Below are 57,131 nucleotides of genomic sequence, written 5' to 3'. Positions count from 1 at the left end.
AGCGCCTTGCCCTGAAACGGAACAACCAGAAGGATGCGCCCGTCATCGGCCTCAAAGTACAGCATTCTGCCGTCCAATTGCCGCAGCAGCGCGGGGTGATCCAGCAGGACGTGTGATCCTTTTGTGCCACCGATATACTGGCTGTTGAGGCCGAGAAGGCCATTCACGCGATCAATCCAGGGACCGGTCGCATTGACGACAAACCGTGGCCTGACGGCTTTTCCTTCGCCGGTTTCCGGTTTCAGGTGCAGTGTGCCATCGGAGGTTCCGGTCACGCCACACCAGTTCATCGCCCGGGATTCGGGCGACGCCTTTTGCCCGTCCTCGATCAGTTCCAGAACCAGCCGTTCCGGGGCCGAAATGGTGGCGTCATAGTAGGTTCCCAGCGCAACGATCCGCGGCGTCAGGGCCGGAATCTCGGCCAATGCTTTGCGGCGCGTGATCATGCGATGCCGGGGCATCTGACGCGCCCTCGATCCATAGTGGTCGTACAGCGAAAGGCCGACCTTGACGAGCAGCGCGCCCCGACTGCGAGGGGCTGTCGTTGACCGAAACAAGGTGCGCAGGGCAGCGGTGACGCCCTTGGTCCAGGACAGGATCGGGATCGCTGTCGGAAGCGGCCGCACCAGATGTGCGGCGTTTTTCATCAGTAGATTCCGTTCATAGGTGGATTCAGCGACCAGGCGCAGTTCGCCGGTTTCCAGGTATTTCAATCCGCCGTGGATCAGCCGTGATGGCGCCGCGCTGGTGCCGGAGCCAAAGTCGCCCTTGTCGATGATCAGGCATTTCAGACCCTGTTCACAGAGGTCCCGAAACACCCCCGCGCCGTTGATCCCGGCGCCCAGAATGACAACGTCGAAGTTCTCAATGGGCGTATCAGTCATGACGACCGCCCCGGCCCATCGCCTCAAGAGCGTTTAGCCGATCCCAAGTGGATGTCATGGTCTCTGCGATCTCCCGATAGACGGCATACCGTTCTGTATAGTGGGCGACGCGATCGGGGGACGGCCGGTAAACCGTCGCGTGGCGGTCAATATCGCGGGGGTCGGCGTCGAACCGGGCAAAGGTGCCGACGGCGGCCCCGGCACAAAGGGCGGCCCCCCATGCGGCGGCCTCATCCGTGTCCGTCACGGTGACCGGCATGTCCAGAATATCGGCAAAGAGTTGCGCCACGGTAGGGTTGCGCGATGCCCCCCCGGTCAGCCGGGCCTCGGTGCCGCCAAAGCCATCGCGCAAGGCGTCGATGTGCTGGCGGTGGTTGAAGGCGATGCCTTCCAGCAGGGCGGCCAGCATGTCGCCGCGGCCATGCCAGCCGCGCAGCCCCAGAAATCCGGCGCTTGGTGCCGCACCCATGGGCGACCCGAACAGGTAGGGGTGATACAGGATCGACGACGGGCGCGACAGCGCGGCGTCGATTTCCGGCCCCAGACGGGCGTGAATGGAGGCGTCGGCACTTTGGCGTTCCGCTGCACACAGGCTGTCGAGAAACCAGTCGTAATTGGTAGCCGAAGCAGGAGAAATCGCCATGTTGTTCCACTGACCCGGCCCAACGGCATTGCGACAGAACCAGCGGGCGTCGATCCGGGGGGCGGTAGAGACACATTCGTTGATCGAATAGGTGCCCGCCACGATACCAACGACGCCGGGTTGATGCGCGCCAATGCCAAGTGCGGACGCCGTCACATCATGAAGGCCGGCAGCCACCGGCGTCCCTTTGGTCAGGCCGGTCGCCCGGGCCGCGTCGGCGGTGATCGTTCCGACGATTTCCGCAGAATGTGCGACGTCCGGCAAGGCGCCGTCCAGATCGGCCAACCCGAAAAGCGCAAGCGCGTCAGGTGAATAGCTTTGGCTTTGGGCATCGCAGAAAGAGGTGCTGGCCTCTGTCCGGTCGGTTCCGATATGACCGCTCAGGCAATAGCAAAGCCAGTCCTTGCAGGACAGGATGTGCCCGATCCGGGCATAGCAGTCGGGGTCCTCCCGGCGCATCCAGGCAAGCAGCGCAGAGGGTGCCGAGACATGTGGCGCCTGTCCGGTCAGGCTCAGCGCTTTGTGGTCGGTGCCACTGCGCTGCCAGTCGTCGACGATGTCGATGGCGCGGCTGTCGAGTGACAGGATGCCCGGTCCCAGCGGCGCGGCGTCGCGGTCCAGCAGATACAGCCCGTCGCCATGGGCCGTGGCCGCGACCGCCACGATCCGTGCCGGGTCCGTGGCGCTGGATTCAAGCACCTCGCGGATCGCCGCCGCAGTCTGCTGCCACAACGCTGCCATATCGCGTTCCACCCGGCGCGGCGCAGGCTGCAGCTGCGGCACGTTGCGTCGACTTACAGCGATCTGGGTGCCTTCGAGATCGAAGATGACAGCCTTGGTGACGGTCAGCCCGTTGTCTATTGCCAGAATCCTGTCCATGTCCTGCATTCTCTGGTGCCCGTTGTCTGACCGGAACCCCGAGGGAGGCCGGGGTTCCGGTTTCGGCCTGAAAGGTCTGCGCGAAACGCGCTGCGACAGTTCAGGCCTTGTTGTATTTCGCGTCGACCTCGTTGATCGCAGTCACGTTTCCGGCTGACCGGCCGTCAGGGTCGAAGCTCGACGACAAAAAGGCGTCGGCAATGTCCTTGGCCAGTTCCGATCCGATCACGCGAGCGCCCATCGTGATGATCTGCGCATTGTTCGACGTCGCGGCTTTGCCTGCCGAATAGGTGTCATGGCATTGGGCGGCGCGGATGCCCGGCACTTTGTTGGCCGACAGGCAAACGCCAATCCCGGTGCCGCAGCACAGGATTGCGCGATCGTATTCACCCGCCAGCACGGCCGTGGCCACGCGATCCGCCATGTTGGCGTAAAATGAGTCCGGTCCGCTATCGGTGCGAGAGATGTCCGACACCTGATGCGCGCCGTTCAGGTGCTCGGCAAGGATCTTGGCCAGACCTTCACCGGCGCTGTCGCCTGCAACTGCAATTTTCATGGTATATTCCTTTCCTGTTTCAGATGACCGACGCGCAGCGGGACAGGATGTCCAGATAGCCTTGGACGTTCCAGGCAGAGCGCCCGATGAACAGCCCGTCAATATGAGGGCACTGGATGAGTTCTGCGCAATTGTCGGGGTTGACCGATCCGCCGTACAGGCAGGGCACCCTGCGACCCAGTACGTCGGCAGCCACAGAGATAATCTCGGCCTGCCGTTCGTCGGCATAGTCCGATGTCGCCGGAATGCCGTTTTCGCCGATGGCCCAAACGGGTTCGTAAGCCAGCAGGATTTTGGCGGATTTCTGGGTCGTGTCCAGTTTTCCAAGCGCGCCGCGAACCTGCGTTTCCAGCACCTCCTTCGCGCGGCCGGATTCGCGTTCGGCCAGGGTTTCGCCAATGCAGATCAGCGGGATAAGGCCGTGCCGCACGGCAGCTTCGGTCTTGAGGCCGACAGTCTTGTCGGTTTCGCCGAAATGCTCGCGGCGTTCGGAATGCCCCAGTTCGACGATGTCGAGGTTGCAGTCCTTCAGCATCACTGGCGATACCTCGCCGGTCCACGCACCGTTGTCGGCCCAATGCATGTTCTGCGCACCCACTTTGACAGAACTGGTCGCAAGGGTCTGTTTGACGTCCCGGACCGCCGTGAACGGCGGGATCACAAAGCGTTGGATGCGCGGGTCGCGGGCAGCATCGGCGACGGCCAGTGCCGAGGCAAAGCCTTGCGCCTCGGCAAGTGTCTTGTTCATCTTCCAGCTGGTGCCGATCCAGTAGTGTGGTTGCGTCATGTGTCAGCCTCTTGGGGTTCCAAAGTATCGGCGAGGGTCAGGGTCAACCCGGCCCGGGCGAGCGCCGCGCAGGCGGCCGGATCGGGTGCGGTATCCGTGATGATGTGGTCGAACTCCGACAGTTTGGCGAGTCGGTGCAGGGCGGCGCGGCCAAAGCGTGTGTGATTGACCAGAAGGACACGAACGGCCCCCTGGTCGATCATTGCCCGTTTGCTGCGGACAACAGCATCATCCATGTGAAACACTTCGAGCCCGGACACCGCAGGCGAAGAGATAAAACAGACATCCGCGCGCAACTGCGCCAGCGCGTCTTCGGTTACTTTGCCGAGGTATGCGTTGAACTTGGCGGAATAGACCCCGCCAAGTGCGATAAGCGTTATGCCGGCCTCTGTCCGCAGGGCGTCGATCACCGCCGCGTTGTTGGTGATGACGGTCAGTGGTCGTTTGGCGCTCAGGGCCTTGCCCAAATTTGCAGCCATGGAACCGTCGTTGATCATCACGCTCATGCCCGGCTCTATCAGCCGCAATGCCGCTTGCGCCATTGCCGTCTTGGCCGCGCTGTCCTGACGTTCGCGAAACTGGAAATCGCTTTCGAATTGGGTGCCAGAACGGATCGTGGCGCCGCCCCTGATCTTGCGCAGAAGACCCGCAGCCTCAAGGTCGTCGAGATCGCGGTGAATGGTCATGCGGGACACGGAAAAGTGGTCAGATAGCGCGTCAAGCTCAACCTCGCCCGCGGTCACCAGCATATCCATGATTGCCTGCTGTCGGTCGTCACGTTTCACGCATTGTCCTCCTGTGGGTAACATAACACGTCACAAATATAACGTCAATAATGTTATTTTGGGATTTAATGTTGTGATTTTTGAGAAGTTGACGTAGCACGGCGGCAACGCAGGAGGACCACATGCCCGAAGATTCGCGACCCAGAGCCATCGCCGACAAAGCTGCACGCGACCCCAAAGGGTTTGCGTTGGCCAATTGCATTCGCGCCCTGTCGATAGACGCGGTCGAGGCCGCGCAATCCGGTCATCCGGGCGCACCCATGGGCATGGCGGACGCCGCTACGGCGCTGTTTCGCGATCATCTGAAATTTGATGCGTCGTCCCCTGACTGGCCGGACCGTGACCGGGTGGTTCTGTCGAACGGGCATGCCTCGATGCTGCTGTATTCGCTGCTCCATCTGACGGGCTATGCGGACATGACCCTCGACCAGTTGCGCAACTTCCGCCAATTGGGTGCAAGAACCGCCGGGCACCCGGAATACGGCCATGCCAAGGGGATCGAGACAACCACCGGCCCGCTAGGGCAGGGGTTCGCCAACGCGGTTGGCATGGCGATTGCCGAACGCGCCCTCGCGGCGGACTTCGGCGCTGATATCGTGGACCACCACACCTACGTCTTTTTGGGCGATGGCTGTCTTCAGGAAGGCATCGGGCAAGAGGCGATTTCCCTTGCCGGGCACCTGGGACTTGGAAAACTGATCGCGCTTTACGATGACAACCAAATCACCATCGATGGCCCGACCTCGGTGTCCTTTTCCGAAAACGTCCCAGCGCGGCTTGCCGCCTGTGGCTGGCATGTGATCGACTGTGATGGGCACGACATTCCCGCCGTGTCGCAGGCCATCGCAGCGGCGAAAGCCGAGCAGGACAAGCCAACGCTGATCTCGATGAAGACGGTGATCGGCTTCGGCGCGCCCACCAAATCTGGCACCGCAGGCGCGCACGGTGCGCCACTGGGGACCGACGAAGCCGCCGCCGCCAAGGCGGCGCTGGGCTGGACTGCCGACCCTTTCGAAATTCCCGCGAACCTTGCGTTGGCTTGGCAAGAGATCGGAGCGCGCGGTGCCCACGAACGGGACGCATGGGAGAAACGTCTTGCCACCAACCCCGGGGCCCTTGAGTTCAACCGCCGCATCACCCGCGGCCTGCCGGATCACTATGATGCGGCTGTTGCCGCGGCCCGCAAGGCGCTGTTCGACGCGCCGCAAAATGTCGCCACACGCAAGGCCAGTCTGTTTACCCTCAACGCGCTTGCCCCGTCCGTGCCGGAACTGATTGGTGGCTCCGCCGATCTCACGGGCTCAAACCTGACCCGCGTCGCTGCGGTGGACAGCCAGTTCTCGGCACAAACAGGTGGCCGCTATGTCGGCTACGGTGTGCGCGAATTTGCTATGGCCGCCGCGATGAACGGAATGAACACACATGGCGGGCTGATCCCCTATGGCGGCACTTTCCTTGTATTCTCGGACTACGCCCGCAACGCCATCCGACTGTCGGCGTTGATGGGCGTCGGCACAATCTATGTGATGACCCATGACAGCATTGGCTTGGGCGAAGACGGGCCGACCCATCAGCCGGTCGAACATCTGGCGTCGCTGCGCGCCATGCCGAACCTGTATACCTTTCGGCCCGCTGACGCCGTGGAAACGTTGGAATGCTGGGACATCGCGATACGCTCGCGTGCAACCCCGTCGCTGTTGGCCCTCAGCCGTCAGGGTGTCCCGCAGCTGCGCCTCGAAGAAACCGGAGAAAACCTCAGCAGTCGGGGGGCCTATGTGATCCGGCAATTCAGCAAAGGACGCGACCTCACCATACTGGCAACCGGAACCGAGGTCAGTCTGGCTGTTGAGGCGGCGCAGGCACTGGCCGACCGTGGTCTCGCCGTGGCCGTGGTGTCGATGCCCAGTTGGGAACTCTTCGACGCGCAACCGCGCGATTATCGTGACGCCGTCCTTGGCACAGCCCCGCGTATCGCTGTGGAAGCAGGCGGAACATTTGGCTGGACACGTTATGTGCGCAATGAGGATGACGTGGTCGGCCTCAACGGTTTTGGCGCGTCCGGCCCGGCCGAAGACCTTTACGCACATTTTGGCATAACCAAAGAAGGGATCATCGCCCGGGCCGAGGCGCTGATCGGCGGCGAGGACTAAGTCATGCTCGCGCCACTTACACTCGCCCGGGACGCGCGCATTTCCGCCCCGACGCTGGCGCAGCACCTTGGCAAATGGGCCGGGGGCAACGATGCCCGCGTGGCGTTGGCGCGGCTGCTTTACGCGCTGACCCAAGGCAGCATACCGCTGGCCGGACGACTTGCGCAGGGGCACCTGACCGGCGATCCGACAGCGGTTGTCGGCACCAACGAATCCGGTGACACGCAAAAGGCGCTGAACTTGGCGGCCCACGACCATTTCATCGCGCTGTTCGCGATCTTTCCTGCGGGCGCGACTTTTCTGCGTCCGGGGCGCGAAATGATAGCGGCGGCCGGACGGTGACGTACTAGCGATGGACGTGATCGAGGCAATCCACAAGCGGCTGCCCAATACGCACTTGGTCATGCAAGGCTCATCGTCTGTGCCGGAAGACCTGTGGGCTTTGATCAATGAATTGGGTGGCGACATAGATACCGACCTGCGTCTGGCCGAGACGTCGGTCATCCGCAAGACCCTGGCCAGCGCGCCAGCCGAGTTCGACCCCCGCAAATACCAAAAGCCGGCGATGGACAGCATGAAAGCCCAATGCGTGGGGACGTTTGAGGCCTTTGACACCGCCGGTCAGGCCGCTCGCATACGGGTTCGGCTCTTGTCCGAAATGGCATTGGCCTACTGAAACAATCAAAGGGATGAAACATCCATGAAATTCTTTGTCGACACCGCCATCATCGCGGAAATCCAGGAGCTGAACGATTTCGGCCTGCTTGACGGCGTGACCACGAATCCGTCTCTGATCGCCAAGTCGGGCAGAGACTTCAAACAGGTCATCGCCGAGATCTGCAATTTGGTCGAGGGTCCAGTATCCGCCGAGGTGGCCGCGATGGACTTCGATGGAATGGTAGCAGAGGGCGAACACCTGGCGCAGATCGCCGACAACGTCGTGATCAAGCTGCCGCTGACGCTGGACGGACTGAAAGCCTGTCGGCATTTCACCGCCAAGGGCATCAGGACAAACGTGACACTGTGCTTTGCCGCGAACCAGGCACTGCTGGCGGCCAAGGCAGGTGCGATCTATATCTCGCCCTTTGTTGGACGCCTCGATGATTTGAACATCGATGGAATGGACCTGATCCGAGAGATCCGCGAGATTTACGACAACTACGGTTTTGAGACAGAAATCCTTGCGGCGTCGATCCGATCGGCGAACCACGTCAAAGAGGCGGCGCTGGCAGGTGCGGATGTGGCGACAATCCCGGCCTCGGTGATCAAAGGGCTGGCCAACCACGCGCTGACCGACAAGGGGCTTGATCAGTTCGCCAAGGATTGGGCCGCAACCGGGCAGTCGATTCTGTGACACGCCGTCATGGCAGGGTCGCGTCAGCGGGGCTTGGTCAGCGCATCGTCCAGCAGAGCCCGGGCGGTGCGCTCATCGGTGATGATCCCGGACAGTCGACCGCTTTTCAGCACAGCGCGGATCGCGTCGATTTTTTCGCCACCTCCGGCAAGAGCGATAATGCGATCCTCGCGGGTTTCGTCGAGGGACACGGCAAGCGTGCGCGATGTGAGCGGCGTTTCCAGGCAATTGCCGTCGGGATCGAAAAAATGCCCCAGCATCTCACCGACGCCGCCGGCACCCGAAATCGCTTCGATTTCGGAGGGTTCGATCATACCGGATGTGACAAGCTGGGTTTCGGCCTCCACCGTGCCGATTCCGACAATTTTCAGCGGCGCGGCCTCGGCAAGCTGAAAGACCTCCGCCACGCCGCGTTGCGACAACAACACCTCACGGTCTTCAGTGGTGTTGGCAAAGAACGGCACCGGCATGACATAGGCCCGCGCGCCAGTTTTTTCCGCCAAGAGATGCATCACGTCGTGTGGGTTGGCGGCAAAGTTCCGGGTCAGCCCGCCCAGCAGGGACACAAAGCTGAGACCGGTGGTGCCGAACCGGGGCATGGCGCGGACCGCCTCGGCCAAGGTGCGGCCATGGCCAATCCCGATGGTCAGCTCTTCGCCGCTTTCCAGCCAGCGCCGCAACCGCGAAGCTCCGGCCAGTCCCAAAGCCCTCAGAGGTAGCCCCTCTTCGTCAAGGTCGGGCGCGACCTCGCAGGTCTCTAGTCCGAAGCGCGTGCAAAGCGCCTGTTCCAGTTCGATACACTCGATGATCTCGCCTTCGATGCTGACCTTGACGGCTCCTTCGGCAACGGCCCGCGCGATCAGGCGGTGCGCCTTGACCGAGGGCACGCCAAGCCGTTTGGCGACTTCGGCTTGCCGCATGCCGCCGACGTAGTGCAGCCAAGCGGCCCGGATCGCCAGCGAGTGTTCGGCATCTCCGCCCGACGGTCGATCCTTTGCCATGGTGCGCTCTCCCACTACGGCGCCGGCAACGCCAATTCCAGTATCGCTGTCCGCGCCGTGCCGTCCAGCGCCTGGAAAACCGTGCGCGCGACCGCGTGGTCTATACCTTCAGCGCCGTGACCATATGTACCGCGTCCCATGCCTCCTCACCCTTTTTGGCAAAATGGTCGCGGAAAAAGCCAATATGCTCTGCCGTCGGCTGGAAATGATGAGGTGTCAGCGAAACCGAAAAGGTCGGCACGCCGGTCTCCAACTGGGCGCGCATCAGGCCGTCGACTACAGCCTGCGCAACGAAATCGTGCCGGTAGATCCCGCCGTCAACAACCAGTGCGGCGCAGACAATGGCGTCGAATTTGCCGCCCCGGCCAAGCGTCTGCGCCAGCAAGGGCATCTCGAAGGCGCCGGGCACGTCGAAAGTGGTGACATCAGCGGTCACGCCGGTTTCGGCAAGCCGGGTTTGGAACCCGATCAGCGCCTGATCGACGATTTCGGCGTGCCATCTGGCCTTGATAAAGGCAATATTCAGTGAGTCAGTCATGGAACCATCCTTTGATCTTCAAAAGTGGTCCCAAGGCGATGCCACCCGCACAGGCCATTGGGCCCGACGGCTGGTTCTCTTTCATCCGGACTATGACCGTCGGCCCCGGAATTTCACCGGTGTCTGCTTGACCCTTCCGGCATCTGCCGAGAGGCGCTCGCGGGCTATCACCGCCGGTGGGGAATTTCGCCCCGCCCTGAGAACGGGCTCCACTTGCCGGAAAATACCGCGATTGGCAAGTCTGCCTCGAGCGGGCTGGCTCAGACATTCAGATCGCTCTCTCCGCTGTCGATATGCGGCGCCCAGAAGGCAACGCTTTCGGCGATCTGCGGGACAACCTGCCGGTCGTTGGGTTCGCGTTCCTTGAAGGACAGCTCAAGGCAGATCTCATTGTCCTCCGCCCCGCCTGCGGCAAAGGCTTTCAGCAGCGGCTCTGGCTGGATCGCTCCTTTGGCGTTAAATTCCGCCGTAAAGGGGCGATGGCCGGATTTGTCCATCATGGATTGTTTGATGTGGATGATCGGCGAAACCTTTGGCACTGCGCGTGCCCAGGCATAGGGATCCGTGTCGTCAGGATTGGGGGACGTCACGTCGCCGTGGTCTATGTCGGCCATCATCCACATCGGCACCGCCATGTCGGCGGCCGTCAGGCGGGTCTGAAGGGCCATGCACTCCGCGATGGTTTCGCCAAATTCGCGCCCTACGCTCATTGGTTCCCAGAACACATGGCTCAGGCCTGCGGCTTTGGCATGGTCAGCGACTTCGGCCCAGCAGTCGATGGCGATCTGCAACAAATCCTCGCGTCGCTGCGCATCGTCGTAGTCCTTGAACGTGAAGATCGCAAATTGGGTGCCGACCGAGGTGCCGCCGAGATCGCCAATGATATCGGCAAATGTCTTGAACCAATCGACGTAGTAGCGCCGCACGTCCGGATCGGGGTGGCCGAAATGATTGAGCCGTCCATAGGGGCCGGTCATGCCTGACGTAACCCGTGCGCCGGTACGGTGCAGGGCGGCGTTCATGTCCCGTGTCAACCGGCGGATCACCGGGGCGGGCCACGACGGATTGATGAATTCATGGGTCAACTGGATATCGCGGATACGGATATCACGCGCGATTGCATCAACCAGATCGTCGGGCTCGGCAAATCGGTTTACCAGCGGGTTGGTGTTGAGCGAGAGCGTCAGCGCCATCAGGCGGCCTCCCGCTGCAGTTCGAACCACTTGGTGAATGCGGCCTGTTCGTCTTCGGTCAGGTGCAGGCGGTGCTTGGTGCGCCGCCACAGGATATCGTCGGCGGTCTGCGCCCACTCGTGCTTTACCAGATAGGCAACCTCGGCCTCATAAAGTGTGCCGCCGAAATGCCGACCCAGCCCGTCGAGACTGCTTGCCCCGTCGACAATCCTGTCGATCCGGGTGCCGTAGAGCCGCCCGTAATGCCGCCGCAGATCACGAGGCATCCAAGGGTAGTCGTGTTTCATGCGGTTGCGGAATTCCTCATAGTCAGCGTTTTCCATATCTCCGCCCGGCAAGGGCGCATTCTCTGTCCAGTCGCCGCCGATCTCGGGAAAGAACTTGCTGACTTTCTGCAATCCCCGTTCAGCCAGTTCGCGAAACGTGGTGATCTTGCCGCCGAAGATGTTCAGCATCGGCGCGCCGCCTTTTTCCTCGATGTCAAAAACATAATCGCGGGTTACTGCGGACGGGTTCCCTTTGCCGTCGTCAAACAACGGGCGCACGCCGGAAAAGGTGGTCAGGACGTCGTTGCGTGTCAGTTGCTCTTTGAAATAGCGGTTCACCGCGTCGATCAGGTACTGCACTTCAGAGTCGTCCGCCGTCACCTCTTCGGCCTTGCCCTCATAGGCAATATCGGTTGTGCCGATCAGGGCCTTGTCGCGTTCGTAAGGGTTGATAAAAATGACCCGCTTGTCGTGGTTCTGGACAAGATAGGCATTCTCGCCCTTCCAGAACTTGGGCACGATGATGTGGCTGCCCTTGACCAGCCGCACGTTGCGCGGGCTGTTCGATCCGGCCACCCGGTTGACCACGTCAGTCACCCAGGGCCCGGCGGCATTGACCAGCAATTTGGCCTCAAATTCCTTTGTCTCTCCGGTCACCGAGTTCTGCGTTGTGACGCGCCAAACCTGTCCCTCGCGGCGGGCGGACACGCAGGGCGACCGGGTCAGGACCGTCGCGCCGCGTTCGGACGCGTCTATCGCATTCAGGATCACCAGACGTGCATCGTCGACCCAGCAATCGGAGTATTCAAAGCCGCGTTTGTAGCTGTCTTTGACTGCCGCGCCTTCGGGGTCGCGGTGCAGGTTCAGAGTACGGGTGCCGGGCAGTTTCTTGCGCCCGCCGAGATGATCGTAAAGAAACAGCCCCAGCCGCACCAGCCAGGCGGGGCGGTCTTGCGGTGAATGCGGCAGCACAAATCGCATTGGCCAAATGATATGGGGGGCGTTTCTCATCAGAACTTCGCGTTCTATCAGCGCTTCGCGGACCAGCCGAAATTCATAATATTCCAGATAGCGCAAGCCGCCATGCACCAATTTCCCCGAGCGCGAAGATGTGCCCTCGGCCAAATCATCCTTTTCGCAAAGCACCACGCTTAGTCCCCGGCCTGCCGCATCGCGCGCGATTCCGGCGCCGTTGATGCCGCCGCCGATGACGAAAAGGTCGACTTTCTGAATGTCTGTCATGCCTCAGGCTCCTTGCGAATCGCGCAACGTCGCCAGCCCGTCCCAGACGGGGGCGAGGCCATCGCGCGTTTGCCGATAGGTGTTGAAAAGTCTGTCATAGATGGGAACAAGGCCCGGATCGGGGGCTTCCGGCTCTCCCAATAACGGGGTTGTCCATTGCGCGATGCAGGCGTCCATCGTGTCGAACGCCCCGATTGCGACCGCTGCCATCATGGCGCAACCTGCCGCACCGGCCTCATCGCGGGAGGACACCCGTATGGGGGTATTGAGCGACGCGGCAAGAACCCGCCGCAATGCGCCCGACCGCGCCGCGCCCCCGGTCAGGCGCAATTCGTGGGGCATATCGCCCATTGCGGCGTAGCAATCCCGCGTCGCCATGCCGAGTCCCTCGACCACGGCACGGATCACGTCCGGGAAGCGATGCGAGGCATTCAGCCCGACAAGGCTGGCCCGTGCATCGGCATTGACGAAAGGCCCCCGTTCACCCGCCTCGGAGATGTAGGGGTGATAGATCAGCGCGCCGGGGCGCGAACGGTCCATCCAGCCGTCAATCCTTGCGACCAGTTCGGCGTGCGATGGCGCCGCGCCGAACTCGGCCATCAGATCTTCGGCCACAGCCAGTGCCCAGTCGATATTCAGCGTTGCGGCCATGTTGGTCTGCACCTGAGTGACAAGGTCAGGGGACGGCAGGCAGATGACATAGCCGGTGCCTTCGGCGTTCAGGTGCACCTGACCCGAAGCCACCGTGCGCATGTGAACCCCGGTAGAGCCCACCGTGGAACAGGCCGTGCCCGCATCACCGGTATGGACGCCCGCACCAAGGGCGGTCATCACCATGTCGACATATCCCAGCGAAACCGGAGTGCCCGCAAGCAGTCCTGTCTGTGCGGCGGCACTTGGCGAAAGTGGCCTTGTCTCTTGTGACCCGTCAAGAATGTCCGGCAGCAGGTGTCTGCGGCTGTTCAAGCCCAGAGCCTCGATCACCACGTCGCTATACTGTCGAGTCCGGAAATCGCCGAAGGTGAAACTTGCCTCGGACGGGTCCGTCGCCCGTACCCCGGTGAAGTTGAGAAACAGCCAGTCCTTGCAATGCAGCGCCACTTCGGCGCGATCCAGACGTTCGGGGCAAACCCGCGCCATATGCGCCAACTGGCTGCCCTGCTGGCAAGTGTTGAGGCCGGTTCCGGTTGCCTCGAACCGGGCGCGTTCATTGGGGCCGCGGGTCAGTTCCCGCACCGTAGGCGCGGCCCGTGCATCAAGCCAGAGCCAGGCATCGTCCACCGCAGTGTTGTCCTTCCCGACCAGCCAGGTTCCATCCCCCTGACCGGTCAGCGCGACGGCTGCCGTGCGCTTGGCCAGCCCTTCGACCTTGTCGCCCAGGCCACGCAGGGCGGCAGCGCAGTCGGCCCATGTCCGGGACAGCGATTGCGTGGCTGAACCGTCGGCACCCATGGCATAGGAGTTGCGTACAGACGCAGAGGCCAGCTGGTGCCCGGCCAAGTCAAAGGCCACGGCCTTGATGACGGATGTCCCGGCGTCCACGCCGATGATCAGTTCCGGCGAATCGGCCATGTATCCCCCCCGTTGTCGCTGCTAGCCACCCTGGCCTCTCCTTTGTGACGGCGTGTGGAGTCCGCGTCCTCTCAAGTGCCTCGCGCAGGGGTTCCGATACGTTCAGAAAAGGCAGCGCACTGCGCGTGGTTGAGTAATGGCTAACACAAAAAGTTTTCCCTGTCTGTATTTTTTTGCAGACGCTGTAAAAATTTTCATATACGGTTGAATCAGTCAGCCGCACCTTTAGTGGTGTGGTGAGTCGCTGATCCAGACGCGGAATTGAGGAGTTCCCGGACCAGTGGCAGGGGAGGAAAGGCTCAACATCAATCGGTTGACCATTTCCATCAGATAAAGGCGTCGACCACTTTCGGCGCAAAAGCACTGCGGCCCGAGTTTCCGGGTCGGACAGCAAAGGGGCACGTCCGCAATGGCCAGTACCGGAACCTTATCTGCCAGCACCTCCAAGGCGACGCGACGCAAGGCAATCATCGCTCTCGCAGGGGTTGTGTTGTTGGGCGCTATCGTCATCGACACCAAGGTTGTGTCCATCGGGGGCGAAGAGGACTTGCGCCAGCAGGCTTTCAACCCTGACAGGTTCGGTGAACAAGAGTTTCCGCGCGTCCGGGACTATGTGACCGGCAAGGCCCCCGAGGCGGCAAAGCTTGCCGAAGAACTGGCAGCGGACAAGAAGGCCGCGATTGCCGCCTATGGCACCATGGCGGGGGCGTTTCCCGTGATGCCTGTGTCCTTTACCGGCGTTGCCGGCGATGGCAAGTCAGGTGTGTTTACCATCAGTGTCGACGGCTTGCCGGATGGCGTTGGCGTGCGGGTTCAAACCGGCCCCGCGATCAACGGCACGGAATTGCGCGACATCACCGGCGACATTGAGTTCGGCGCTTTCAAAAACCAGATCGAGTTTCAGAACGCCGGCGCCGGTATCAATCGAGCCATGGCGGCAGAGGTCCTTTCCGGTCTCGATCGCGATGCGCTGACCGGCAAGACGATCACCGTCACCGGCGTTTTCACCATGATCAACCCGAAAAACTGGCTGGTGACCCCAGTTGCCTTCGAGGTGCAGTGATGAAATCCCCGATCCACGACGAAACCCCGACAATCACGCCCGACAAGGTCGAAGTGGTCCTTGCGGCGCGCGATGTCACCAAGAGCTTTGGCGCGGTTCACGCATTGAAAGGCGTCAACTTTGACGTCCATCGCGGTCAGGTTACGACGCTTTTCGGTGAAAACGGCGCTGGCAAGTCGACGCTGATGAAAATTCTCTCGGGCGTGCAACTCCCCACAACCGGAGAGCTGATACTCGACGGCAAGCCGGTCGAGATCAAGTCAACCGTCGAGGCGCGCGAGCTAGGCATCTCGATCATTCACCAGGAACTGTCGCTCGCCCCCAACATGAGCGTGCGTGACAACATCTTTATGGGTCGTGAGATCATGGGCGCGCGAGGCGTCAATTTCGCCGAGGAAGAGCGTCAGTGCCGCGCGCTGATGGCAGAACTTGAAGAAGACATAGATCCGCTGACCACGGTTGAGGACCTGCGCCTGGGTCAGCAGCAGATTGTCGAGATCGCCCGCGCGCTGAGCGTCAATTCCCGTATCCTGATCATGGACGAGCCGACATCGGCGCTATCCGCCTCGGAAGTCGAGGTGCTGTTCAAGGTGATCCATGACCTGAAGGCCAAAGGCGTGTCGATTGTCTATATTTCGCACCACCTCGAAGAGGCATTGACCATCACGGATCATGCCGTTGTTTTGCGTGATGGCAACATGACCGCCTATGCCCCTCGTGCAGAGATCGATCTGGAATGGATCGTGCGCAACATGGTGGGCGAGAATTTCGACCTAGGCTCGCCGCCGGACTCAACCTTCGGAGACGTTGCGTTGTCGGTACAGAACCTCTCTGTTCCGGCTCCTAGCAGTTCGGGTTACTCGGTGGTCGACAGGCTGTCACTGGACGTGCGTCAGGGCGAGATCGTTTGTATCTATGGGCTTATGGGTGCCGGTCGCACCGAAATGATGGAATGCATCGCCGGGCGGCTGCCGTCCTCGGGTGGCAAGATCAGCCTGCATGGGCACGAGATCGCCGGAATGACCATCGCCCAGCGGATTGAGGCCGGGCTTGTCCTGACACCAGAAGACCGCCAGCGCGACGGGCTTGTGCAGACCATGACGGTGGGTCAGAACCTGTCGCTTGCCTCCATTGGGGCCTTTACCCGGCGCTTGTTCACGTCAAAATCCGACGAGCAGGAAATCATCGAACGCTCGATCCGTGAGGTCACCATCAAGACCGATGGCGGAGGCGCGGCCATTGGCTCTTTGTCTGGCGGCAACCAGCAAAAGGTGGTGATCGGCAAGATGCTGGCCACCAAGCCCACGGTCGTCCTGCTGGATGAACCGTCACGCGGGATCGATATCGGTGCCAAGGCGGAGGTGTTCCGCCTGCTTGCCGAAGGCGCGAAACAGGGCCTTGCCGTGGTCTACTCGACCTCCGAAGTCAGTGAATGCCTGTCCATCGCCCACCGCATCATCGTCATGCACAAGGGCAAGATCTCGGCCACTTTCGGGCCAGGGGCGACCAAAGAGCAGATCATGGCCGCCTCGGGCGAGGTGAACCTTGAGCACAGCCTGACGGCGGCCTTTGGCCTCGATTTCTGTGAGGTGGTCACCGACTTGCATCAACAAGATCTGGCGCTGGGCCCACTTGGCATCGCGGGCAGCAAGTTTCTATCGTCGGAAATTGCCAGTGGACGCAACAAGGTGATCGGGGTGGGGCATGGCCGGACCTTGCTGGCCTGCGTCGAAAACCTGGAACGGATACAGGCGCAAGACCTCAAGGTTGTGTCCCTGATGGGGGCGCTGACCACCGGTGCCGACGTGAACCCGCACGCTGTCGTTTCCAAACTGGCAGAGCTGACCGGGGCACAAGCGGCGTCGATGCCTGTGCCGTTTGTCGCCAATACAATCGCCGACCGGGATGTCCTTTTGGGTCAGAAAGCCGCTCGGCAGGCCGCGGACCTCGCCCGACAAGCGGACCTGATGGTCGTCGGCATCGGTACTGCGCTACCAGAGGCCGAACTGGTGACCACCGGCATGATCGAACCGGAAGAAATGGCAGACATTGCCAAGGCTGGCGGTGTTGGCGAGATGCTTGGCCACTTTTTCGACAAGCGCGGCAAGCCGGTGGGGCAGCAGGTCAGTGAACGCATTCTGACCCAGCCGCTGGATCAGTTGAAAGGTCGCCGCATCGTCGCGGTTGCAGGAAGCGCGATCAAGACCGACGCAATCAAAGCCATTCTGGAAAGCGGCCTGCTGCGCGGGCTGATCATCGACGAACACACCGCCCGGGCCATTGCCGACATGGACAAGCCCGCCGCAGTTCAGACCTGAAACGGAGAGTTTCGACATGACAGATGTCACCAATAACAAGAAGTCCAGCTCCGGTGGGCTGATGGCAAGCGTGTTCGGCGAAGATGCCACCTTTGTGCAAATCCTGCTGGAAGGCCGCGCCTTTTTCGCCCTGATCGCGATCATCGCGATCTTCTCTTTCCTTTCACCGAACTATTTCAGCCTCTCGAACTTTCTGATCATGACCTCGCAGGTGGCCATTTTCGGGCTGCTTGCGATTGGGATGCTTCTTGTCATCCTTTCGGGCGGCATTGATCTGTCGGTGGGATCAACCCTTGCGCTGTGCGGCGTCTTTGCGGGCTTCCTCATGCAGGGGGTCGAGTTTGAATCGCTTGGCGTCATTCTCTACCTGCCTGTTTGGGCCGTGGTCGTCTGCACCTTGGCAATGGGGGCGTTTGTCGGTGCCGTGAACGGCGTGCTGGTGGCCTTTTTCAAGGTGCCGGCTTTTGTCGCCACGCTGGGGTCCCTGTATGTCGCGCGCGGCGCGGCGTTGCTGATGACCAACGGCCTGACGTTCAACAACCTTTCCGGGCGTCCCGAACTGGGCAATACCGGCTTTGATTGGCTGGGCTTCAACCGTCTTTGGGGTATCCCGATCAGCATCTTCGCGCTGACCGCTCTTGCCGTCGGTGTACATCTGTTGCTGTCGCGGACGGCCTTCGGGCGCTGGCTGTATTCGACGGGCGGAAACGCAAGGGCCGCAGAGCTTTCGGGCGTGCCGGTCAAGAGCGTGCTCATCTGGGTTTACGTCCTGTCGGGGATGTGCGCGGCCATCGCCGGAATCGTGTTGAGCTCACAACTTACTTCGGCTGGTCCAACCGCGGGCACGACCTATGAACTGACGGCCATCGCCGCGGTCGTGGTGGGCGGGGCGTCGCTGATGGGCGGGCGCGGCACGGTTCAGGGCACCCTGCTGGGCGCGTTCGTGATCGTGTTCCTGGGGGCCGGTCTGGTCATCGTGGGCGTCAGTTCCTACTGGCAGACCGTCTTTACAGGCGCGGTGATCGTGCTCGCCGTGATGCTCAACTCCATCCAATACGGGGGCAAGAGCCGCAAAGGCTGACCCCCATCGCAATTCGCGCACTTCGGGTGGAATGACCCGACGCGAAAATCGCCGGGCAACCGGCAACAACGAAAACCCAAGGGAGATTTCAGAAATGTTCAACATCACCAAGCGTGCCTTGCTGGCCGCCGTCACCTCGCTGCCGCTTATGGCGGGCTCGGCCTGGGCCGAGGGTCTGATCTCGATCATCGTGACTGACCCGGCAAACCCCTATTGGTTTACCGAAGGCGAAGTTGCCAAGGCGACTGCCGAAGAGCTGGGCTATGAGGCCACTGTTGCGGCCCACAAAGGCGACACCAACGTCGAGTCAAACCTTGTCGATGCCGCGATCACGAACAAAGCGGTGGCGATCATCCTCGATCCAGCCAACGCCGACGGGTCGGTTGGTGTGGTCCGCAAGGCAACCGAAGCTGGGATCCCTGTTTTCCTCGTGAACGCCGAGATCAACGAGAGCGGTATCGCCATCGCCCAGCTGGTTTCCAACAACGCACAAGGTGCCGCGCTGGGTGCTGTTGCCTGGCAGGAGATCGTCGGCGACGAGGCAAAGTATGTAGAGTTCTTCGGCAACCCGGCAGACAACAACGCGGCGACGCGGTCCAACGGGTACAAGACGGTTCTCAGCCAGTATCCCGGACTTGAGAAAGTCGCCGAGGAAGTGGCCAACTGGGACCGGACCCTGGGCTATAACAAGATGCAGTCGATCATGCAGGCCAACCCGGATATCGACGCGGTCATCTCGGGCAACGACGAAATGGCTCTGGGCGCGATTGCCGCGCTGAAAGAGGCGGGACGCCTTGAGGGCGTGGTTATCGGCGGTTTCGACGGATCGCCTGATGCTGTTGCCGCCGTCAAAGCGGGCGAGATGGCCTATACTGTTCTCCAGCCGGTGGCCGTTTTCTCTCGTGAGGCCGTGATCCAGGCCGACTACTACATCAAGAACGGCTCTCCCATGGTTTCCGATGAAAAGCAGCTGTTTGATTGCCTGCTGATTACCCCGGAAAATGTGGCCAACTACACAGCACCGTTCACGCTGTCGGAATAATCCCGGCCGGATGAATGCCCTTGCCTCAGGAGCCAAGCCAACGCGTGGCTCCGGCGAGGAATAGGAAAATCCGTGGGCGGGACAGTGTTCCGCCCACGGGCCTTTTGCCAACTGTTTTTGCTGGGTTGGTTTCTGGGCTCGGTACGCCCTAACTGCGGCACAGCGAATGCCCGGTACAACATCGCGTGCTGTCCATCAGCCCTGGACGCTGCGCAACACTCTGGCGGCAGCGACACCGGCGACGGCCCCTAGAAAGTGGGATTCCCAACTGACACCGGGTTGGCCGGGCAGGACGCCCCAGATCATCGTGCCATAAACCACCACCACCCCGGCCGCCACGATCAGCGGCACCAGGCGCTTTTCCACCAGCCCGCGCGCGACGAGGAAGGCGAACCAGCCAAAGATCAATCCCGAGGCCCCGACGTGGTTGCCCGGTTGACCAAAGAGCCAGACGCCAAGCCCGCCAAGGCCAACAATGATGACCGTCGCGGGCAGCGCCACCTTGCGGGCGGTCACCGCAAGCAGCCCGCCCAGCAGCATCAAGGGCACGGTATTTGCGGCGGCATGTGCCACAGAGCCGTGCAGAATGGGCATGAACAGGATGCCGTCCAGCCCGCCAACCGCGCGCGGCCGCAGGCCAAACCATCCATTGAGCGTGTAACCCAAGAGCAGATTGACCGCCTCTACCCCCCAGATCACGGCCACAAAAATGGCAAGCCATCGAAAACGACCAAGATCCACCACGCGTCTCCCACTGTTCACACGGGGAGGTGCGTAACACGAGAAACAGGGGCAAAGAAGCCGCGCGCGTGTCGGATCGAAGGCCGATGCGCCCGACGTGCAGCTTTTGCCTGTTCGTCGGGCTTCGGGGGCCGGGTCGGAACTCGGCCTACAAAAAGAGGGTTGCCGTTCCCGGCACCAGCGCCACAAACACCAGAACCAGCAGCATCACCGCGATAAAGGGCAGGGTGGCGGCGAAAATTTGTTCGACGGACGTATCCGGATCGTTCAACGTGTTGTGTACCGTAAAGACCGAGATCCCGAAGGGTGGCGTCAGCAGGCCGATCTCGACTGCGATCACGGTGACAATGCCAAAGTGCATCAGGTCCAGCCCCATGCCCAGCGCGATCGGGGCGGCGATGGGCACCATGATCAACAGAATAGACGTACTGTCGAGGATCATGCCCATCAACAGGATGATCGCGGCATAAAAGAACATGAATCCCAATGGCCCAAAGCCTGATCCGGTGACCATATCCGCGATGGCATTCGGCAGCCCGGCAATGGCCAACATCCGCGAATAGAAAGAGGCCGCCACCAACAGCAACAAGATCGAGACAGAGATCACGCCGGTCTGTTTCATCACTTGCCACAGCTTTTTGCGGTCAAGGCTGCGGCGCGACAGCGCTACGATCAACGCGCCAAAGGCCCCGATACCGCCCGCCTCTGTCGGGGTAAAGAACCCGGTATACAGCCCGCCCAGCACCAGAATCACCAGCGCGATGATCGGGCTTAGTTTTCGGATCATGGTGCCGCGTGGCATCGGTGTGAAATCGCGGTCCAGACGGCGGGCTTTGACGTCGTCCGGGTCTTGCAGGACAAAGCGCGGGAACAGCGCGGTGATGCTGACCAGCATGGCAACAAAACCACCCGCCAACAACAGGCCGGGGACGATGCCCGCAATGAACATGCCGCCGATGGAAACCTCTGCCAGCACGCCGTAGATGATCAGCAGCAGGCTGGGCGGGATCAGCATGCCCAGCACCGACGATCCGGCCACCGTGCCCGCCGAAAAGGCCGGACGATAGCCGTGGCGCGTCATTTCCGGCACGGCCACGCGGGTAAACACCGCAGCCGAGGCGATAGAGACGCCGGTGACGGCGGCAAAGATCGTGTTGGCGGCCACGGTCGCCACGCCAAGACCGCAGATCATGCGCCGCAGCAACTCTTCGGCGACTTCAAAGGTGTCACGCCCGACGTTTGACACGCTGACCAGAAGTCCCATCAACACGAACAGCGGAATGGTCGCAAAGAGATAGTCTGCAATCCCGGAATAGGCAGTCAGTTCCAGCATCCGAAAGGCCAGCCCCAAATTGTCGCGGATTATCCAGATCCCGACAAAGGCCACGGAAAAGAGAGCATAGGCGATCTGCATGCCCAGCAGGACCAGCAGGATCAGCGCCGCGATCAGGATAAAGCCGATTGTCAGGGTGGTCATCGCGGGATCCTCAGGGTTCGGGTTTCCTGCACCGCCCGGTAAAGCGCGGCAAGAGCGGCGGTGGCGGCGCCCAATACGGTGATCCCCCGAAAGGGCCAGGTGGGGATGGTCCAGACACCCTGTACGCCAAAGAACTCTGAGGTTTCCCAGGCGCTTGCGAATTTCGGCCAAGAGGCCCAGACGATCAGCGCAAAGACCACGGCGCCGGTCAGGCAGAACAGCGCCTCTATCACAACCACCGCGCGGGGAGAGGCGCGGGCGATCCGGCGCACAAGGAAATCTGCCCGTGTGAGGCGCCTTTGCAGGATGGCGGCAGGGACTTGCAGGAACACGATGGCGACCACGGTGCGCGCTGCGATCTCAGATACGCCGGTGATGGGCATGCTCAGCAGGTTGCGCCCGATCACGTCCGCGACGATCAGCAACATCAGCGCCCCGATGGCCGCCGTGCCGACCGCAGACATTGCCGCAGCCAGACCGCCCAGGGCCGCGCCCAGCGGTGCTTGCGAGAAAGGCGGAACAAAGCCCTCACCGAAATCCTCGCTTGTGTCTTCGCTCATGCCGTTGCCCCGCAGTCAAACAAGCGTCTGCCCGGCCATATCTGACCGGGCAGACAAATGGTCAGGTTTTGGTCCTCAGAGACCGTCGTCCCAGTTGCGCAGCGGCTCTGCGCCACGTTCCCGCAGGGCTGCGAAATAGGCCTTGAGGACGGTTTTGCCGGCCTCGCCGGTCTGTTCCAGCCACGGTTCGATGATATTGGGCAGACCGTTGACCCATGCGGCTTTTTCCGAATCGGGCAGCTGGTGGATGGTCAGACCGGCCTCCTGCATCTCACCCAGCGCGCGTTCGGCCAGATCCCCGACATAGTCGCCGTGGGCAATCGACGTTGCCTTGGCGGCCTGACGCATGGCATCGCGCACTGGGGCGGGCAGACCGTCAAAGAAATCCTTGTTGGCGGCGATCCCGCCGAAATACATGGATCCGATGCCGACGCGGGTCAGTTCCGGGGCAACCTCGTAGACGCGTGTCGGCAGGATGCCGGATGCAAAGGACAAGGTGCCCTCTGTCACGCCAGTCTGGATGTTGGTGTAATAGGTGGTCAGCGCGCCATCGACGGGCGTGGCCCCTGTCTCACGCAGCCAGTTGGCCGATGTGCCCGGCGCGTTCAGCTTGCGGTTTTGCAGGTCTGCCATCGAATTCACCGGGAAGGTGGCGTAGATGTCATAGCTGTCGGTGATGAGTGAGCTGAGGTGGACCATGCCGTTCTGCGCCCAGCTGTCTTTCAGCTCTGGCAGGTTTTCGGACAGGTCGTCAAAGATCTCGATGATCATGCGGTGATCTTCGGTGGCGAAGGGCGTGAAATAGGTCACGTTCTGCAACGGCATGTTGGCGCCTTCCCAGACCGTGCCGACCATGCCGATGTCGACGATCCCGTCCATGACCGCCTCACGCGTGTCGGTGAACTTGTACAGGGTGCCGGCATAGCTTTCGGCCCAGTTGACCTGGTAGTCGCCGGTTTCGGACAGGATGCGGTTCACCTCGGGCTGAAAGGTGTTCTTCATCGCGTAGACCCAGATGTTGGCCTCGGGGTGCGATGAGCCGATGTTGACCGTGACGGTCTGTTGGGCAAAGGCGGCGCTGCCCAGAAGCAGCGCGGTTGCCGTGGTGATGGCTGTCAATTTCATTTCGTTCCTCCCTAGGATTGGGGCGTTTGCCCCATTGTTTTCAGTCGGTGATCGTACCCAGCGCGCGCAGAATGCGTTCGGGCGTAAATGGCATTTCCGTGACCTGCGCACCCAAAGGCCGCAGCGCGTCGTTGATTGCGTTCATGACGGCGGCGGGCGCGCCTGCGGTGCCCGCCTCTCCGGCGCCCTTGGCCCCCAGTTCGCTTTCCTTGGTGGGCGTTTCGACGTGGCCGATGATCATGTCCGGCATTTCCGCCGCCATGGGCACGAGGTAGTCGGCCATCGAGCCGTTCAGCAACTGCCCCTCTTCGTCATAGTGGATTTCCTCGAACAGCGCGCCGCCCAGACCCTGTACGATGCCGCCCCGGATCTGTTCGTCCACCAGTTGCGGATTGATGATCCGCCCGCAATCCTCGACGCACCAGTGTTTCAGCAAGGTGACGACGCCGGTGTCGGTATCGACCTCCAGATAGCTGGCCTGCACGCCGTTGGTGAAGGCAAAGGGGTAATCCATCGTGATGTAGTGCCGCGTCTGTACCAGTTCGCGGGGCAGCCCCTTGGGCAGCGTGTCGCCACGGAAATAGACGATGCGCCCCAGCTCATGAAGCGGCATCCGCGCCACGCCGCTGTCCGCATCGACAATCTCGCCGTCGCGGATGTCCAACGCGCCCTGATCGGCCTGCAACATGGCAGCGGCCACCTCAAGGATCGACTCGCGCAGCGCGCGCCCGGCCTTCAGCGCCGCCTCACCGCCGATGCCTGCGCCACGGGACGCCCAGGTGCCGCCACCATAAGGCGTAACCTGGGTGTCGCCGGTGATGATGCGCACCTTGTCCGGGGTGATGCCGACGCTTTCGGCGACGATCTGGCTGAGCATCGCCTCAGTGCCCTGACCCTGTTCGGTCACACCCGACAGCGCCACAACCGATCCGTCCGGGTCCATGCGGACGGTGCACCCGTCCTGCGCCGAAATGCGCGCGCCGCCGATGCCGTACATAAACGGCGACGGGTTGGTCAGTTCGATAAAGGACGCGATGCCGATGCCGCGATGTTTGCCACGCTTGCGGGCCTCTGCCTGATCGGCGCGCAGGGCGTCGTAGTCCATCAACTCCATCAGCTTGTCCATCGAGGCGTGATGCGACAGCCCCTCGAACCGCATCTTGGCGGGTGAGGTCACCGGATAGGCGTCGTCGGCAAACATGTTGCGGCGGCGGATCTCGACCGGGTCCATGCCAATGGCAGCGGCGGCCATGTCCACCAGCCCCTCTGTGATCGCGACGGCGATGGGATGGCCGACGGCGCGATACTGACATGTCGGCGTCTTGTTCTGAAACACCACTGACGTCCGCGCCCGGTAGTTGGCGAAATCATAGGGGCCGCCGCAAAGGTTCACGACCTGGTTGCCCTCGATGGCAGAGGTGCGGGGATAGACCGAATAGGGGCCGATGCCGGTCCAGTCGTCCACGTCGATGGCAAGGATCTTGCCCCCTGCGTCGACGGCGATGCTGGCCTCGATCTCATGGTCACGGGCGTGGATGTCGGTGGTAAAACTTTCCAGCCTATCGGCGATGAACTTGACGGGCCGGGACATGATCTTGGCGATGGCGGCGGTGGCGACCTCGTCGGGGTAGACATGAACCTTGATGCCATACGACCCGCCGACATCGCCGCAGATCACGCGAACGCGACCTTCGGGGATGTCCAGGTGCGTGGCCAGCACGGTCTGCATCATGTGCGGCGCCTGCGTGGCGTGATAGGCGGTCATCTGCCCTTCGGCGGGGTTCCAGTCCACCAGGATAGAGCGCGGTTCCAGCGTGACGCCGGTGTGGCGCGCGGTGCGGAACCGGGTGGTGATGACCTTGTGCGCGCCTGCCATGGCATCATCGACGGTGCCTTCTTCGTGCAGGCGACGAAAGGCAAGGTTATCGCCCAGTTCGGGGTGGATGACGGGTGTGTCCGTGTCCAGCGCGGTCATGGTGTCGGTGACAACGGGCAGCGGATCATAGTCGACGTCAACCAGCGCGGCGGCGTCTTCGGCGGCGGCGCGCGTCGTGGCGACCACGGCCACCACAGGCTCACCGACCCAGACGGCGCGGTCTATCGCCATCGGGTGTTCCGGCGGTGATTTCAGCCCCTTGAGGTGTTCCAGAACGGCCACCCACGGCGTGCAGACCTCTGCCAGATCGGGCCCGGTAAAGATCCGCAGCACACCTTTGACGGCGCGCGCCTCTTCTGTGTCGATGGACACGATGCGGGCATGGGCCAGCTGCGAGCGGACGAAAACGACATGCGCCATGCGCGGCAGCACGATGTCATCGACATAGCGCCCGCGCCCTTGCACCAGCTTGCCCGCGTTGGGGCGCGGGACCGTCTTGCCAATGTAGGAATTGGGCCGGTCGGGATTTCCGAAATTGATGGTCATGCCGTTCCCCCCTTGGCGCGTGACCGGGCGACCAGTTCGACAGCGTCCACGATGGCCTCGTACCCGGTGCAGCGGCAGTAGTTGCCCGACAGGTGTTCGCGGATCTCCTCGCGTGAGGGTTGCGAATTGCGCGATAGCAGATCCTCTGCCGCGACCAACATTCCGGGGGTGCAGAACCCGCATTGCAGGGCGTTTCGGGCAACAAAGGCGTCTTGCAGGTCGGTGATTTCGGCGCGGTCGGTCAGGCCCTCAATGGTCCAGACATCGGCCCCGTCCGCCTGCGCGGCCAGCATCAGGCAGCCGCGCACGGCCTGCCCGTCGACGCGGATCGTACAAGCGCCGCAGACACCGTGCTCACAGCTGGCGTGCGCGCCCGTCAGGCTCTGGTCCAGACGCAGGAAGTCGATCAGATGCTGACCTGCCGGAACGCGGGCCTCGACCGGCTCGCCGTTCACGGACAGAGAGATGTCTATCTTGTCTCGAAACATGTCGGTCATGTGCGTTGGTCTCCGATACGCGCCACAGCCCGGCGCAACAAAACGCTTGCAAGGTGGCGGCGGTAGGCGGCGCTGGCCTGTGTGTCCGAGGGCGGGTCGATCTCTGTCGCCAACGCGGCAACGGCACCATCCAGATCACCAGCGTCGAGCGCGGCCATGGTTGCGGTGGCCAGAACCGGCACCGACCCCACGGAAAAGAGCGATAGCCGATGGCCGGAGGCGCGACGCACAAGGCAGACCCCCGCCAAGGCATAGTCGCCGGACCGGCGGGCAACCTCTTCCAGCACCTGCGCCTCAGTCGGCTCGGCCAGGGGCACTGACAGCGCGGTCAGTATTTCCCCGTCTTCGATGGCCGTGGTGAACACGTCCTCAAAAAAATCCTCAACCGCGATGTCGCGGCTGCCGTCCGGTCCCTGCACATGGATCGTGGCCCCCAATGCCAGCGCGCAGGCAGGAAACTCTGCCGCCGGATCGGCATGGGCCAGCGCGCCGCCAATGGTGCCCCGGTTTCGGATCGCTGCGTGCGCGATGAACTGCACGGCCTGTGTCAGCAGCGGCGCATGTTCGGCAACCAGTGGGTCGCCCCCCACCTCGACGTGGCGCGTCAACGCGCCGATGCGCAGGCGATCCCCGGCGACCGTGATGCCCGACAATTCCGCGATGCGGGAAATATCAACCAGCATATCCCCGGTGGAAAGCCGCATGTTCATGGCGGCGACAAGGCTTTGCCCACCGGCCAGAATGCGGCCCTGACCGTCCGATTGTGCCAGCAGATCCAACGCATGGCGCACGTCTTGTGCCCGGGCATATCCACCCGCCGATGCTTTCATGGCCAACTCCCTTCTCCCTTGACCAGCACCCTTATTGAGCGTCTGATCAATCTTATTGATCACATGATCTGTAAAGCTGAGTCGTTGCAAGACAAAAGTTTTCGGGTATCGAACAAGCGGGGGCGCACGATGAGCGAACAGATCGACAAGTCTGAGAAAACTACGAACGAGGGATCCAGCCGACGCAGGTTGCCCCCCAAAGAGCGGCGTCAGCAGATCATTGACGAAGCGGTCCGCTTTTTCGCCGAGGTCGGGTTGAGCGGTAAGACCAGGGATCTGGCGAAACGGCTGGGTGTCACCCAGTCGCTGTTGTTCAACTACTTTGCGACCAAGGATGACTTGCTGGAGGCGGTCTATGAAAAGGTCTATCTGGGGCGTCTGTCGGCAGACTGGCCCGAACGGTTGACCGATCGCAGTGTGCCATTGCGCGCACGGCTGTTGGCATTCTACCAGGAATACAGCGCCCTGATCTTTGAACGGCACTGGATGCGCATCTTCATGTTTTCAGGGCTCGCCGGGGCAGACCTGAACCACAGGTACCTCAAACATCTGGGCGATGTCATCTTTCGCCCGCTGCTGGATGAAACTGCGTCGCTGGCTCAGAGTGACGTCTGTCCGACGATGGAGGACATCTGGAACCTGCACGGTGGCATCGTCTACATCGGTATCCGCCAGCACATCTACTGTATGCCTGGCCCGGAATACCCCGAAGAACCGATCGCCAAGGCGATTGATAAATATCTGCTATTGTTCGGGATTCCGCACGATGCTTGACGGCATTGAGGGTGCGGCTGCCTGCTTGTCTGGTGCGACGTCATAGAAAGACAGGTCTTGCCAGCACCGTCATTTCCAATATACATGAAATATGGAAAAGATAGGTGCCATCTCGACCCTCTCCGCGCTTGCGCATGACATTCGGATTGACGTGTTTCGTTTGTTGATCCGCGCCGGGGCCAGCGGCGTATCGGCTGGTCAGATTGCCGAAACGCTGAAGATCCGGCCAAATACCTTGTCCAACAACCTTAGCATCCTGTCCGGCGCTGGTCTTGTCACGTCTCTGCGTGAAGGCCGATCTGTCCGGTATTTCGCCAATATGGATGCGATGCACGGACTACTGTCCTTTCTGATGGAGGAATGTTGCGGCGGGCGCGCCGACCTGTGCCAGCCTCTCCTTGACCAGATCACCTGCGCGCCACCCATGCCCAACCCCACGGAGCCTGACCTTTGACCGATACGCCCCCCTCTGACAGTGCCCTGGGCACCTTTGAACGCTATCTGACCCTTTGGGTGGCGCTGGCGATGATTGCCGGTCTGACGATTGGCACACTGGCACCGGGATTGGTGCAGGGCATTGCTGCATCGGAGGTCGCCAACATCAATCTGGTTGTCGCGGTTCTGATCTGGGCAATGGTCTACCCGATGATGGTGGGGGTGGATTTCGGTGCCGTTGCGGGCGTCGCGCGCCAGCCGCGCGGGCTGATCGTGACGCTGGTGGTCAACTGGCTGATCAAACCCTTTACGATGGCGCTGCTGGCGGTACTGTTCTTCGACTATGTCTTTGCACCTTGGATCGCGCCTGAGGATGCGGCGCAATACACCGCCGGGCTGATCCTGCTGGGGGCTGCGCCCTGCACCGCGATGGTCTTTGTCTGGTCGCAACTGACGCGCGGGGATGCCACCTATACGCTGGTCCAAGTGTCGGTGAACGACCTGATCATGGTCATCGCCTTTGCGCCCATCGTTGCCTTTCTGCTGGGTGTGACCGAAATCTCCGTCCCGTGGGAAACGCTGGTCCTTGCCACGGTCCTCTATGTCGTGCTGCCTTTGGTGGCCGGTCTGCTGACTCGCCGCGCGCTGGGCAGTCCACAGGCGATTGAGGCATTCACCGCGCGGGTCAAACCGTGGTCCATGGTCGGGCTGATCGCCACCGTTGCCATCCTGTTTGGCTTGCAGGGCGACGTGATCCTGTCCCGCCCGCTGGTCATCGCCCTGATTGCCGTACCGATCGTGATCCAAAGCTATGGCATCTTTGCGCTGGCCTATGGCGCGGCCTATGCGCTGAAGGTGCCGCACAGGATCGCCGCCCCCTGCGCGATGATCGGCACCTCAAACTTTTTCGAATTGGCGGTTGCCGTCGCGATCAGCCTGTTCGGCCTCAACTCTGGCGCGGCGCTGGCCACCGTTGTCGGCGTGCTGGTCGAAGTGCCGGTGATGCTGTCACTGGTCGCCTTTGCCAACCGGACACGAGCCCGCTTTGCTTGAACCAATCAAACTCCCGGACCGCCGATCATGACCGATACCCCCAATCTGCGCGAAGACAGCGTTCTTCCGATCACGACGGAAACGCTTTTCCCCGCCACGCCCAGCACTCATGCGCCGCGAATCCTGATCCTGTACGGGTCGCTGCGCGAGCGCAGCTTTGCCCGCCTCAGCGCCGAAGAGGCCGCCCGCATCCTGACGCGGTTCGGTGCCGAAGTGCGCGTTTTTGATCCGCGCGGCCTGCCTCAGGTCGATACCGCAGAGCCGGATCACCCAAAGGTGGCGGAGCTGCGTGATCTGGTGACATGGTCCGAGGGTATGGTCTGGTCCTCGCCCGAACGGCACGGGGCCATGACCGGGCTGATGAAATCGCAGATCGACTGGATTCCGCTGTCGCTGGGCGGGGTGCGTCCGACGCAGGGCAAGACGCTGGCCGTGATGCAGGTTTGCGGCGGTAGCCAAAGTTTCAATACCGTCAATCAGTTGCGCATCCTTGGCCGCTGGATGCGGCTGCTGACCATCCCCAACCAATCGTCGATTGCGCGGGCCTGGGATGAGTTTGACGATGCGGGTCGCATGACGCCTTCTCCGTTTTACAACCGGATCGTCGACGTGATGGAGGAGCTGGTCAAGTTCACCCTGCTCACGCGCGACATCCGCGATCCTCTGGTTGACCGCTATTCGGAACGGGTCGAAAGCCGCGCGGAGCTATCAAAGCGGGTCAATCAGGCCAAGGCCGTCGGCACCTGATCGGGGCAAGGGTCACAGCGAGGCCGTGATCCCCCCGTCCACATACAGCGTGTGGCCGTTCACAAAACTGGACGCGTCGGACGACAGGAAAATACAGGCGCCCACCAGTTCCTCAACATTGCCCCACCGGCCTGCCGGAGTGCGTTTCTCCAGCCATGCAGAGAACTCGGGGTCGTCCACCAGCGCCTTGTTCAACGGCGTGTCGAAATAGCCGGGGGCGATGGCGTTGCACTGCAACCCGTGCCGCGCCCAATCCGTTGCCATGCCTTTGGTCAGGTTGCCCACCGCGCCCTTGGTCGTGGTGTAGGGCGCAATGCCGGGACGGGCGAGCGCGGTTTGAACGGAGGCGATATTGATGATCTTGCCGCGTCCTCGTTCGATCATGTGCCGGGCGCAGGCCTGCCCGACGTGAAAGACGCTGGCCACATTGGTTTGCAGCAGCTTTTCGAACATCTCTGCCGGGAAATCCTCCAAAGGGGTGCGATGCTGCATCCCGGCGTTGTTCACAAGGATGTCGATGGCACCATGTTCCGCCTCAAACCCATCAACGGCGGCGCGCACGCCCGCGTGATCGGTGGCGTCGAACGCCAGTTCAAACACGGTTGCGCCCTCATCCCGCAGGGTTTCGGCAGCGGCGGACAGCTTGGCCGTGTCGCGCCCGTTCAGCACAACCTCGGCCCCCGCCTGAGCCAGCCCGCGTGCCAGTGCCAGCCCGATGCCCTGTGACGATCCGGTGATCAGCGCGCGCCGACCGTTCAGCGAAAACAGATCCGACATGAAAACCCCTCCTCATTTTCCTAGGTGGGGATTGCGCGCAGCGACAAGGAGGGATGTCAAGCCGAAGGCGTTACCGCAAACGGGCCTCTGTCGTGCCGTCAAAGAACAATGCATCTGCAGGGTCAAAGGTCACATCGACCGCGCTGCTTTCGGGGAGTTCCTCGTCACCACGGGTTTCGACGATCATCTTGCCGCCATCCGGCGTCAGTATGTGATCATAAGCCACGCCGCCCAGCCGTTCACGGATGTCCAGCGTCAGCCCGCCGCCTTCGACGACATTCATGTTTTGCGGGCGCGCCCCCACCAGCACCGAGCTGCCTTCGGCAGGCAGGTCAACACTTGCAGGCACCTCGCGGCCCCCCAGCGCAGGAACCTTCACCACGCCGCCGGTCACTGTACCGGCAAGAAAGTTCATGCTGGGAGAGCCGATAAACCCGGCGACAAAGCGGTTGTCAGGGTCTTTGTACAGATGCATCGGTGCGCCGACCTGTTCAATCCGGCCTGCGCGCAACACCACGATCTTGTCCGCAAGGGTCATCGCCTCGACTTGATCATGGGTGACATAAATCATCGTCGCGCCGATTTCCTTGTGCAGGCGGGCGATTTCCACCCGCATGTCGACGCGCAATTCTGCATCAAGGTTCGACAGCGGTTCATCAAAAAGGAACACCTCTGGCCCGCGCACAATGGCGCGCCCGATGGCGACCCGCTGGCGCTGGCCGCCCGACAGCGCCTTGGGCTTGCGCTTCAGGTAGTCGTCCAGTTTCAGGATGCGCGACGCCTCAGAGACCTTTGCTTTGATCTCGGCCTTTGGGTGGCCGTTCATCCGCAGGCCGAAACCCATGTTTTCCTCGACCGACATATGCGGATACAGGGCGTAGGTCTGGAACACCATCGCCACGCCGCGCTCTGCCGGTTCGGCGCGGGTCACATCGCGCGCGCCGATCTCGATCTTGCCGTCGGTCGTCTCTTCGAGACCGGCAATCATCCGCAGCAATGTCGACTTGCCACAGCCTGACGGGCCGACAAAGACGCAGAACTCCCCCTCGTCGATCCCTAGCGACACCTCGTGGATGACCTGCGTCTCCCCGTATTTCTTGACGACGTCCGTCAGCGTGACACCGGACATGGGCGCTCCTCCCCCGTTAACCCGGAAACTGCCAGGTGCTGGCAGCCTCGGAAATCTCTTCGGCCGTTTTCAGAAGAGCGGGCCGGAAAGCGGCCAACCCCTCCAGTGAATTGCGTTGTGTCGAGTTGGTGATCGACAGCGCGCCGATCACCCGCCCCGCGCCCGACAGGATCGGAGCGGCAATACAGATGATGCCCGGCTCATGCTCTTCGCGGTCATAGGCGATGCCTTCGGCGCGGATGGCATCCAGTTCCGCGCGGAACGCGGCGGCATCGGTCAGCGTCGCAGGCGTGTGGCGATAAAAGGACTGCCGCGCAATCGCGGTGTCCCGCTCTGCCTCTGGCAAATGGGCGATCATCGCCTTGCCGACCCCGGTGCAATAGCCAGGCCCCACCTTGCCCGCTGCGGAAAACATCTCGATCGGGCGCACGGCGTTGCGTTTGTCGACATACAGCACCTGACCCTCGTCCAACTGCGCCAAGTGGATCGTCTCCCCCACCTCCAGTGACAGGGCGTCCAGATACGGCCGCGCGACGGGTGCCAGTGAGCTTTGCCGCCAGGCAGTATGCGCCAACCGAACCAGCCGCAGCCCCGGCGCATAGGTCTGCGAGGCGTCGTCGTAGCGCAGCATCCCCTGATTCACGAGCGTTTGTAGCAGTCGGTATAGCGTCGCCTTTGGGTGACTCGATGCTTCCAGCACCTCGCCGAACCGGACGGGACGGTCAAACCCGGCCACCTGCTCCAACACCTCAAGCGCCTTGCCCACGGTGCCGTCGCCTGCGCGTCTGTGCTGGTTCATGGAGTCCTCCCCTTTCGCCGATCGAACCGACGAGACTGTTGACAGCGATAGCCTGAATCGGTCATGGGTTCAATAGTTGGAAATTGGTTTCACTATATGGAACTATCCGGCATTTGGGAGGATACCATGCTGAAGACTTTCGCGCGCGCCGCCGGTGCGCTTGTTCTGACCACCGCGCTTGTTCAACCGGCTTACGCCGAACTCTCGGGCACGCTCCGGATCATGTCGGACATGTCGAACCCGGCGCCCCGCGCCATCATCGAAGGGTTGGCCGCCGATTTTGACGCGATGCACCCCGATCTCACGGTCGAAGTCGACGTGGTGGACCGCGAAGCTTGGAAAAGCCAGATCCGCAACGCGCTGACCGCAGACGCGCCGGACGTGATCAACTGGTACGCCGCCAACCGCATGGGCCCCTACGTCCGCGCAGGCCTGTTCGAGGACATCTCGGACATGTGGGACAACGGCGACCTGACCGGACTCGACAGCGTCAAAGGCGCGATGACGATGGACGGCAAACAGTGGGGCGTGCCCTATACCTACTATCAGTGGGGCATCTACTACCGCGAAGACATCTTTGACGAACTGGGCCTGACAGAGCCCGCGACCTTCGAAGAAGAGATCGCCAACTGCCAGAAGATCCTCGACTCCGGGCGCAAGTGCTACACCATCGGGACCAAGTTCCTGTGGACCGCCGGCGGCTGGTTCGACTACCTGAACATGCGCACCAACGGCTTTGACCACCACATGGCGCTGGCCCGGGGAGAGCTGTCCTGGACAGAGGACGAAGGCGTGCGCGCCACCTTTGCCAACTGGCGCAAGCTAATCGACATGGGCGCCTTCATCGACGACCACCAGACTTACAGCTGGCAAGAGGCGCTGCCCTTCTTCGTCAAGGGTGAGGCGACCGCCTACCTGATGGGCAACTTCGTGGTGCCGCATCTGCGTGAGGCTGGTTTCACCGATGATCAGATCGACTTTTACCAATTCCCCAAGATCGGCGATCATCCGATGGGCGAAGACGCGCCGACGGACACGTTCCACATCGCGGCGAACGCCAAGAACAAAGAGGCCGCGCGCGCTTTCCTGCAATATGTGACTTCACCCGAGGTGCAGACCAAAATCAATGCGGCTGACGGTCTGGGCCAGCTTCCGGTCAACTCAAACGCCACCGTTGGCGACGATGAATTCCTGCAGCAGGGCTTTGTCATGCTCTCGCAGAACGCGACCGGCGGCATTGCCCAGTTCTTTGACCGCGACTTCCCGGCGGAAATGGCCAAGACCGGCATGGAAGGTCTGCAAGAGTTCATGGTGTTCCCGGACAACCTTGACGACATCCTTGAGCGGCTCGAATTCACCCGGCAAGACGTCTACTGACGACGCGGCGGGGCGACCCCGCCCACTCGTCACGGGTCCGGACAAGCGCTGGGCCCGTACATGTTCCCCGGCAGCCATTTCTTCTTGGCTCAAATACTCCGGGGGTGTGGGGGCTGGCCCCCACTCCGACACATCCAAACGCGCAGGGCCTGTTCATGTCGACCGCCACATCCACCCGCCGATGGAATCCCCAAATCACCACGCCCCTCTTGTTCCTGCTTCCGGGCGTGCTGTTCTTTCTGCTCTACGTGATTATTCCCATCGGGCAGAGTTTCAACATCTCGTTCTACAAATGGGACGGGTTGGGAGAGGCCGAATGGGTCGGCTTGCGCAACTATGAACGCCTGATGCAGGACCGCGCCTTTGAGGTCTCGCTCTGGAACAACATGAAATGGCTGGTGCTCTACCTGCTGGCCATCCCGGCGGGCCTGTTCATCGCGTTGTTCCTGAACCAGACGGTGACCGGCATCCGTCTGTACAAGTCCCTGTTTTTCTTTCCCTTCGTGATCAGTCAGGTGGTTGTGGGTCTGGTGTTCTCATGGTTCTACCTGCCGCGTGAGGGGTTGTTGAACGCCGTAATCACCACCTTCGGGATGGAGCCGATCAATGTGCTGGGCGATCCGGTGCTTGCCACCTATGGGGTCATCGCCGCCGGGCTCTGGCCGCAGACCGCCTATTGCATGATCCTGTATCTGACCGGCCTGAACGCCGTCGACCCTGAACAGATCGAGGCCGGACGGCTGGACGGCGCCAAAGGGTGGCGGATGCTGTGGCACATCATCCTGCCGCAACTGCGCCCCGCGACGTTTATCGCCTTTGTGGTGACAATCATCGGCGCATTGCGGTCGTTCGACCTGATTTCCATCATGACCAACGGCGGGCCATTCGGGTCCACCCGCGTGCTGTCGTTCTACATGTTCGAAAAGGCATTGTCCGAATACGGGTTCCGCATGGGGTACGGGTCGGCCATCGCGGTGGTGCTGTTCCTGATCATGCTGGTCTTTATCGCCTATTTCCTGTGGTCGATGTGGCGCGAAGAGCGGGCAGGGCGGCACTGATGGCACCGTTGCAGTTGGGTATTTTTACAGAAAAGAAGCCAGGGGTCTGAGCCATGTTTCCAACACCGATCCAGAAACAGAGCATGGCGGCGCAGGTCTCTTATCAGGCACTGTTGCCGCTGGCGTTGATCATGTGGCTGTTGCCGTTGATTGCCGTGGCGCTGTTTTCGATCCGCCCACTGGCGGATTTCACCAACGGCAATTACTGGGGCATGCCCTCATCGTTCGAGTTCTTCGAGAACTACGGCAAGGTTTTCTTTGAATCGGACATGCCGCGATACCTGTGGAATTCTGTGCTGATTACCGTGCCGACGGTGATCGGGGCGGTGGCGCTGTCCTGTATGACGGGTTTTGCGCTGGGCATTTACCGGTTCCGGGGCAACCTGCTGATCTTTTTCATGTTCATCGCGGGCAACTTTGTGCCCTTTCAGATCCTCATGGTGCCGGTGCGTGACCTGACCGTGTCGATTGGCTTGTACGATACCAAGCTGGGGTTGGTGTTGTTCCATGTCGCGTTTCAGACTGGGTTCTGCACGCTTTTCATGCGCAACTTTATCCGCGCCCTGCCGCATGAGTTGATCGAAGCGGCGCGGGTCGAGGGTGTCGCCGAATGGCGCATCTTCTGGTTTGTGGTGCTGCCCCTGATGCGGCCCGCCATCGCGGCGCTGTCGGTGTTGATCTTCACCTTTATCTGGAATGATTATTTCTGGGCAGTGGTGCTGACGCAGGGACCGGGAGCGCAGCCTGTGACGGCGGGCATCACCTCGTTCAACTCACAGTTTGTGGCGCAGTATCACCTGATGAGCGCAGGCAGCATTGTCGCCGCGCTGCCGCCGGTGGCCATGTTCTTTCTCATGCAGCGCCATTTCATCGCCGGACTGACGCTGGGAGCAGTGAAGTGAAGACTTGGCGGTTGGATGACGCACGACAGACGTTTGTTCTGGCGCAAGACGGGGTTGGACTGCCCGGGGTGATCTACTGGGCCGCGCCTTTGCCAGCGGATGAGGATCTGGGCGCACTGGCCGCATCCCAGCGATTGGACGTGACGGGTGGTATGATGGATGCCAATGCGCCCTTGTCGATCTGCCCGGAGGCGCGGCAGGGCTGGCCCGGTCAACCCGGTTTTGTGCTGATTGGCGCGGACGGGCGGCGGGTGACGCCAAGGTTGCGTGCTTCAGTTGAGGCGCGCGAAGGTGCCCTGCGGATCACAGCCAATGATGCGGACAGTGGCGTTACCTACCACGCACAGGTCATGCTGACCGAAGACGGCATGTTGCAGGCATGGGCAGAGATCGACGCGCCCGGCTTGGCGATCGACTGGCTTGCGGCCCCCGTGCTGCCGGTGTCCAGTGCCTCTGACGGGCTGATCGATTTCTCGGGCCGCTGGATTGGAGAGTTCCAGTCTCAACGGCATGACTGGCGTCCCGGCGTCCACCTGAGGGAGGCGCGTATGGGCCGGTCGGGGCATGAGCATCCGCCGTTCGCGATCCTTACCGCATCCGGTACGACCAATTCGCAAGGCGAGGCTTGGGCGATGTCTTACGACTGGTCCGGCGGGCACCGCATGGTGGCGGAGGAACTGCCCGACGGGCGCCGCCAGATCCAGTTTGGCCACGCCTCTGGCGGCCATACATCCGGGAAGGCGCGCACGGCCACGTTGACCGCCACCTATAGCACCGAGGGGCTGAACGGCGGCGCGCGCGCCTATCAGCGCCACGTCCGCGCCCTGACCCAAGGCCATGCGCGCCATCCGCGCCCGGTGCACTATAATTGTTGGGAGGCCGTCTATTTCGACCATGATCCCGCCGTGTTGCAGGACATCGCGCGACGTGCCGCTGATCTGGGGGCCGAACGCTTTGTGCTTGATGATGGCTGGTTCGGGCGGCGCGATGACGACACGACCAGTCTTGGCGACTGGACGGTGGACCAGCGCAAATGGCCCGACGGATTGCGCCCGATCGCGGAACACGTCCAAGGCCTTGGCATGGAGTTCGGTCTTTGGGTTGAACCGGAAATGGTCAACAAGGACAGCGAGCTTTTCCGCGCGCACCCTGATTGGTTGCTTGGGCCCAATGATCAGACGCCGGGGCGGCAGCAGTTTGTTCTGGATCTGTCGCAACAGGCGGTCTGCGACTACTTGTTTGATCGGCTGGACGCGGTGCTGAACGACGCTCCGATTGGCTATCTGAAATGGGATCACAACCGGTTGTTGCCAGTTGTCGATGAACGGCAAGTGCGGATGCTGAATGGCTTGCTTGGGCGTCTGCGTACTGCGCATCCGGGAGTTGAGATCGAAAGCTGCGCCTCTGGCGGGGGGCGGATTGACCTCAACATCCTGCAACATACTGGCCGAGTCTGGCTGTCTGACAGCAACGATGCCGCTGAACGGCTGCGCATCCAGCACGACGCCGCGCTGTTCCTGCCGGCCAGCGTCACCGGCAGCCATGTCGGACCGCGCCAATGCCATACCTCGGGCCGCGTGCATGACGTCCGGTTCCGTGCATGGGTGGCCGCGCAACGCCACATGGGCTTTGAGATGGACCCGCGCGAGTTGACCGAGGATGAGGCGCAGGTTTTGAAATTCGTCACGGCCTGGTGGAAGGCCAACCGCGACTGGCGCATGGAGGCCGACATCCTGCGGCTGGACCCTGCCGATCCGGCGGTGATCGCGGAATTGCAACTGGCGCAGGACTGCAGCCGCTTTGTTGTCTTTGCCGGGCAGTCGGTAACCTCATCCCAAATCCTGCCGCGCCCGCTGTGTCTGACGGGGCTGGACCCGCAGGCGCGCTACCGGATCACTCTGATCAATGGCGAAGAGGCACCGGGCCTGTCTCGCGGCACACCTGCGCTGAAACACGGGCCCCTGATCCTGTCAGGGCAGGCGTTGATGCGACAGGGCGTGGCCTTGCCTTGGCGCTATCCGGATGGGATCTGGGTGCTGGAAGGAGAACGCCTGCCATGACAACACCTGCCAAGACGGACGCACCGAAATGGATAGCTGCCGATTGGGGCACCTCGCATCTGCGTCTCTGGCCAATGGGGGATGACGACCGCCCGTTGCGCCGGATCGATTCAGACCTTGGCATGTCGCGGCTGACCCCGGAGGCCTATGAGCCCACTTTGCTCAACCTCTTGGGAGATGATCTGCCCGAAACACTGCCGGTGATCATCTGCGGCATGGCCGGTTCGCGGCAGGGCTGGGCAGAGGCGCCCTATGTTGAAACCCCTTGTGCCGTGCCGTTTGAGGCGCCGCAGGTGGCCACTCGTGATCCACGGTTGCGCGTGCATATCCTGCCCGGAATCAAGCAGATGCGCCCGCCGGATGTCATGCGCGGCGAAGAAACCCAGATCGGCGGGTTTCTGGCGAAAGAGCCCGGTTTCGACGGGGTGATCTGCCTGCCCGGCACGCACAACAAATGGGTGCATGTCAGCGCGAATGAGATTGTCTCTTTCCGGACCTTCATGACTGGGGAACTGTTTGCCCTGATTGGCAGCCAATCCGTCCTGCGTCATTCACTGGGCGATCTGGGGTGGGACAAAGCTGCGTTCGCCGAGGCGGTCAGTGACACGCTTTCGCGCCCCGCTACACTGACGTCGTCATTGTTCACCCTGCGCGCGGATTCTTTGCTGAACGGCACGGGTGCGGATGTGACCCGCGCGCGACTTTCGGGCCTGTTGATCGGCGCGGAACTGGCGGCGGCGCGGCCCTATTGGCTGGGACAGGACATCGTCATCCTCGGCGAGGATGCTGTGGCCGGGGCCTACCGCGATGCACTGACCGCGCAAGGCGCCGTCGCGCGGCTGGTGCCTGCGGGCGACATCACACTGGCGGGCCTGACCGCCGCCTATACCCATCTGAAAGACAAGACATGACCCGAGAAATCATCGCCATCCTGCGCGGGTTGACCCCGCCCGAGGCCGAACCCGTGGCAGACGCGCTGATCGCTGCCGGCATCACCAGGATCGAGGTGCCGCTGAACTCTCCTGACCCGTTCGAAACCATCCGCCGCATGGTTGTCCACGCGGGCGACCGCGCACTGATCGGCGCGGGCACGGTGTTGGACCCGGTGCAGGTGGTGCAGTTGCGCGAGATCGGGGCCGGGATGGTTGTCTCACCCGACTGCAACCCGCGCGTGATCGCCGCGACCAAGGCGGCAGGAATGCTGTCTTATCCCGGCGTCATGACCGCAACAGAGGCGTTTACCGCTCTGCGCAACGGGGCCGACGGGCTGAAGTTCTTTCCGGCGTTCAAGCTGGGTCTGGACGGGTTGTCGGCGCTCAAGGCCGTGTTGCCGCCAGAGGCCGCGACCTATGCGGTTGGCGGCGTTGGCCCGGCAGAGTTTGGCGCATGGCTAAACGCCGGGATCACCGGGTTTGGCATCGGATCGGCGCTGTTCAAACCGGGCATGTCCGTGGCCGAGATTGCAGAGCGCGCCGCCGAAATGGTGGCGGCATGGGACGCGGCGGCGGGCTGACCGCCTGCCGCCCCCGTCAGACTAAACCGCGAAAGACACCCGATGAAACGCACCCTTGGCACCTGTTATTATCCCGAACACTGGCCCGAAGACATGTGGGAGGTGGACGCTGCCCGCATGGCCGCCCTTGGCCTGACGTGGGTGCGGATCGGTGAGTTTGGGTGGTCGGTGATCGAACCCGCGCCAGGGGAACTGCAGTTTGACTGGCTAGACCGTGCCATCGACACATTGGGGCGGCACGGGCTAAAGGTGGTGTTGGGCACCCCAACCGCGACGCCGCCGCGCTGGATGCTGGACCGGCACCAGGACATGTTGGCCGTGGACGCAGAGGGGCGCGCCCGTGGCTTTGGTTCTCGACGCCACTATTGTTTTTCGCACGCCGGGTACTTTGAGGAATCGAAACGCATTACCCGCCTGTTGGCAGAACGCTATGGCCGCAACCCGCATGTCGCCGCTTGGCAGACGGACAATGAATACGGCTGCCACGATACGATCCTCAGCTATTCCGATGCCGCCCGCAGCGCATTTCAGGACTGGTGCGCCCAGCGGTATCAATCGACCGATGCGCTGAACCGGGCCTGGGGCAATGTTTTTTGGTCGATGATCTACGATGACTTTGAGCAGATCGGTCTACCCAACCTGACGGTGACGGAACCCAATCCGGCGCATGTGATGGCCTTTCGCCGGTTTTCATCCGATCAGGTTGTGCGTTTCAACCGCGCGCAGGTGGACATCATCCGTGCCCATTCCGACGCGCCGATTGCGCATAACTACATGGGCCGCGTGACGGAGTTTGACCACTACAAGGTGGGTGCCGATCTGGATATCGCCACTTGGGACAGTTACCCGCTGGGCTTTCTGGAGGATCGCGTTGGACGCCCGGTCGAGGACCAGCGCGCCTATGCGCGTCAGGGCGACCCGGACTTTCAGGCATTCCACCATGATCTGTATCGCGCTGTCGGCAAGAACGGCCGCTGGTGGGTGATGGAACAACAGCCCGGCCCGGTGAACTGGGCGCCCTACAATCCCGCGCCGCTGCCCGGCATGGTGCGCCTGTGGACGTGGGAGGCCTTTGCCCACGGGGCAGAGGCGGTCTGCTATTTCCGCTGGCGGCAGGCAGCCATGGCGCAGGAACAGATGCACGCGGGCCTGTTGCGACCTGACAGCGTTGAGGCGCCCGGTTTCGGTGAGGCACAGCAAGTGGCGGCAGAACTGACGGCAACGCCAGAGGTGGCCCCGGCGCAGGCCCCCGTCGGGCTGATCTTTGATTATGAGGCCGAATGGATGTGGGCAATTCAGCCGCACGCCAAGGGAGCGTCTTACTTTGCCTTGGTCTTCGACACCTACCGCGCGCTGCGACGGGTCGGGCTGGACGTGGATATCCTTCCGCCCCAGCCCGAGGCGCTGGCGGGCTACAAGCTGATCCTTGCGCCGGGATTGATGCATTTGCCGGATGCGTTGCTAACGGCGCTGCTGGCTAGCGATGCGCAGGTTCTGCTCGGGCCGCGCACCGCCGCGCGCGATGCGGATTTCCGCATTCCACTGCCCCTGCCGCCTGCGCTTCCCGGTCTGCCGGTAACGGTGTCGCGGGTCGAAAGCCTGCGGCCCGATATGCCGGAGCCGTTGCGCGGTGGTGGCGCGGCTCAGATGTATCTGGAAGACTTGGAAACCACCGCCGATCCTGTGTTGGAAACCAATTCCGGCGTGCCCGTCGCGGTGGGGGCGGAGGCCATGATCTACCTCGGCGGCTGGCTGGACGATACGGCGATGGATCGTTTGACACGGGTCCTGTGCGCGCGCGCGGATCTTGAGACGTTTGATTTGCCCGAAGGCGTGCGCACCCGCACAACCGCGGCAGAGCGTTTCTGGTTCAATCACAGCTCACAGGAACGGCAGGTCGGCAGGATCACCTTGCCACCGGCGGGCGTTCTGCGGGTGCCGCTGGTGTGACCGACTAACTGTCCCGGGGCCTTTTTCTTTGATGTGTCCTAGCTTATGACCTTGTCGGCGTATTGCTGACTTTGGGACATTCTCCATGCTGACTTTTTTGCGACCGGCGGATTGGGGGATGCGGATGCGCAGAGCCCATTTGCACCGCGTTTCGCACGTCCAAACCGGCATTCATGACCTCACGCGTCTGACCGACGCCATATTTTCAAAGGTCTGAGCGTATGAGCCTGCCGTTGCATATCACTGACCTGTCCGTCGTGGCAGGGGCGCGGACCCTTTTGCGGGTGCCGTCGCTGTCGCTGCCCGCCGGATCGCTGATCGGCGTGCGCGGACCGTCGGGGGCCGGAAAATCCACGCTGCTGTATGCGCTCAGCGGGCTGCTGGCGGTAAAAGGCACCGTGCGCTGGGGGGAGACCGATCTGGCGCAGTTGTCTGCGGAGCGGCGCACCGCCTTTCGGGCGACGCATATGGGGTTGATCTTTCAGGACTACCAGTTGTTCGAAGAACTGTCGCCGCGTGCAAATGCCTGCCTCGCAGCGCTGTTCTTGAAGCCCGGGGATCGCGCACAGATTGAGGCCCGCGCCGCAGACTGGCTGGATCGGCTGGGTGTTGCGCAAGGCAGCCGGTCGGTGGCGTCGTTTTCTGGTGGCGAACGGCAGCGCGTTGCAGTGTCGCGTGCATTGGCAACCGATCCGGCAATCCTGTTGGCGGACGAACCGACGGCCAGCCTTGACCGCCCCGCTGCGGATCGGTTGATCGAGGATCTTGTGGCTCTGGTGCGCGGCAGCGGCAAGACGCTGATCGCGGTCAGCCACGATTTGCACCTGCTTGACCGGCTGGACCGGGTGTTGACCATCCAAGACGGACAATTGACAGACGACACCCCGGTTAGTGCGGCATGATCCGCCCGAATGACCCTTTCAGAGGTGATCCGACAGTATGACAGATCTATGGGAGACGCTGTCCGCCCTTGCGCAGGATATGCTGATTGCCGCTGCATTGCTGTTGCCCCTGCTGGGGCTGGGTTTTGTGCTGCTGCGCGGGTTCCGCCCCTTGCCGTTGGTGTGGGCGCTGCTCTGGCGGTTTCGCTGGGCCAACCTGATGTTCGTTGTGCTGATTGCGGTGTCCACCGGCATGGGCATCGGGTTGATCACACAAGAGAGGGGCTTGCGTGTCGGTAGCGCGCAGGCGGCGGAAAAGTTTGATCTGGTGGTGGCTGCACCCGGCTCTGAATTGACCTTGATGCTGGCCTCGGTGTTTCTGCAACCTTCAGCCGTGCCATTGCTGGATGGGGCGGCCTATGACCGGATCGCCAGTCATCCAAGGGTTGAGATCGCCGCCCCCATCGCCTTTGGCGACAGCTTTGACGGGGCACCCGTTGTCGGCACCATCGCGGAATTTGTCACCTACCTTACCGATGATCAGATAGAGGGCCGCCTCTTTGCCCGCACCGGCGAGGCAGTTGTCGGCGCGGCGATCGACTTGCAATTGGGGGACCATTTTGCGCCCGCGCATGGCGAGGGTGAAGAGGCCGAACACGATGCGCACGACGAGTTCGAGATCGAGGTGGTGGGCCGCATGGCGCGCAGTGGATCGCCCTGGGACCACGCGATCCTGATCCCGGTCGAAACGGTCTGGGAGGTGCATGGACTGGCCAATGGCCATCCGTTCGAAGACGGCGACAAGATCGGCCCGCCCTTTGATCCGGCCCTGTTCCCCGGAACGCCAGCGGTGATCGTGCGGGCCACCGACATGTCAGGGGCCTACGCGCTCCGGTCCGCACTCACCGAAGCGGGAGAGACCATGGCGTTTTTTCCCGGCACGGTTCTGGCCAGTCTTTACCGGGTGATGGGCGATGTGCGGCAAGCCATGCAAATCATGTCGATCGTGACACAGGCGCTGGTCGCGGTTTCTGTCCTGTTGGGATTGTTCATCCTGTCGCGGCTGTTCCAACGGCAACTGGCCATGCTGCGCGCGCTGGGCGCGCCGCGTCGATTTGTGATGGCGGTGGTCTGGGGTTATGGCGCCACCTTGATGGCGGCGGGAACGGCATTGGGTCTGCTGTTCGGTTTCGGCGCTGCCGCTGTGCTGTCACGGATCGTGACCTTGCGGACTGATATTCTTGTGTCCGCCTCGATCACCTGGGCAGAGATCAACCTGGCGCTGGGCTTTCTCGCGGTCACTTCGATCCTGTCCCTGATCCCGGTGCTGGTCGTGCTGACGCGCCCTGTCGTACAGGGCCTGCGTCAGTAAATCGACCGATGGTGGGGTTCCCGTTCGCTGTGGCGCGTCCGCACACTTGGCAAAGGCCACAGAGAACCCCGGTGGCTGGACGCGTTGAAACAACAGTGCTGTTGCACACATCACGAGGCCCCGGTCAGGCCCGGGACGAGGTCACGGGCCTTCGGCAAGGTCCTGCAGGATCGGGCAGTCGGGGCGGTCGTCGCCATGGCAAGCATGGACGAGGGTCGCCAGCGTCGCGCGCATGCCCTGTAGCTGGGCAATCTTGTCGTCGATGCTGGCCAGATGTTCCAGTGCCAGCTGTTTGACATCCGCGCTGGCGCGGCTTTCGTCTTCGTAGAGACCCAGCAGCAGGCGGCATTCCTCGATCGAGAACCCCAGGGCTCGGGCGCGGGCGAGAAAGGCGAGCTTGTGCAGGTCTGCCTCACGGAAAGCGCGATACCCGTTGGTGTCGCGCGGCGGCGTCACCAGACCGATCTCTTCATAGTAGCGGATTGTCTTGGCGGGCAGGCCCGAACGGGTGGCGACCTCTCCGATGTTCATGCGGCAACCTCCTGTGGAATGGCTGGCGTGTGAGCGGGCGTCTCCCCTAGCGCGCTTTGCAGATTCCGCAAACGCAGCGCGTTGGTCAGGACAAAGACAGAGGACAGCGCCATTGCCCCGGCAGCCAGCATGGGGGACAAGAGCAGGCCGGTGAACGGATAAAGAACCCCCGCCGCCACGGGGATCAGCGCCACGTTATAGCCGAAGGCCCAGACAAGGTTTTGCCGGATATTTCGCATCACGGCGCGGCTGACGTGGAGTGCGTTGACCGCGCCCGCGACCGCGCCGGATGACAGCACGACATCGGCGCTTTCGATGGCGACGTCGGTGCCGGTGCCGATGGCAAGGCCAACCTCGGCCTCGGCCAGGGCGGGGGCATCGTTGATGCCATCCCCGACAAAGGCCACGGAGCCGAATTTTTCGCGCAACGCCCGGACAACATCGACCTTGCCCTCTGGCAGGACCTCGGCCTCGACCTGGTCGATGCCCAGATCACGCGCGATGGCCTCTGCCACGGCGCGGGCGTCACCCGAGATCATGGCTACCTGGATGCCTTGGTGTTTCAACGCGGCAATTGCGGCGCGTGCGCCGGGCTTGACCTTGTCGGCGACGGCAAAAGCGGCGGCAATGATCCCGTCCACGGCGACAAGAACCGGCGTCTGTGCGGCAGTTTCCATTTCGTGCAGGGCGTCGGAAACCCCGGTCATGTCGATGTCTTCGCGCGCCATGAGACGGGCATTGCCGACCAGCAGTTCCTGACCTTCGACGCGGGCGCGCAGACCGTGGCCGGGAATGGCTGTGACCTCTTCGGGAACGGGGACGTCCGTTGCGGCCTGTTCCAGCGCGCGGGCAATGGGGTGTTCCGATCCCTGTTCGGCGCTGGCGGCAAGCCGCAGAACCGTGTCGGCGTCGTACCCTGTCGCGGCGACGGACCGGACCAGCGCGGGGCGGCCCTCTGTCAGGGTGCCGGTCTTGTCAAAGGCCATGACGCGGGCCGAGTCGAGCCGTTGCAGCGCCTCGCCCTTGCGGAACAACACGCCCAGTTCGGCGGCCCGACCCGTGCCGACCATGATCGAAACCGGCGTGGCAAGCCCCATGGCGCAAGGGCAGGCGATGATGAGAACCGACACCCCGGCGACCAGCGCATGTGTCAGACCGGGACCGAAGGCCAGCCAGACACCCACCGTCAGTGCGGCAATGACCAGCACGGCAGGCACGAACCACAGCACCACTTTGTCGGCCAGGGCCTGAATGGGCAGTTTCGCGCCCTGCGCCTGTTCGACCATGGCAACAATACGCGACAGGACGGTGTCCGCGCCAACCGCCTCTGCCTGCACCCGCAGCGCGCCGGCACCGTTGACGGTGCCGCCAATGACCTGCGCGCCTGTTGATTTTTCGACCGGGGCAGGTTCGCCGGTGACCATGCTTTCCTCAACATAGGATCGACCCGTGAGGACAACGCCATCTGTGGCGATGCGTTCACCGGGACGGATTTGCAGGACGTCGCCTTTTTGCAGGTCGGCAAAGGGGATCTCGACCGTGCCGCCATCGCGTTCAACCCGCGCCAGATCGGGGCGCAGGTTCAGCAGGTGTTTGATGGCGGCGCCGGTACGCCCCTTGGCGCGCGCCTCAAGCCAGCGACCCAGTAGGATCAGCGTGACGATGACGGCGGCGGCCTCGAAATAGACGTCGCGGGCGGAGTCCGGCAACAGGGCGGGGGCGAAGAGAGCAACGGAGGAATAGCCCCAGGCCGCCAATGTGCCCAGCGCCACCAGTGAGTTCATGTCCGGCGTGCCTTTGGCCAGCAGCGGCAGGCCGATGCGATAAAACCGCCGTCCGGGGCCGATCAGGACCAGCGTTGTCAGGACAAATTGCACGCCCCACCAGCCGGTCTGGCCCAACGTGGCGCTGATCCAGTGATGAAGCGCGGGGATCAGGTGGCCGCCCATGACCCCAAGGAACACGGGCAGGGTCAGCGCGGTCGCGATCAGGGTTTGGCGTTTCAGTGCGGCGGCCTCTGTCGCCTGACGCTGGGCGGCATCGGGGGTGCTGTCGTCCTCCAGGGCCTGCGCGGGATACCCGGCCTGGGTGACGGTATCGGCAAGCGTCTGCGCCGTGACGGTGCCGGTCAGCACCTCAATATCGGCGGTTTGCGTGGTCAGGTTGACGCGGGCGCTCAGGACACCGGGCAGGTTGGCCAGCGCCTTTTCGACACGGCCCACGCAAGAGGCGCAGCTCATCCCGTCGATGGTCAGGCGGATCAGGGTTTCCGCAGCGGGATAGCCTGCGGCCTTGAGCGTGTCGCGGAGGTCACTGGCGGGCCGGTCGGTGTCCACCGTCGCCATGCGGTTGGCGAGGTTGACAGAGGCGCTGGTTACGCCTTCGGCCCCGGCCAAGGCGCGTTCTGCCCGTCCAGCGCAGCCGCCGCAGGTCATCCCGGTTACTTCGAAGCGTAAAACAGCCATTGATCGTGCCTCCTGCGGCTGGATATAGGGGTTCCAGTCACAGGAAGGTAAAGGGGTGGCTGCGGATAAACTGTCGCAGGATCAGGAAAGGCCGGTTTCCTGCGCGATCTGGGCGCGGGATTTGCGGGCGCGCTCCGTCGCCGATTTCAGCTGACCGCAGGCGGCCATGATGTCCTCCCCGCGCGGGGTGCGGATGGGAGAGGCGTAGCCTGCCTTGTAGATGATGTCGGCGAACTTTTCGATCCGGGACCAATCGCTGCGCTGGTAGGGCGCGCCGGGCCATTCGTTGAAGGGGATCAGGTTGATCTTGGCCGGAATGCCCTTGATCAGGTTGACCAGACGCCGCGCATCGTCGTCCGTGTCATTCACGTCCTTCAGCATCACATATTCAAAGGTGATGCGTTCCGAATTTGACAGGCGCGGATACTCGCGCAGCGTGTTCAGCAGAGTTTCGATGTTCCAGCGTTTGTTGATTGGCACCAGCTTGTCGCGGACCTCATCGGTGGTGGCATGAAAGCTGACCGCAAGTTGGCAGCCGATTTCCTCGGCGGCGCGGGTGATTTCGGGCACCACGCCAGAAGTGGACAGGGTGATCCGGCGACGGGACAGGGCGATGCCCTCGCCGTCCATGGCAATCTTCATGGCGTCGCGCACACCCTCAAAGTTGTATAGCGGTTCGCCCATGCCCATCAGGACGATGTTGGACAAGAGGCGCGGACCATCGACACCCATTCCCGTACCCGGTTCGGGCCATTCGTCCAGATCGTCGCGCGCCAGCATGATTTGACCGACGATTTCCCCGGCGGTCAGGTTGCGGACCAGTTTTTGCGTGCCGGTGTGGCAGAACGAACAGGTCAGCGTGCAGCCCACCTGCGAGGAGATACACAGCGTGCCGCGATCCGCCTCCGGGATATAGACGACCTCAACCTCATGCCCGCCCGCAATACGCACAAGGTATTTGCGGGTGCCATCGGCAGAGATCTGTTTCGACACGACCTCTGGCAAAGAGATCACAAAGTTTTCGGCCAGCATGGCGCGGTACGGTTTCGCCAAGTTGGTCATCGACTCAAAGTCACGCACGCCCCAGTGATACAGCCACTGCCACAGTTGGTTGACCCGCATCTTGATCTGCTTTTCCGGCGTGCCAGCCGTCAACAACGCCTCACGCAACAGCGGGCGGGTCAATCCGATCAGGTTTACCGGCCCCTCCGGCATCTTGCGGGGGATGGTCACGAGATCCTGAGTGATGGGCGTCGTCGCGGTCATGCCAAGGGCTCCTGTCTGGCGCGAAGCCTGCCGTATACAGGATTCGCGGGCGAATGCCAAAGGGCCGGATGACACGAGGTCATGCGGCCCTTGTTTCTCTTGTGTTCAAATACCCGCTCTGCCCGGAACGGGCCAGAGCACGGCGTCAGGTACAGCGTTTGTCCGCGTCTTCGATTGCTGCGGTAAAGCCGAGCAAGGAAAAGGTATCCTTGGTCTCTGTCCCGCGGCTGGACACGGCGGTGACAACGGCATCGGCGCCGCGTTTCATCGCGGTGATCAGCTTGACGTCGTCCTGCGGAGTCGCGGGCCAAGCCCATTCGCCTTCGGTGTAAAGCTCGAATTCGGTGTCGCCGATGGCCATGTTGACCGTCGACCCGGGGGCAAAGGGATACCCGCCGGTAAAGGCCACCTGGCCTTTTACGCCTGCTTCGGGACGGTAAAAAACCATCAACAGGATCTCGCCCCGCGTCACGGCAACCACGCGCCCGTCCTTGGTGTTTACGCTTTCCTTGTAGGTGGTCACCGCCCAGCATTCGCGCGGGCTGGCCTCTTCGAAGACCGACCAGTCCGTCATGGCGTCCACGCGCGCCGTGCTGCTATCCTGAGCGCCTGCTGCGGAGGCGCTCAGCACCACCGCCAGTGCGCCCAATCCCCGACCAAGACCTGACATCATTCCTGCCGCCTCCAGCGTTCTCTACCTCAAATGTCCCGCACGTTCCGCACGTCCCGAATGCAGGATGCATTACTGGGTTTTTATCTCGACGGCGGGACAATAGCCTGAAAGAACCGAGGCGTAAAAGCCCCGGTGGCAGATATTCGCTCAAGTCTTGGAGGTCATAGCATGACAGCGGTTCCGATGGTCGAGATTCACCGGGGGCCAGTGGTCGAAAGCTGGCATTCGGGGCATGCGGTGATCTGCGACGGGACGGGGCAGATTGTCGAATCTTGGGGCGATCCGGGCGCTGTGGTGCTGCCGAGAAGCTCTTCGAAGATGATTCAGGCCTTGCCGTTGGTGTCCTCCGGGGCCGCGCACGATGCGGGTCTGGGGGCAGAGCGACTGGCGTTGGCCTGTGCCAGTCATGAGGGCGCGCCGCTGCATGCGCGGTTGGTCGAGGCATGGCTGGCGGGCCTTGGGCTGTCCGAGCATGACCTGATCTGCGGTCCGCAACCGTCGCGTGACAAGGATCTGCGATTGTCGATGATTCGCGAGCATCAGGCGCCGGGGCGCGTGCTGAACAATTGTTCGGGCAAGCACACCGGGTTCCTGACGCTGACACAGCACCTGAAGGCGGGGCCGGATTATGTCGATCCCGCGCATCCGGTGCAGATGGCCTGCCGCGCGGCGTTCGAAGAAGTGACCGGAGAGACCAGCCCCGGTTTCGGGATCGACGGCTGTTCAGCGCCGAATTTCGCCACCACCATGACCGGCATGGCGCGGGCGATGGCGTTTTATGCCAGCGCCGGGGCGCGGGGCGACGCGCAGTCGCGGGCGGCGGCGCAATTGGTCGAGGCGATGATTGCGCATCCGATGCTGGTGGCGGGGGAGGGTCGAGCCTGCACGCTGTTGATGCAGGCGGCCAAGGAACCCGTGGCGATCAAGACCGGGGCCGAAGGCTATTTTGTGGCCATCCTGCCGAAACGGGGCATGGGCATCGCCGTCAAGATCGTCGATGGGGCAACACGGGCGTCGGATTGTGTCATTGCCGCGCTTCTGGTTCGGCTGGGCGTGCTGGAGGCGGCGCATCCAGATGTCGCGCGGTTCCTGAACCCGCCGGTACGCAACTGGGACGGACTGAAAACCGGAGAAATCCGCCCCGTGGCTGGGCTGGCGGGATAAGGACCGCGCTGCCTCGCCCCGGGCTTGATCGGGGGCCTCTGGCGGGCGGACATGAGGTCTCGGGGCAAGCCCGGGACGGGGGCCTCAGGTTTTGGTGAAATCGCTCTTGGCGTAGCCTTGCAGGTACAGCAGCGCAGTCAGATCGCCGTGGTTGACCCGTAGGTCGCATTGTGCCTGAACGCTGGGTTTGGCGTGCAGGGCGACACCCATGCCCGCGCGGCCCAGCATGCCAAGGTCATTGGCCCCGTCGCCGACGGCAATGACATCCGCCTCTGTGATGGCCTGCCGGGCGGTGATCTCTTCGAGCGTTTGCACCTTGGCGGCGCGTCCAAGGATGGGGCGTCCGACCTCGCCGGTGAGTTTGCCGCCTTCGATGAGCAGCGTGTTGGCGCGGTTTTCGTCAAAGCCCAGCAGGGCCGAAACGCGCGAGGTGAACGCAGTGAACCCGCCCGAGACCAGCACGCAGAGCGCGCCTTGTGCGTGCATCGTGTCCAGCAGGGTCTTGCCGCCGGGCATCAGGGTGATGCGGGTTTCAACCACTTTGTCGATCACCGATTCCGGCAGACCCTTGAGCAGTTTGACTCGTTCGATCAGCGCGGCTTCGAAATCCAGTTCGCCGTTCATGGCGCGGGCAGTGATGTCCTTGACGTGGGCGCCGACGCCGGCCTCTTCGGCCAGCTCATCTATGCATTCCTGCTGGATCATGGTGCTGTCCATATCCGCCAGCAACATTTTCTTGCGACGGTTTTCGGCGGGCAGGATGTTGAGATCGGCCATGTCGGTGATCGAGATCCGGATCTCTTCGAGATTGGCGGGGGCTGTTTGCAGCGGAAATTCGGCAGCCTCGTCGGGGGAAAGCCAGTCCGCGCTGCCGCCGCCAAGCGCGTTGCGGAGATTTTCCACCAGTGCGGGGTCAAGGTGTCCGGGTTTGGCGATCAGTGAGGCGATGAACAAAAGCGACGCTCCTTTGTGGTCGGGGCGCTTTTGGCATGGGGGGGCGTGTTTGGCCAGTGGCGGCGGGGGCGCTGCCCCCGTCTCCCTTTGGTCGACTCCCCCGGGATATTTCAGGCCAGAAGAAGCGCGGAAGGCTGTCAGGCAAAGCTGCCGTGGCAGAACCAGCCGGGCGAGGTGGCGCCGCCGTGGGCGTAAAACAGCCAGAGCCGGTCGCCGTGGTCGGTGTCGATACGCCAGTAGTCGCGCGGGCCCGAGCGCCATTCGGGCTCGTCGAGCCACCATTCCGGCGCGATCCGTTCCGGTCCGGTTTGCGCCCTGGATTGCCAGTCGCGCCCGCGCCAGCGAAAGGTCTGTGGCGGGGTGGGTCGGTCGGGGGTGGACACCGGCTCTGGCGGCCAGAGCAGCAGCGGGCGGGTCATGTGTGGCGTCGGCCAGTCGTACGCGGCCTCGGACCATGCGGCGGCGAGGGTCAGGGCGGATTTCTCGGGGATATGGCTGGCGGCGGGCGCGCGGCGGGTGATCGCCTCCATGCCCAGCCGCGCGCCGAGGCGGCTGGTCAGATCCTCCAGTGCGGCGCCGCTTTGCAGGCGGCGGGTGCCGTGTCGGGCGGCCTCCAGGTGGCCGCTGCGGGTGCGTGCGTGTTGGGGTTCGTGATGCACAGCCTCTAACCGCAGCATGTCGATGCCGGGGCCTGCGTCGATTTGGTCAAGCTTGAGACGGATAAGTGGCATCAACCGGTGCGCTTGCGCGCTGGCGGCGGCACTGGTGACGGTGAGCCATTGCATCAGGTGGTCACAGCGGTGCGCTTCTATCCGCAGGGTGCGGACGCTGCGCGCCTCGGCGTCGAGTGTGGCGCAGAGCTTTTGTGTCATGCGCAAAAGGGCCTCTGCCACGTCGTCCTCAAACCCGATGGGATCGGGAAAGGACATGCGCACGGCAAAGCGGTCAGGCGGAGCAGCGGGTGAGACGGGTTCGGGCGCGGCCCCGGTGGCCTGATCCAGCCGGTCCACAAGGCCCCGGCCAAAGCGGCGGGCCAGTGGCGCGCGGGGTTGGCCCAGCAGATCACCGACGCGGCGCAGCCCGAGGCGGGCAAGCTGTTCGGTCACCTGCGGCTCCAGCCGGAGTGCCGCAACGGGCAGGGGCGCCAGCGCATCGCGAGTCTGGCCGGGTGGGGCGATGCGGTTTTTTTCGGTGCCAGTGGGGGCGTCGCGCGCGGGGGCGGCGCCGCCGCGTTCCCAGTGGCGGCGTTTGCCTGCACGGGCTCGGGTGGCGGGGGCCTCTTGATCGATGGCATCGCCAGAGCGGGCGTGGCCTGCGTCCTGTCTTGAGAATCGCGCCAGTGCCCAGGCCGCGCCCAGCGTGTCGGCGATGCCGAAGCAGACGGTGAGGCCCAGATCAGCGCACTCCTGTGTCACCTGTTTTGCCAACCCCTCCTCTCCGCCAAACAGATGCGCGCAGCCGGTGAGGTCGATCACCAGCCCGTCGGGTGCATCGGGGGCGACCCAGGGCGAAAACTTGCCGGCCCAGCGGTGCAGCGCGTCCAGAAACGCCTCTTCGCGGCGGGTCTGGGCGGGGCGGGTGATCAGCCCGGCGCACATGGCATGGGCGTCGCGCAGCGGCTGGTTTGCGCGCAGCCCGGCCTGCGAGGCGGCCAGAGACAGCGCGCCCAGCACCTGAGCGGGGCCGTTCCGGGCGACGGTGGCAAAGGGGATCTCTGCCAGATGCGGTTCCCCCCGGATCAGCCGTTCGGCGCCGAGGCGGGGAAACCAGAGCGAGAGGATGCGGCGGTTGGGCATGGGACTCGGGATCATTTGTTCTGCTTTTGTTCTAAGTGCGGGGTGGCGCAGAGTCGAGTCCGGCGGCGGACCTGTCGAGGCGGTGCTTGCGACCTCGGGGGGATTGCCCCAGTGTCAGGACAAATCGCAACACCGGAGGGAACAGGACATGCGCACAAGGGCCGCAGTGGCATTGGAAGCGGGCAAGCCGCTGGAAATCATGGAAGTGAACCTTGAGGGCCCCAAGGCGGGTGAGGTTCTGGTCGAGATCAAGGCGACAGGCATCTGCCACACCGATGAGTTCACCCGGTCGGGCGCGGATCCGGAGGGGTTGTTCCCCGCGATCCTGGGCCATGAGGGCGCTGGTGTGGTGCTGGAGGTGGGCGAGGGCGTGACCAGCCTGAAGCCGGGGGATCATGTGATCCCGCTGTACACCCCCGAATGCCGTCAGTGCGAATACTGTCTGAACCCCAAGACCAACCTGTGTCAGGCAATTCGCGGCACGCAGGGGCAGGGGCTGATGCCGGACGGCACCTCACGGTTTTCGATGCTCGATGGCACGCCGATCCTGCATTACATGGGCTGTTCGACCTTTGCCAATCACACGGTCCTGCCGGAGATCGCGCTGGCCAAGATCAACCCCGACGCGCCGTTCGACAAGGTCTGCTACATCGGTTGCGGTGTCACCACCGGCATCGGCGCGGTGATCAACACCGCCAAGGTCGAAATCGGCAGCCGGGCGATTGTCTTTGGTTTGGGCGGCATCGGGTTGAACGTGGTTCAGGGGCTGCGGCTGGCCGGGGCCGACCAGATCGTTGGCGTCGATCTGAACAACGACAAGCAGGCCATGGCCGAGCATTTCGGCATGACCGATTTCGTGAATCCGTCAGAGGTCGAGGGCGATCTGGTGGCGCATCTGGTCGAACTGACCAAGGGCGGGGCCGACTACACCTTTGATGCCACCGGCAACGTCAACGTCATGCGCACGGCGCTGGAGGCGGCGCACAAGGGGTGGGGCGAATCCATCATCATCGGCGTGGCCCCGGCAGGGGCCGAAATCAGCACCCGGCCGTTTCAACTGGTGACGGGGCGCGTCTGGCGCGGCACCGCCTTTGGCGGTGCGAGCGGGCGAACAGATGTGCCCAAGATCGTCGACTGGTACATGGACGGCAAGATCGAGATCGACCCGATGATCACTCACACGCTGACACTGGACGAGATCAACAAGGGGTTCGATCTGATGCACGCAGGTGAATCGATCCGCGCGGTTGTGGTGTTCTGATCCGGGCGGCGGGGTGAGGGAGCGCCGGTGCCGTGACGGGACCGGCGTTTCGTTTTGTGGGGTATATCCGCTAGACAAGGCGACTTGACGATGTAGCGACAAAAATCTGCCCGAGCTACGTTCAATAAGAAACGCCAACAGACAACGCACAACAAGGATCGCGATATGACACGCGCCATTTTCACGGCGGCAGCATTCGCCCTTTCCACCACCGCCCTTTCGGCGGAGACGTTTCTGGCCGATGTTTGGGCAGACAACTGGTTCGAACTGAGGGTCAACGGAGTACAGGTCGCCGAGGATAGCGTGCCGATCACGACAGAGCGGTCTTTCAACGCGGAAAGCTTCGAGTTTGAAGCCGATCGTCCGTTTGTGGTTGGACTCGTCGCCAAGGATTTCAAAGAAAACGATACTGGGTTGGAGTACATTGGCAGCCGACGCCAGCAAATGGGCGACGGGGGGGTGATCCTGCAGATCAAGGATGCCTCTGGTGCTGAGGTTTTAGTCAGCGACGCGGATTGGCAATGCCTTGTCATCCACACAGCGCCTTTGGACAAATCCTGCGAAGGGGTGAGCAATCCAGTGGCAGGCGAAGGGGCTTGTACCTTTGAAACCTTGGATGAGCCGGCAGGTTGGGATCTGGTTGATTTCGATGCCTCGGACTGGGATCAGGCCACTGTTTTTTCTGCGGATCAGGTCAGCCCCAAGGGAGGATATGACGACATCCGGTGGGCGGATGCCGCAAAACTGATCTGGGGACCGGACCTTGAGCAGAGCAACACGGTTCTGTGCCGGGCGACTGTCGAATGATGCGGCTGTCCATGTCACGCAAAGGCCCGATGCCGCGTACCGTTTTGTCTGCTGTGACGGTGATTGCTGCCGGCTTCGTTGGATCCGCCGCCTTGGCCCATGACGATCACTGTGCCGCAATCGCCGCCTCAGTGGATCAGGCGGGTTTCAACGATAGGGTGAGTATTTCCTGCACGGAGGACCATGCCGTTATTTCCTCTGACACCTACCCGGAGCACGATCTGATGACGGGGATCGTCGGAACGAATGAGCAGGTGCCTGTTCCTGCGAAGTATGCCGCGCCGATTCTTCTGTCGCCGGTGCCAGGGCAAACGCCGCTAACCCGCGACGCGGCGCTTGGCGTTGCGGTGAACGGAGTGCCGATCTACGACTACACCGCCGGTGGCGAAATGAGCCTAGCTGACCTGGCGCACCATCAAGCGCAGCACGATACGGTGCAAACCGGGCAGCTTGATATCTGTGGTGGCCATGCCGGGCGCGGAGACGATTATCACTATCACGCCAAACCCACCTGCATGATTGAGGCGATGGCCAATTCAGGCGACGATGCCATTATCGGTTGGGCCTTTGACGGTTTTCCGATTTATGGAGACGACAATCCCGACGGGTCGAAAATTGCAGAGGGCGCGCTGGACATTTGCAATGGACAGCCGGACGCCGTGTTTGGCTATCGCTATCACACCTCGCCGGACGCGCCTTATCTCGTACAGTGCCTGATGGGTGTTGTAACGGATTTTGACAAACTACCCCGTGTACGCCCGCTGGAACATGTTTCGGGTGACAAACTCGGACCGGGCAGGCCGCCTCGTGGCGGTGTTGATGGTCTTGTCTTTTCACAGAAGGACGACGGTCAGCGGAGCATGGATTACAGCTATCAAGGTGAGGACTATTTTATCCGCTTTGCGCCAGCGGAAACACCCGGTTGCTATGATTTCCAGACGCGCACAGTAACCAATGACGGTGAGATGAAGTCCGGTCAGTTTTGCCGATGATCGCGATGGCCTGACAAGGTGCGCGACCTTGTCAGGCGTGGCGGTGCATAACACCTGCGGCAACTAGACACTTGCGGCCGTGTTCCGGCGCGGAGACCGGGCGCCTTTCCCTCTCCTGAAATCCATCCTACCTTTCGGTCAGACCACCGAAGGACCAGCCATGCGCAACAAGATCCGTGAGCTCTATGTGGGCGAAAGCGAGCGGGCGCATCGATTCCGCTATGCCCTGCTGGCCTTCGACATCGTCACCATCCTCTTTGTGATCGTCACCTCGTTCACCCACCACGGCTCCTTCGTCGAGGCGGTGGATGCGGTGTTCGGTGTCGTGATCCTGGCCGAGTTCGGGGCGCGGTTCTGGATCTCGACCAACCGGCTGCGGTTGATGACACGCATAGTGACACTGGCCGATCTGATTGCGATTGTCTCTTTTCTGGCGCCACTGGCAGGTGAGGGGCTCGGGTTTCTGCGGGTGATGCGGACGCTGCGGCTGTTGCATACCTATCACCTGTCGCGGCAGCTCAGGCGGGATTTCCCCTATTTTCGGCGCAATGACGACGTGATCCTGGCGGTTCTGAACCTTGGCGTTTTTATCTTCATCATGACCGGGCTGGTCTACGCGACTCAGTACACAGTCAACCCGCAGATCGGGAACTATGCCGACGCGCTCTATTTCACTGTCACCGCGCTGACGACAACGGGTTTTGGCGACATCACCTTGCAGGGTCCTTGGGGACGGATGATCTCTGTCATCGTGATGATCTTTGGCGTGACGCTGTTCCTACGGCTGGTGCAGGTGGTCTTGCGGCCAGACAAGGTGCGGCACGAATGCCCGACGTGCGGGCTGGTGCTGCATGACGCGGATGCAGTGCACTGCAAGCACTGCGGTGAGGTGGTGCACATCAGGACGGAGGGCCAGACATGATCATCAGACAGGCCGTGGACGCAGACCGCGCCGGCGTCTGGGCGATGCTGGAGCCGGTGTTCCGCAGCGGCGACACCTACGCCATCGACGCGGATATTTCACGCGACGATGCGCTGGCCTACTGGTTCGGGCCGGAACGGCGGGTTTTCGTGGCCGAGGCCGACGGCGCGCTGTTGGGCACCTATTATATCGTGCGCAACCAAAAGGGCGGTGGCAGCCATGTCTGCAACTGCGGTTATGTCACGTCTCAGGCCGCACGGGGCAAAGGAGTGGCGCGGGCGATGCTGGCCCATTCGCTGGAGATTGCGCCGCAGCTTGGCTTTGGCGCGATGCAGTACAATTTTGTCGTCGCCACCAACACGCGCGCGGTTGCGACATGGCAGCGGGCCGGGTTTGACGTGGTGGGACGCCTGCCCGGGGCCTTCAGGCACCCGGAACAGGGCTATGTCGATGCGTTGGTGATGTAC

At 62.5% G+C, this 57,131-nt stretch carries 53 protein-coding genes and 1 riboswitch (2 of these 54 only partly in view); of the genes, 27 read left to right on the top strand and 26 right to left on the bottom strand.

The window, feature by feature from the left end; all coding sequences use genetic code 11:
• From CHB90_RS06520 to CHB90_RS06500, 5 genes are all read right to left on the bottom strand, one after another.
• Window positions 1–884 carry the 5' portion of a glycerol-3-phosphate dehydrogenase/oxidase gene (locus CHB90_RS06520; RefSeq protein ID WP_089277052.1) on the bottom strand. The gene continues 787 nt to the left of window position 1, outside the view, so 884 of the gene's 1,671 nt are visible here — the first part of the coding sequence; its start codon is at window positions 882–884; the stop codon falls past the left edge of the window.
• Window positions 877–2,406, bottom strand: a complete 1,530-nt coding sequence (locus tag CHB90_RS06515; protein ID WP_089277061.1) for an FGGY-family carbohydrate kinase — start codon at window positions 2,404–2,406, stop codon at window positions 877–879. Before CHB90_RS06515 ends, CHB90_RS06520 begins: the two co-directional genes overlap by 8 nt.
• 100 nt (window positions 2,407–2,506) lie before the next feature.
• Window positions 2,507–2,962 (bottom strand): D-erythrulose-4-phosphate isomerase, encoded by a 456-nt coding sequence (derI, locus tag CHB90_RS06510; RefSeq protein ID WP_089277051.1) that lies wholly within the window; start codon window positions 2,960–2,962, stop codon window positions 2,507–2,509.
• Between the two features lie 19 nt (window positions 2,963–2,981).
• Window positions 2,982–3,749, bottom strand: coding sequence for a triose-phosphate isomerase (locus CHB90_RS06505; protein ID WP_089277050.1), 768 nt, complete (start codon window positions 3,747–3,749; stop codon window positions 2,982–2,984).
• Window positions 3,746–4,534 carry a DeoR/GlpR family DNA-binding transcription regulator gene (locus CHB90_RS06500; RefSeq protein WP_089277049.1) on the bottom strand — a complete coding sequence of 263 codons (789 nt, stop codon included), beginning with the start codon at window positions 4,532–4,534 and terminating at the stop codon, window positions 3,746–3,748. The genes CHB90_RS06505 and CHB90_RS06500 overlap by 4 nt, the downstream gene beginning before the upstream one ends.
• Window positions 4,535–4,656: 122 nt before the next feature.
• Here CHB90_RS06500 and tkt point away from each other — a divergent pair, with 122 nt between their 5' ends.
• From tkt to fsa, 4 genes are read left to right on the top strand one after another with little or no spacing between them, the layout of a single operon-like run.
• Window positions 4,657–6,684: a transketolase gene (tkt, locus tag CHB90_RS06495; protein ID WP_089277048.1), complete on the top strand. Its 2,028-nt coding sequence runs from the start codon at window positions 4,657–4,659 to the stop codon at window positions 6,682–6,684.
• A gap of 3 nt (window positions 6,685–6,687) precedes the next feature.
• On the top strand, window positions 6,688–7,026 hold the full coding sequence (locus CHB90_RS06490) for an FIG domain-containing protein (RefSeq protein WP_089277047.1): 339 nt from the start codon (window positions 6,688–6,690) through the stop codon (window positions 7,024–7,026).
• A gap of 10 nt (window positions 7,027–7,036) precedes the next feature.
• The gene (locus CHB90_RS06485; RefSeq protein ID WP_089277046.1) at window positions 7,037–7,360 is read left to right on the top strand and encodes a class II fructose-bisphosphate aldolase; all 324 of its coding nucleotides are present in this window, start codon (window positions 7,037–7,039) and stop codon (window positions 7,358–7,360) included.
• Window positions 7,361–7,384: 24 nt separating this feature from the next.
• Window positions 7,385–8,038: a fructose-6-phosphate aldolase gene (fsa, locus tag CHB90_RS06480; RefSeq protein ID WP_089277045.1), complete on the top strand. Its 654-nt coding sequence runs from the start codon at window positions 7,385–7,387 to the stop codon at window positions 8,036–8,038.
• 23 nt (window positions 8,039–8,061) lie between these two features.
• Here the strand turns inward: fsa and CHB90_RS06475 are convergent, their stop codons facing one another.
• From CHB90_RS06475 to CHB90_RS06455, 5 genes are all read right to left on the bottom strand, one after another.
• On the bottom strand, window positions 8,062–9,039 hold the full coding sequence (locus CHB90_RS06475) for a sugar-binding transcriptional regulator (protein ID WP_089277044.1): 978 nt from the start codon (window positions 9,037–9,039) through the stop codon (window positions 8,062–8,064).
• A gap of 100 nt (window positions 9,040–9,139) precedes the next feature.
• Complete coding sequence (locus tag CHB90_RS06470) at window positions 9,140–9,577, bottom strand: 6,7-dimethyl-8-ribityllumazine synthase (protein ID WP_089277043.1); 438 nt, start codon at window positions 9,575–9,577, stop codon at window positions 9,140–9,142.
• 69 nt (window positions 9,578–9,646) lie between these two features.
• Window positions 9,647–9,785, bottom strand: a riboswitch (FMN riboswitch).
• Window positions 9,786–9,837: 52 nt separating this feature from the next.
• Window positions 9,838–10,770, bottom strand: a complete 933-nt coding sequence (locus CHB90_RS06465) for a sugar phosphate isomerase/epimerase family protein (protein WP_089277042.1) — start codon at window positions 10,768–10,770, stop codon at window positions 9,838–9,840.
• The gene (locus CHB90_RS06460) at window positions 10,770–12,278 is read right to left on the bottom strand and encodes a glycerol-3-phosphate dehydrogenase (protein WP_089277041.1); all 1,509 of its coding nucleotides are present in this window, start codon (window positions 12,276–12,278) and stop codon (window positions 10,770–10,772) included. Before CHB90_RS06460 ends, CHB90_RS06465 begins: the two co-directional genes overlap by 1 nt.
• 3 nt (window positions 12,279–12,281) lie before the next feature.
• Entirely contained in the window at window positions 12,282–13,850 is a 1,569-nt protein-coding gene (locus CHB90_RS06455) for an FGGY-family carbohydrate kinase (RefSeq protein ID WP_089277040.1), read from the bottom strand.
• Window positions 13,851–14,259: 409 nt separating this feature from the next.
• Here CHB90_RS06455 and CHB90_RS06450 point away from each other — a divergent pair, with 409 nt between their 5' ends.
• From CHB90_RS06450 to CHB90_RS06435, 4 genes are all read left to right on the top strand, one after another.
• Window positions 14,260–14,913: a DUF2291 family protein gene (locus CHB90_RS06450; RefSeq protein ID WP_089277039.1), complete on the top strand. Its 654-nt coding sequence runs from the start codon at window positions 14,260–14,262 to the stop codon at window positions 14,911–14,913.
• Window positions 14,913–17,231, top strand: coding sequence for a sugar-binding domain-containing protein (locus CHB90_RS06445; RefSeq protein ID WP_089277038.1), 2,319 nt, complete (start codon window positions 14,913–14,915; stop codon window positions 17,229–17,231). Before CHB90_RS06450 ends, CHB90_RS06445 begins: the two co-directional genes overlap by 1 nt.
• Before the next feature lie 16 nt (window positions 17,232–17,247).
• Entirely contained in the window at window positions 17,248–18,312 is a 1,065-nt protein-coding gene (locus CHB90_RS06440; protein ID WP_212591571.1) for an ABC transporter permease, read from the top strand.
• A 94-nt stretch (window positions 18,313–18,406) separates the two neighbouring features.
• Complete coding sequence (locus tag CHB90_RS06435; protein ID WP_089277037.1) at window positions 18,407–19,354, top strand: D-ribose ABC transporter substrate-binding protein; 948 nt, start codon at window positions 18,407–18,409, stop codon at window positions 19,352–19,354.
• Window positions 19,355–19,549: 195 nt separating this feature from the next.
• On the opposite strand, the gene CHB90_RS06430 is transcribed toward CHB90_RS06435, so the two are convergent.
• The 7 genes from CHB90_RS06430 to CHB90_RS06400 all read right to left on the bottom strand — a co-directional run bounded on the left by CHB90_RS06430 (window position 19,550) and on the right by CHB90_RS06400 (window position 27,006).
• A complete protein-coding gene (locus tag CHB90_RS06430) occupies window positions 19,550–20,095 on the bottom strand; it encodes a rhomboid family intramembrane serine protease (protein WP_245823183.1) in 546 nt (181 codons plus the stop codon).
• A gap of 148 nt (window positions 20,096–20,243) precedes the next feature.
• Entirely contained in the window at window positions 20,244–21,572 is a 1,329-nt protein-coding gene (locus CHB90_RS06425; protein WP_089277035.1) for a TRAP transporter large permease, read from the bottom strand.
• Entirely contained in the window at window positions 21,569–22,132 is a 564-nt protein-coding gene (locus CHB90_RS06420) for a TRAP transporter small permease subunit (RefSeq protein WP_089277034.1), read from the bottom strand. Before CHB90_RS06420 ends, CHB90_RS06425 begins: the two co-directional genes overlap by 4 nt.
• A gap of 75 nt (window positions 22,133–22,207) precedes the next feature.
• Window positions 22,208–23,257, bottom strand: coding sequence for a C4-dicarboxylate TRAP transporter substrate-binding protein (locus tag CHB90_RS06415; RefSeq protein ID WP_089277033.1), 1,050 nt, complete (start codon window positions 23,255–23,257; stop codon window positions 22,208–22,210).
• Window positions 23,258–23,297: 40 nt separating this feature from the next.
• Complete coding sequence (locus tag CHB90_RS06410) at window positions 23,298–25,679, bottom strand: xanthine dehydrogenase family protein molybdopterin-binding subunit (RefSeq protein WP_089277032.1); 2,382 nt, start codon at window positions 25,677–25,679, stop codon at window positions 23,298–23,300.
• A complete protein-coding gene (locus tag CHB90_RS06405) occupies window positions 25,676–26,176 on the bottom strand; it encodes a (2Fe-2S)-binding protein (RefSeq protein ID WP_089277031.1) in 501 nt (166 codons plus the stop codon). The genes CHB90_RS06410 and CHB90_RS06405 overlap by 4 nt, the downstream gene beginning before the upstream one ends.
• On the bottom strand, window positions 26,173–27,006 hold the full coding sequence (locus tag CHB90_RS06400) for an FAD binding domain-containing protein (RefSeq protein WP_089277030.1): 834 nt from the start codon (window positions 27,004–27,006) through the stop codon (window positions 26,173–26,175). The genes CHB90_RS06405 and CHB90_RS06400 overlap by 4 nt, the downstream gene beginning before the upstream one ends.
• Before the next feature lie 129 nt (window positions 27,007–27,135).
• Between CHB90_RS06400 and CHB90_RS06395 the strand changes: the two genes are divergently transcribed.
• From CHB90_RS06395 to arsH, 4 genes are all read left to right on the top strand, one after another.
• Window positions 27,136–27,780 (top strand): TetR/AcrR family transcriptional regulator, encoded by a 645-nt coding sequence (locus CHB90_RS06395; RefSeq protein WP_089277029.1) that lies wholly within the window; start codon window positions 27,136–27,138, stop codon window positions 27,778–27,780.
• 91 nt (window positions 27,781–27,871) lie between these two features.
• Window positions 27,872–28,234, top strand: a complete 363-nt coding sequence (locus CHB90_RS06390; RefSeq protein WP_089277028.1) for an ArsR/SmtB family transcription factor — start codon at window positions 27,872–27,874, stop codon at window positions 28,232–28,234.
• Between the two features lie 26 nt (window positions 28,235–28,260).
• Window positions 28,261–29,268, top strand: a complete 1,008-nt coding sequence (arsB, locus tag CHB90_RS06385; RefSeq protein ID WP_212591573.1) for an ACR3 family arsenite efflux transporter — start codon at window positions 28,261–28,263, stop codon at window positions 29,266–29,268.
• 27 nt (window positions 29,269–29,295) lie between these two features.
• The gene (gene arsH, locus CHB90_RS06380) at window positions 29,296–30,015 is read left to right on the top strand and encodes an arsenical resistance protein ArsH (RefSeq protein ID WP_089277026.1); all 720 of its coding nucleotides are present in this window, start codon (window positions 29,296–29,298) and stop codon (window positions 30,013–30,015) included.
• A gap of 12 nt (window positions 30,016–30,027) precedes the next feature.
• Here arsH and CHB90_RS06375 read toward each other — a convergent pair whose 3' ends face one another.
• The 3 genes from CHB90_RS06375 to CHB90_RS06365 form a co-directional block, all read right to left on the bottom strand.
• Window positions 30,028–30,792, bottom strand: a complete 765-nt coding sequence (locus tag CHB90_RS06375) for an SDR family oxidoreductase (RefSeq protein WP_089277025.1) — start codon at window positions 30,790–30,792, stop codon at window positions 30,028–30,030.
• A gap of 70 nt (window positions 30,793–30,862) precedes the next feature.
• On the bottom strand, window positions 30,863–31,921 hold the full coding sequence (locus CHB90_RS06370) for an ABC transporter ATP-binding protein (RefSeq protein WP_089277024.1): 1,059 nt from the start codon (window positions 31,919–31,921) through the stop codon (window positions 30,863–30,865).
• Between the two features lie 16 nt (window positions 31,922–31,937).
• A complete protein-coding gene (locus tag CHB90_RS06365; RefSeq protein WP_089277023.1) occupies window positions 31,938–32,720 on the bottom strand; it encodes an IclR family transcriptional regulator in 783 nt (260 codons plus the stop codon).
• A 126-nt stretch (window positions 32,721–32,846) separates the two neighbouring features.
• Here CHB90_RS06365 and CHB90_RS06360 point away from each other — a divergent pair, with 126 nt between their 5' ends.
• The 9 genes from CHB90_RS06360 to CHB90_RS06320 all read left to right on the top strand — a co-directional run bounded on the left by CHB90_RS06360 (window position 32,847) and on the right by CHB90_RS06320 (window position 43,833).
• A complete protein-coding gene (locus CHB90_RS06360) occupies window positions 32,847–34,097 on the top strand; it encodes an ABC transporter substrate-binding protein (protein WP_245823182.1) in 1,251 nt (416 codons plus the stop codon).
• Between the two features lie 155 nt (window positions 34,098–34,252).
• Complete coding sequence (locus CHB90_RS06355; RefSeq protein WP_089277022.1) at window positions 34,253–35,155, top strand: carbohydrate ABC transporter permease; 903 nt, start codon at window positions 34,253–34,255, stop codon at window positions 35,153–35,155.
• Between the two features lie 53 nt (window positions 35,156–35,208).
• Window positions 35,209–36,057 carry a carbohydrate ABC transporter permease gene (locus CHB90_RS06350; protein ID WP_089277021.1) on the top strand — a complete coding sequence of 283 codons (849 nt, stop codon included), beginning with the start codon at window positions 35,209–35,211 and terminating at the stop codon, window positions 36,055–36,057.
• An 11-nt stretch (window positions 36,058–36,068) separates the two neighbouring features.
• The gene (locus CHB90_RS06345) at window positions 36,069–38,117 is read left to right on the top strand and encodes an alpha-galactosidase (RefSeq protein ID WP_245823181.1); all 2,049 of its coding nucleotides are present in this window, start codon (window positions 36,069–36,071) and stop codon (window positions 38,115–38,117) included.
• The gene (locus tag CHB90_RS06340) at window positions 38,114–39,028 is read left to right on the top strand and encodes a 2-dehydro-3-deoxygalactonokinase (RefSeq protein WP_089277019.1); all 915 of its coding nucleotides are present in this window, start codon (window positions 38,114–38,116) and stop codon (window positions 39,026–39,028) included. The genes CHB90_RS06345 and CHB90_RS06340 overlap by 4 nt, the downstream gene beginning before the upstream one ends.
• Window positions 39,025–39,630 carry a 2-dehydro-3-deoxy-6-phosphogalactonate aldolase gene (locus CHB90_RS06335; RefSeq protein ID WP_089277018.1) on the top strand — a complete coding sequence of 202 codons (606 nt, stop codon included), beginning with the start codon at window positions 39,025–39,027 and terminating at the stop codon, window positions 39,628–39,630. The genes CHB90_RS06340 and CHB90_RS06335 overlap by 4 nt, the downstream gene beginning before the upstream one ends.
• A gap of 42 nt (window positions 39,631–39,672) precedes the next feature.
• On the top strand, window positions 39,673–41,580 hold the full coding sequence (locus CHB90_RS06330; protein ID WP_089277017.1) for a beta-galactosidase: 1,908 nt from the start codon (window positions 39,673–39,675) through the stop codon (window positions 41,578–41,580).
• Between the two features lie 221 nt (window positions 41,581–41,801).
• Window positions 41,802–42,482, top strand: coding sequence for an ABC transporter ATP-binding protein (locus tag CHB90_RS06325; RefSeq protein WP_089277016.1), 681 nt, complete (start codon window positions 41,802–41,804; stop codon window positions 42,480–42,482).
• A gap of 37 nt (window positions 42,483–42,519) precedes the next feature.
• A complete protein-coding gene (locus CHB90_RS06320; protein ID WP_089277015.1) occupies window positions 42,520–43,833 on the top strand; it encodes an ABC transporter permease in 1,314 nt (437 codons plus the stop codon).
• Window positions 43,834–43,974: 141 nt separating this feature from the next.
• Here the strand turns inward: CHB90_RS06320 and cueR are convergent, their stop codons facing one another.
• From cueR to CHB90_RS06300, 4 genes are all read right to left on the bottom strand, one after another.
• Entirely contained in the window at window positions 43,975–44,364 is a 390-nt protein-coding gene (gene cueR / locus CHB90_RS06315; protein ID WP_089277014.1) for a Cu(I)-responsive transcriptional regulator, read from the bottom strand.
• Window positions 44,361–46,829: a heavy metal translocating P-type ATPase gene (locus tag CHB90_RS06310; RefSeq protein WP_089277013.1), complete on the bottom strand. Its 2,469-nt coding sequence runs from the start codon at window positions 46,827–46,829 to the stop codon at window positions 44,361–44,363. The genes cueR and CHB90_RS06310 overlap by 4 nt, the downstream gene beginning before the upstream one ends.
• Before the next feature lie 81 nt (window positions 46,830–46,910).
• Window positions 46,911–48,095, bottom strand: a complete 1,185-nt coding sequence (gene rlmN / locus CHB90_RS06305) for a dual-specificity RNA methyltransferase RlmN (protein ID WP_089277012.1) — start codon at window positions 48,093–48,095, stop codon at window positions 46,911–46,913.
• 145 nt (window positions 48,096–48,240) lie between these two features.
• Window positions 48,241–48,768, bottom strand: a complete 528-nt coding sequence (locus tag CHB90_RS06300) for an invasion associated locus B family protein (RefSeq protein WP_089277011.1) — start codon at window positions 48,766–48,768, stop codon at window positions 48,241–48,243.
• Window positions 48,769–48,936: 168 nt separating this feature from the next.
• On the opposite strand from CHB90_RS06300, the gene CHB90_RS06295 reads away from it, so the two are divergent.
• Window positions 48,937–49,932 (top strand): asparaginase, encoded by a 996-nt coding sequence (locus CHB90_RS06295; RefSeq protein WP_245823180.1) that lies wholly within the window; start codon window positions 48,937–48,939, stop codon window positions 49,930–49,932.
• 84 nt (window positions 49,933–50,016) lie between these two features.
• Here CHB90_RS06295 and serB read toward each other — a convergent pair whose 3' ends face one another.
• Together serB and CHB90_RS06285 are read right to left on the bottom strand one after the other, a co-directional pair.
• On the bottom strand, window positions 50,017–50,886 hold the full coding sequence (serB, locus tag CHB90_RS06290) for a phosphoserine phosphatase SerB (protein WP_089277009.1): 870 nt from the start codon (window positions 50,884–50,886) through the stop codon (window positions 50,017–50,019).
• 137 nt (window positions 50,887–51,023) lie between these two features.
• Entirely contained in the window at window positions 51,024–52,682 is a 1,659-nt protein-coding gene (locus CHB90_RS06285; protein WP_089277008.1) for a Y-family DNA polymerase, read from the bottom strand.
• Between the two features lie 148 nt (window positions 52,683–52,830).
• On the opposite strand from CHB90_RS06285, the gene CHB90_RS06280 reads away from it, so the two are divergent.
• The 5 genes from CHB90_RS06280 to CHB90_RS06260 form a co-directional block, all read left to right on the top strand.
• The gene (locus tag CHB90_RS06280) at window positions 52,831–53,943 is read left to right on the top strand and encodes an S-(hydroxymethyl)glutathione dehydrogenase/class III alcohol dehydrogenase (protein WP_089277007.1); all 1,113 of its coding nucleotides are present in this window, start codon (window positions 52,831–52,833) and stop codon (window positions 53,941–53,943) included.
• Window positions 53,944–54,108: 165 nt separating this feature from the next.
• On the top strand, window positions 54,109–54,750 hold the full coding sequence (locus tag CHB90_RS06275; RefSeq protein WP_089277006.1) for a PEBP family protein: 642 nt from the start codon (window positions 54,109–54,111) through the stop codon (window positions 54,748–54,750).
• Window positions 54,751–54,842: 92 nt separating this feature from the next.
• Entirely contained in the window at window positions 54,843–55,742 is a 900-nt protein-coding gene (locus CHB90_RS06270) for a YHYH protein (protein ID WP_245823179.1), read from the top strand.
• Between the two features lie 160 nt (window positions 55,743–55,902).
• Window positions 55,903–56,664, top strand: a complete 762-nt coding sequence (locus CHB90_RS06265) for an ion channel (RefSeq protein ID WP_089277005.1) — start codon at window positions 55,903–55,905, stop codon at window positions 56,662–56,664.
• Window positions 56,661–57,131 carry the 5' portion of a GNAT family N-acetyltransferase gene (locus CHB90_RS06260; protein ID WP_089277004.1) on the top strand. The gene runs 12 nt beyond the window's last position, so only the first 471 of its 483 coding nucleotides appear in the window; the start codon lies at window positions 56,661–56,663; its stop codon lies off the right edge, out of view. Before CHB90_RS06265 ends, CHB90_RS06260 begins: the two co-directional genes overlap by 4 nt.

This window comes from Antarctobacter heliothermus (assembly GCF_900188425.1).
GTDB lineage: Bacteria > Pseudomonadota > Alphaproteobacteria > Rhodobacterales > Rhodobacteraceae > Antarctobacter > Antarctobacter heliothermus.
Note: the sequence above shows the minus strand (reverse complement) of the source record. Positions and strands in the feature narration are given on the sequence as shown.

Coding starts and splice junctions, on each gene's coding strand:
- CHB90_RS06515 (WP_089277061.1), bottom strand. CDS start 2,406: ATGGACAGGATTCTGGCAATAGACAACGGGCTGACCGTCACCAAGGCT.
- derI (WP_089277051.1), bottom strand. CDS start 2,962: ATGAAAATTGCAGTTGCAGGCGACAGCGCCGGTGAAGGTCTGGCCAAG.
- CHB90_RS06505 (WP_089277050.1), bottom strand. CDS start 3,749: ATGACGCAACCACACTACTGGATCGGCACCAGCTGGAAGATGAACAAG.
- tkt (WP_089277048.1), top strand. CDS start 4,657: ATGCCCGAAGATTCGCGACCCAGAGCCATCGCCGACAAAGCTGCACGC.
- CHB90_RS06490 (WP_089277047.1), top strand. CDS start 6,688: ATGCTCGCGCCACTTACACTCGCCCGGGACGCGCGCATTTCCGCCCCG.
- CHB90_RS06485 (WP_089277046.1), top strand. CDS start 7,037: ATGGACGTGATCGAGGCAATCCACAAGCGGCTGCCCAATACGCACTTG.
- fsa (WP_089277045.1), top strand. CDS start 7,385: ATGAAATTCTTTGTCGACACCGCCATCATCGCGGAAATCCAGGAGCTG.
- CHB90_RS06475 (WP_089277044.1), bottom strand. CDS start 9,039: ATGGCAAAGGATCGACCGTCGGGCGGAGATGCCGAACACTCGCTGGCG.
- CHB90_RS06470 (WP_089277043.1), bottom strand. CDS start 9,577: ATGACTGACTCACTGAATATTGCCTTTATCAAGGCCAGATGGCACGCC.
- CHB90_RS06465 (WP_089277042.1), bottom strand. CDS start 10,770: ATGGCGCTGACGCTCTCGCTCAACACCAACCCGCTGGTAAACCGATTT.
- CHB90_RS06460 (WP_089277041.1), bottom strand. CDS start 12,278: ATGACAGACATTCAGAAAGTCGACCTTTTCGTCATCGGCGGCGGCATC.
- CHB90_RS06455 (WP_089277040.1), bottom strand. CDS start 13,850: ATGGCCGATTCGCCGGAACTGATCATCGGCGTGGACGCCGGGACATCC.
- CHB90_RS06450 (WP_089277039.1), top strand. CDS start 14,260: ATGGCCAGTACCGGAACCTTATCTGCCAGCACCTCCAAGGCGACGCGA.
- CHB90_RS06445 (WP_089277038.1), top strand. CDS start 14,913: ATGAAATCCCCGATCCACGACGAAACCCCGACAATCACGCCCGACAAG.
- CHB90_RS06440 (WP_212591571.1), top strand. CDS start 17,248: ATGACAGATGTCACCAATAACAAGAAGTCCAGCTCCGGTGGGCTGATG.
- CHB90_RS06435 (WP_089277037.1), top strand. CDS start 18,407: ATGTTCAACATCACCAAGCGTGCCTTGCTGGCCGCCGTCACCTCGCTG.
- CHB90_RS06425 (WP_089277035.1), bottom strand. CDS start 21,572: ATGACCACCCTGACAATCGGCTTTATCCTGATCGCGGCGCTGATCCTG.
- CHB90_RS06420 (WP_089277034.1), bottom strand. CDS start 22,132: ATGAGCGAAGACACAAGCGAGGATTTCGGTGAGGGCTTTGTTCCGCCT.
- CHB90_RS06415 (WP_089277033.1), bottom strand. CDS start 23,257: ATGAAATTGACAGCCATCACCACGGCAACCGCGCTGCTTCTGGGCAGC.
- CHB90_RS06410 (WP_089277032.1), bottom strand. CDS start 25,679: ATGACCATCAATTTCGGAAATCCCGACCGGCCCAATTCCTACATTGGC.
- CHB90_RS06405 (WP_089277031.1), bottom strand. CDS start 26,176: ATGACCGACATGTTTCGAGACAAGATAGACATCTCTCTGTCCGTGAAC.
- CHB90_RS06400 (WP_089277030.1), bottom strand. CDS start 27,006: ATGAAAGCATCGGCGGGTGGATATGCCCGGGCACAAGACGTGCGCCAT.
- CHB90_RS06395 (WP_089277029.1), top strand. CDS start 27,136: ATGAGCGAACAGATCGACAAGTCTGAGAAAACTACGAACGAGGGATCC.
- CHB90_RS06390 (WP_089277028.1), top strand. CDS start 27,872: ATGGAAAAGATAGGTGCCATCTCGACCCTCTCCGCGCTTGCGCATGAC.
- arsH (WP_089277026.1), top strand. CDS start 29,296: ATGACCGATACCCCCAATCTGCGCGAAGACAGCGTTCTTCCGATCACG.
- CHB90_RS06375 (WP_089277025.1), bottom strand. CDS start 30,792: ATGTCGGATCTGTTTTCGCTGAACGGTCGGCGCGCGCTGATCACCGGA.
- CHB90_RS06370 (WP_089277024.1), bottom strand. CDS start 31,921: ATGTCCGGTGTCACGCTGACGGACGTCGTCAAGAAATACGGGGAGACG.
- CHB90_RS06365 (WP_089277023.1), bottom strand. CDS start 32,720: ATGAACCAGCACAGACGCGCAGGCGACGGCACCGTGGGCAAGGCGCTT.
- CHB90_RS06360 (WP_245823182.1), top strand. CDS start 32,847: ATGCTGAAGACTTTCGCGCGCGCCGCCGGTGCGCTTGTTCTGACCACC.
- CHB90_RS06355 (WP_089277022.1), top strand. CDS start 34,253: ATGTCGACCGCCACATCCACCCGCCGATGGAATCCCCAAATCACCACG.
- CHB90_RS06350 (WP_089277021.1), top strand. CDS start 35,209: ATGTTTCCAACACCGATCCAGAAACAGAGCATGGCGGCGCAGGTCTCT.
- CHB90_RS06340 (WP_089277019.1), top strand. CDS start 38,114: ATGACAACACCTGCCAAGACGGACGCACCGAAATGGATAGCTGCCGAT.
- CHB90_RS06335 (WP_089277018.1), top strand. CDS start 39,025: ATGACCCGAGAAATCATCGCCATCCTGCGCGGGTTGACCCCGCCCGAG.
- CHB90_RS06330 (WP_089277017.1), top strand. CDS start 39,673: ATGAAACGCACCCTTGGCACCTGTTATTATCCCGAACACTGGCCCGAA.
- CHB90_RS06325 (WP_089277016.1), top strand. CDS start 41,802: ATGAGCCTGCCGTTGCATATCACTGACCTGTCCGTCGTGGCAGGGGCG.
- CHB90_RS06320 (WP_089277015.1), top strand. CDS start 42,520: ATGACAGATCTATGGGAGACGCTGTCCGCCCTTGCGCAGGATATGCTG.
- cueR (WP_089277014.1), bottom strand. CDS start 44,364: ATGAACATCGGAGAGGTCGCCACCCGTTCGGGCCTGCCCGCCAAGACA.
- CHB90_RS06310 (WP_089277013.1), bottom strand. CDS start 46,829: ATGGCTGTTTTACGCTTCGAAGTAACCGGGATGACCTGCGGCGGCTGC.
- rlmN (WP_089277012.1), bottom strand. CDS start 48,095: ATGACCGCGACGACGCCCATCACTCAGGATCTCGTGACCATCCCCCGC.
- CHB90_RS06300 (WP_089277011.1), bottom strand. CDS start 48,768: ATGATGTCAGGTCTTGGTCGGGGATTGGGCGCACTGGCGGTGGTGCTG.
- CHB90_RS06295 (WP_245823180.1), top strand. CDS start 48,937: ATGACAGCGGTTCCGATGGTCGAGATTCACCGGGGGCCAGTGGTCGAA.
- CHB90_RS06285 (WP_089277008.1), bottom strand. CDS start 52,682: ATGCCCAACCGCCGCATCCTCTCGCTCTGGTTTCCCCGCCTCGGCGCC.
- CHB90_RS06280 (WP_089277007.1), top strand. CDS start 52,831: ATGCGCACAAGGGCCGCAGTGGCATTGGAAGCGGGCAAGCCGCTGGAA.
- CHB90_RS06275 (WP_089277006.1), top strand. CDS start 54,109: ATGACACGCGCCATTTTCACGGCGGCAGCATTCGCCCTTTCCACCACC.
- CHB90_RS06265 (WP_089277005.1), top strand. CDS start 55,903: ATGCGCAACAAGATCCGTGAGCTCTATGTGGGCGAAAGCGAGCGGGCG.